The sequence below is a fragment of the Streptomyces turgidiscabies Car8 genome (assembly GCF_000331005.1).
GTDB classification, from domain to species: Bacteria; Actinomycetota; Actinomycetes; order Streptomycetales; family Streptomycetaceae; genus Streptomyces; species Streptomyces turgidiscabies.
Window position 1 is genome coordinate 1 of the sequence record NZ_AEJB01000639.1, and the last position, 57,671, is coordinate 57,671.

Annotated in this window: 36 protein-coding genes, 1 pseudogene and 1 riboswitch (1 of these 38 running past the window's edge); of the genes and pseudogenes, 17 read left to right on the forward strand and 20 right to left on the reverse strand. The window is 70.9% G+C overall.

Translation table 11 applies throughout. From position 1 onward, the window contains the following. A partial coding sequence (locus tag STRTUCAR8_RS44380) for a CbtA family protein (RefSeq protein WP_006383078.1) occupies nt 1-779 on the reverse strand: 779 nt, incomplete at its 3' end. Between the two features lie 24 nt (nt 780-803). Next, a complete protein-coding gene (locus tag STRTUCAR8_RS44385) occupies nt 804-1,025 on the reverse strand; it encodes a CbtB domain-containing protein (protein WP_006383093.1) in 222 nt (73 codons plus the stop codon). 36 nt (nt 1,026-1,061) lie between these two features. After that, nucleotides 1,062-1,193, reverse strand: a riboswitch (cobalamin riboswitch). Nucleotides 1,194-1,324: 131 nt separating this feature from the next. On the opposite strand from STRTUCAR8_RS44385, the gene STRTUCAR8_RS44390 reads away from it, so the two are divergent. Next, entirely contained in the window at nt 1,325-1,918 is a 594-nt protein-coding gene (locus tag STRTUCAR8_RS44390) for a histidine phosphatase family protein (protein WP_044473958.1), read from the forward strand. 49 nt (nt 1,919-1,967) lie between these two features. On the opposite strand, the gene STRTUCAR8_RS44395 is transcribed toward STRTUCAR8_RS44390, so the two are convergent. The 8 genes from STRTUCAR8_RS44395 to STRTUCAR8_RS44430 form a co-directional block, all read right to left on the reverse strand. Beyond that, a complete protein-coding gene (locus tag STRTUCAR8_RS44395) occupies nt 1,968-2,369 on the reverse strand; it encodes a four-helix bundle copper-binding protein (protein WP_006383068.1) in 402 nt (133 codons plus the stop codon). A 43-nt stretch (nt 2,370-2,412) separates the two neighbouring features. Continuing rightward, nucleotides 2,413-3,513 carry a 1,2-phenylacetyl-CoA epoxidase subunit PaaE gene (gene paaE, locus STRTUCAR8_RS44400; RefSeq protein WP_006383074.1) on the reverse strand — a complete coding sequence of 367 codons (1,101 nt, stop codon included), beginning with the start codon at nt 3,511-3,513 and terminating at the stop codon, nt 2,413-2,415. Next, nucleotides 3,513-4,031, reverse strand: coding sequence for a 1,2-phenylacetyl-CoA epoxidase subunit PaaD (gene paaD / locus STRTUCAR8_RS44405; protein WP_006383067.1), 519 nt, complete (start codon nt 4,029-4,031; stop codon nt 3,513-3,515). Before paaD ends, paaE begins: the two co-directional genes overlap by 1 nt. Further along, a complete protein-coding gene (paaC, locus tag STRTUCAR8_RS44410; protein WP_006383061.1) occupies nt 4,025-4,906 on the reverse strand; it encodes a 1,2-phenylacetyl-CoA epoxidase subunit PaaC in 882 nt (293 codons plus the stop codon). Before paaC ends, paaD begins: the two co-directional genes overlap by 7 nt. Nucleotides 4,907-4,926: 20 nt before the next feature. Further along, on the reverse strand, nt 4,927-5,244 hold the full coding sequence (gene paaB / locus STRTUCAR8_RS44415) for a 1,2-phenylacetyl-CoA epoxidase subunit PaaB (RefSeq protein ID WP_006383091.1): 318 nt from the start codon (nt 5,242-5,244) through the stop codon (nt 4,927-4,929). Beyond that, complete coding sequence (paaA, locus tag STRTUCAR8_RS44420; RefSeq protein WP_006383058.1) at nt 5,241-6,239, reverse strand: 1,2-phenylacetyl-CoA epoxidase subunit PaaA; 999 nt, start codon at nt 6,237-6,239, stop codon at nt 5,241-5,243. The genes paaB and paaA overlap by 4 nt, the downstream gene beginning before the upstream one ends. Nucleotides 6,240-6,318: 79 nt before the next feature. Next, nucleotides 6,319-6,618, reverse strand: coding sequence for a hypothetical protein (locus tag STRTUCAR8_RS44425; RefSeq protein ID WP_006383069.1), 300 nt, complete (start codon nt 6,616-6,618; stop codon nt 6,319-6,321). 108 nt (nt 6,619-6,726) lie between these two features. Then, nucleotides 6,727-8,439 (reverse strand): IlvD/Edd family dehydratase, encoded by a 1,713-nt coding sequence (locus STRTUCAR8_RS44430; RefSeq protein WP_006383052.1) that lies wholly within the window; start codon nt 8,437-8,439, stop codon nt 6,727-6,729. Nucleotides 8,440-8,488: 49 nt separating this feature from the next. Between STRTUCAR8_RS44430 and STRTUCAR8_RS44435 the strand changes: the two genes are divergently transcribed. The 3 genes from STRTUCAR8_RS44435 to STRTUCAR8_RS44445 are packed head-to-tail and all read left to right on the forward strand — an operon-like array spanning nt 8,489 to nt 11,271. Beyond that, entirely contained in the window at nt 8,489-9,319 is an 831-nt protein-coding gene (locus tag STRTUCAR8_RS44435; protein ID WP_044473959.1) for an IclR family transcriptional regulator, read from the forward strand. A 60-nt stretch (nt 9,320-9,379) separates the two neighbouring features. Then, nucleotides 9,380-10,240, forward strand: coding sequence for a fumarylacetoacetate hydrolase family protein (locus tag STRTUCAR8_RS44440; RefSeq protein WP_006383063.1), 861 nt, complete (start codon nt 9,380-9,382; stop codon nt 10,238-10,240). Nucleotides 10,241-10,254: 14 nt separating this feature from the next. Further along, the gene (locus STRTUCAR8_RS44445; RefSeq protein ID WP_044473963.1) at nt 10,255-11,271 is read left to right on the forward strand and encodes a zinc-dependent alcohol dehydrogenase; all 1,017 of its coding nucleotides are present in this window, start codon (nt 10,255-10,257) and stop codon (nt 11,269-11,271) included. A 39-nt stretch (nt 11,272-11,310) separates the two neighbouring features. Here the strand turns inward: STRTUCAR8_RS44445 and STRTUCAR8_RS55505 are convergent, their stop codons facing one another. From STRTUCAR8_RS55505 to STRTUCAR8_RS44455, 3 genes and pseudogenes are all read right to left on the reverse strand, one after another. Then, a complete protein-coding gene (locus STRTUCAR8_RS55505; protein ID WP_338399713.1) occupies nt 11,311-12,417 on the reverse strand; it encodes a dihydrolipoamide acetyltransferase family protein in 1,107 nt (368 codons plus the stop codon). Then, a pseudogene (locus STRTUCAR8_RS55510) lies at nt 12,394-13,356 on the reverse strand (alpha-ketoacid dehydrogenase subunit beta); the annotation flags it as partial. The pseudogene STRTUCAR8_RS55510 and the gene STRTUCAR8_RS55505, both read right to left, overlap by 24 nt. 1 nt (nt 13,357) lies before the next feature. Continuing rightward, complete coding sequence (locus STRTUCAR8_RS44455; RefSeq protein ID WP_006383056.1) at nt 13,358-14,557, reverse strand: thiamine pyrophosphate-dependent dehydrogenase E1 component subunit alpha; 1,200 nt, start codon at nt 14,555-14,557, stop codon at nt 13,358-13,360. Between the two features lie 280 nt (nt 14,558-14,837). Here STRTUCAR8_RS44455 and STRTUCAR8_RS44460 point away from each other — a divergent pair, with 280 nt between their 5' ends. The 7 genes from STRTUCAR8_RS44460 to STRTUCAR8_RS44490 all read left to right on the forward strand — a co-directional run bounded on the left by STRTUCAR8_RS44460 (nt 14,838) and on the right by STRTUCAR8_RS44490 (nt 36,186). Then, nucleotides 14,838-16,160: a cysteate synthase gene (locus STRTUCAR8_RS44460; RefSeq protein WP_006383089.1), complete on the forward strand. Its 1,323-nt coding sequence runs from the start codon at nt 14,838-14,840 to the stop codon at nt 16,158-16,160. A gap of 91 nt (nt 16,161-16,251) precedes the next feature. Further along, a complete protein-coding gene (locus tag STRTUCAR8_RS44465; protein WP_006383055.1) occupies nt 16,252-23,940 on the forward strand; it encodes a non-ribosomal peptide synthetase in 7,689 nt (2,562 codons plus the stop codon). 6 nt (nt 23,941-23,946) lie between these two features. Further along, entirely contained in the window at nt 23,947-30,252 is a 6,306-nt protein-coding gene (locus STRTUCAR8_RS44470; RefSeq protein WP_006383081.1) for a non-ribosomal peptide synthetase, read from the forward strand. Nucleotides 30,253-30,300: 48 nt separating this feature from the next. Beyond that, nucleotides 30,301-34,347 (forward strand): non-ribosomal peptide synthetase, encoded by a 4,047-nt coding sequence (locus tag STRTUCAR8_RS44475; RefSeq protein WP_006383064.1) that lies wholly within the window; start codon nt 30,301-30,303, stop codon nt 34,345-34,347. Beyond that, nucleotides 34,344-34,556: an MbtH family protein gene (locus STRTUCAR8_RS44480; RefSeq protein WP_006383083.1), complete on the forward strand. Its 213-nt coding sequence runs from the start codon at nt 34,344-34,346 to the stop codon at nt 34,554-34,556. The genes STRTUCAR8_RS44475 and STRTUCAR8_RS44480 overlap by 4 nt, the downstream gene beginning before the upstream one ends. A gap of 32 nt (nt 34,557-34,588) precedes the next feature. Next, nucleotides 34,589-35,314, forward strand: a complete 726-nt coding sequence (locus tag STRTUCAR8_RS44485; RefSeq protein WP_407705506.1) for a thioesterase II family protein — start codon at nt 34,589-34,591, stop codon at nt 35,312-35,314. A gap of 47 nt (nt 35,315-35,361) precedes the next feature. Beyond that, nucleotides 35,362-36,186 (forward strand): SDR family oxidoreductase, encoded by an 825-nt coding sequence (locus tag STRTUCAR8_RS44490; RefSeq protein WP_006383075.1) that lies wholly within the window; start codon nt 35,362-35,364, stop codon nt 36,184-36,186. Nucleotides 36,187-36,232: 46 nt separating this feature from the next. Here the strand turns inward: STRTUCAR8_RS44490 and STRTUCAR8_RS55950 are convergent, their stop codons facing one another. After that, a complete protein-coding gene (locus STRTUCAR8_RS55950; protein ID WP_422125694.1) occupies nt 36,233-36,688 on the reverse strand; it encodes a hypothetical protein in 456 nt (151 codons plus the stop codon). Between the two features lie 454 nt (nt 36,689-37,142). Here STRTUCAR8_RS55950 and STRTUCAR8_RS44495 point away from each other — a divergent pair, with 454 nt between their 5' ends. After that, nucleotides 37,143-38,939 carry a non-ribosomal peptide synthetase gene (locus tag STRTUCAR8_RS44495; RefSeq protein ID WP_006383053.1) on the forward strand — a complete coding sequence of 599 codons (1,797 nt, stop codon included), beginning with the start codon at nt 37,143-37,145 and terminating at the stop codon, nt 38,937-38,939. Nucleotides 38,940-38,993: 54 nt separating this feature from the next. On the opposite strand, the gene STRTUCAR8_RS44500 is transcribed toward STRTUCAR8_RS44495, so the two are convergent. The 3 genes from STRTUCAR8_RS44500 to STRTUCAR8_RS44510 all read right to left on the reverse strand — a co-directional run bounded on the left by STRTUCAR8_RS44500 (nt 38,994) and on the right by STRTUCAR8_RS44510 (nt 46,385). Then, nucleotides 38,994-42,356, reverse strand: coding sequence for an alpha-L-rhamnosidase-related protein (locus STRTUCAR8_RS44500; RefSeq protein WP_078507504.1), 3,363 nt, complete (start codon nt 42,354-42,356; stop codon nt 38,994-38,996). Between the two features lie 70 nt (nt 42,357-42,426). Further along, complete coding sequence (locus STRTUCAR8_RS44505; protein WP_006383059.1) at nt 42,427-45,231, reverse strand: family 78 glycoside hydrolase catalytic domain; 2,805 nt, start codon at nt 45,229-45,231, stop codon at nt 42,427-42,429. Between the two features lie 113 nt (nt 45,232-45,344). Then, the gene (locus tag STRTUCAR8_RS44510; RefSeq protein ID WP_006383060.1) at nt 45,345-46,385 is read right to left on the reverse strand and encodes a LacI family DNA-binding transcriptional regulator; all 1,041 of its coding nucleotides are present in this window, start codon (nt 46,383-46,385) and stop codon (nt 45,345-45,347) included. A gap of 308 nt (nt 46,386-46,693) precedes the next feature. On the opposite strand from STRTUCAR8_RS44510, the gene STRTUCAR8_RS44515 reads away from it, so the two are divergent. The 4 genes from STRTUCAR8_RS44515 to STRTUCAR8_RS44530 all read left to right on the forward strand — a co-directional run bounded on the left by STRTUCAR8_RS44515 (nt 46,694) and on the right by STRTUCAR8_RS44530 (nt 51,326). Then, the gene (locus STRTUCAR8_RS44515; RefSeq protein WP_006383071.1) at nt 46,694-48,019 is read left to right on the forward strand and encodes an ABC transporter substrate-binding protein; all 1,326 of its coding nucleotides are present in this window, start codon (nt 46,694-46,696) and stop codon (nt 48,017-48,019) included. 76 nt (nt 48,020-48,095) lie between these two features. Next, nucleotides 48,096-49,028, forward strand: a complete 933-nt coding sequence (locus STRTUCAR8_RS44520; protein WP_006383080.1) for a carbohydrate ABC transporter permease — start codon at nt 48,096-48,098, stop codon at nt 49,026-49,028. Continuing rightward, nucleotides 49,025-49,852 (forward strand): carbohydrate ABC transporter permease, encoded by an 828-nt coding sequence (locus tag STRTUCAR8_RS44525; RefSeq protein WP_006383082.1) that lies wholly within the window; start codon nt 49,025-49,027, stop codon nt 49,850-49,852. Before STRTUCAR8_RS44520 ends, STRTUCAR8_RS44525 begins: the two co-directional genes overlap by 4 nt. A 43-nt stretch (nt 49,853-49,895) precedes the next feature. Further along, a complete protein-coding gene (locus STRTUCAR8_RS44530) occupies nt 49,896-51,326 on the forward strand; it encodes an RICIN domain-containing protein (protein ID WP_006383079.1) in 1,431 nt (476 codons plus the stop codon). 69 nt (nt 51,327-51,395) lie between these two features. On the opposite strand, the gene STRTUCAR8_RS44535 is transcribed toward STRTUCAR8_RS44530, so the two are convergent. Continuing rightward, nucleotides 51,396-54,599 carry an alpha-L-rhamnosidase gene (locus tag STRTUCAR8_RS44535; protein WP_006383088.1) on the reverse strand — a complete coding sequence of 1,068 codons (3,204 nt, stop codon included), beginning with the start codon at nt 54,597-54,599 and terminating at the stop codon, nt 51,396-51,398. Nucleotides 54,600-54,916: 317 nt separating this feature from the next. Between STRTUCAR8_RS44535 and STRTUCAR8_RS44540 the strand changes: the two genes are divergently transcribed. Next, nucleotides 54,917-55,954, forward strand: a complete 1,038-nt coding sequence (locus STRTUCAR8_RS44540; RefSeq protein ID WP_006383076.1) for a LacI family DNA-binding transcriptional regulator — start codon at nt 54,917-54,919, stop codon at nt 55,952-55,954. 175 nt (nt 55,955-56,129) lie between these two features. Here STRTUCAR8_RS44540 and STRTUCAR8_RS44545 read toward each other — a convergent pair whose 3' ends face one another. Further along, the gene (locus tag STRTUCAR8_RS44545; protein WP_044473960.1) at nt 56,130-57,242 is read right to left on the reverse strand and encodes a sensor histidine kinase; all 1,113 of its coding nucleotides are present in this window, start codon (nt 57,240-57,242) and stop codon (nt 56,130-56,132) included. 2 nt (nt 57,243-57,244) lie between these two features. Further along, nucleotides 57,245-57,671, reverse strand: the 3' portion of a protein-coding gene (locus STRTUCAR8_RS44550) for a response regulator transcription factor (RefSeq protein WP_044473961.1). The gene runs 323 nt beyond the window's last position; only the last 427 of its 750 coding nucleotides appear in the window; its start codon lies off the right edge, out of view; it ends in the stop codon at nt 57,245-57,247.

Genomic DNA, 57,671 nt, shown 5'->3' on the forward strand with positions numbered 1-57,671 from the left:
TGCGCGACGGGCGTCGCCTGCGGCTCGGTACCACTCGCGCCGACGGCCGCTGCCGCCTTCGGAGCGAGCAGCCGTTCCGCCATGAGTCCGAAGACCAGGCCGAACGCGGTCCACATCGTCACCTGGATGCCGAGCGTGGCCACCCGGTACCGCCACAGGAGGCTCGCGGAGAAGCCCTCCGGGACCTCGTTGGTGAACGACGGCAGGAACGCGTACGCGAGTCCCACGACGAGGACGAAGAAGGCGCTCGCGGCGAGAGTCGCGTTCCAGTTGCCCAGGCGTGGCGCGAGACGTTTGCCCAGGATGACCGCGCCGACTGCCAGCAGCACGCTGAGCGCGACCATCAGAAAGAACAGCGCGGTGCGCTGGTTGAGGGTGTCGGGGTCACCGACGGCGGGCGGGTTGGCCGGGTACTTGAGGAACGGCACGACGTACACGGTGAGCAGGCCGGCCCCCGCGAGGAGCAGCGCGGTCGCGCGCGGCCCGAAGCGGCCGATCCGGCCGAGTGCGAAGCAGTACGCGAGGGCGGCGATGCCGCCGAACGCGACGCCGTACACGAGGACACCCGTGCCCAGGCCGACGGTGGACTGCAACGCACGGGAGACCAGGGCCTGTTCGGCGTGGCCGTGGTGGGCTGCCTCGTGCATCTCCTCGAACGCGATCGCGTCGTCGACGAGCGGCTCGGCGAAGAAGTACGCGACGACCCAGACCAGCACACCCGCGACCAGGCCCGCGAGCATGCCGCGGACCAGGAGGTTTCTGACAGTTGTCGAATTCATGAGCTCGTACGTTCCCTGTCCTCGTCAGTGGCAGGGGAAGCCGAGCAGGTGGCGGGCGTCGTGCACCCATTCGTGCACGCCCTCGCCGGAGACCAGGGAGGTGGCGCCCTGTTCGGCGCCGACGAAGTAGAGCAGCACCAGCATCAGCACGCCGAAGAAGACCGCCCAGGGGGCGATCGCGCCGATCGGCAGCTTCTCGGGTACGGCGGTGGGGGCGGCGGTCGGCTGAATCGCGGACTGTGCCATGACAGACCTCCTGGGGGAACTCGCGTCCCGTATCGGTGGTGCGGAGGACGACAGTCACGGGTCTGACTTGCCCCCGGGCCACACCAGGCTGGTGCGTACGGGGCTTACAGTGGCGCGACCGTGCCGGATTCCCACCGGCTTCCGTCGAACCGTCGTCAATATCGACGAGAAGGTACCGCGAAGCGGGAGTTCGGCCAAGGGCGCGTGGAACGGCGTACGGCGCGCGGGTGCGCCGTACGGTGCCTCAAGTTCCGTACATGACAACGAGATTGGGGCTGAATGAGCGCGGGAGCGACCGGATGACGAGCCGAGTGATGTTGATCTCACCGGCGATCAGCGCGGCCCTGCGGGAGGCCCGTTTCGACGACGACTGTCCCCTGGACGAGTCGGGCTTGCGGCTCGCCCGGGCGGCGGCCGGGATCCTGCCGGCGGTGTCGGCTCTGTCGGCGGTATGGGTCTCCCCCACCGCGCGCTGCCGTGAGACGGCCCGGGCGCTGGGCCTCGACGCCGGTTCGATCCCAGGGCCGGCAGGTCTGGACGCGGGCCGCTGGCGCGGCGCGACCCTGACCGAGGTGACGGAGAAGGAACCGGAAGCGCTGGCCCAGTGGCTGACCGACCCGCAATCGGCCCCGCACGGCGGTGAGTCGGTCCGCGCGCTCTGCGACCGGGTCGCCCGCTGGTTGGATGAGACCGCGGCGCAGATCACTGGCCGGGCCGTGGCGGTCGTCGAGCCTGAGGTGGTACGGGCGGCGACGGTACGAGCGCTGGGGGCGCCGGAGTCGGCGTTCTGGCGGATCGACGTTCCGCCCTTGACGGCAACGGAGTTGAGCGGCCGGGCGGGGCGCTGGAATGTGCGCCTCGGCCGACAGCTCGGGGCGCCGCACGACATGTAGGGGGCGGGCATTCGGGTCGTTAACCGAAGGGTTCACGGCGCGGGGCGGCTCACCCGCCGTGGTCCCCCGGGCGCGGTGTGTCCAGCGTCCAGGCGAAGTCCGTGCACGCCTGTGCGCACTCCCGGCATGCCTTCGCCGTGTCCTCGCCGCCGGGGTGGTCGTCGAAGACCTGGGCGGTCTCCAGGCAGACCGTGCTGCACCACTCCAGTTGGACGCGGAGTGCGGCCTCGTCCTGGTCCGCTTGTTCGGAGAGCAGACGGCACGTCGCGTCGCACACCTCCGCGCACAAGATGCCCTTGCGGCGCGCGAGGGCCTCCTCGGGAGGCCCGTCCGGGTCCGCGAGACTGGCGCGCAGCGCACATGAGCGCGCGCACTCGGTGCACGCCTGGGCACAGACGAAGCGGTCCTCCAAGAACCGGAAGAGTTCCTGCTGCGTTGTTGTAGGGGTCACGCCGACCGAGTTGCCGTCGCGGCACCCGTCAAACCCCTTTGGTTCAGCTGTCGTAGTCGACCGTGAGCGTCTCCGAGACCGGGAACGACTGGCAGGTCAGGACGTAGCCCGCGTCGACCTCGGCGGGTTCGAGGGCGTAGTTGCGGCGCATGTCCGCTTCTCCCGAGGTGACCAGCGCCCGGCAGGTGCCGCAGACGCCGCCCTTGCAGGCGAACGGCAGGTCAGGGCGGGTGCGTGCGGCGCCGTCGAGGACGGTCGCCTCCCGGGACAGCGCGGTGGTGGTGGAACGGCCGTCGAGGGTGACCGTGACCCGGCTCACCGGGCCCTGCGCGACCGCGTCCGTGTGCTGGACCTGGAGGACCGGCTGGTCGTCGGCGTAGAAGAGTTCCTGGTGGACCCGGTTGGCGGGCACGCCCAGCTTCGCCAGGAGCTGCTGGGCGTCGCGGACCATGCCGTGCGGTCCGCACAGCCACCAGTGGTCCGTGCCCGGGACGTCGACGAGGCCCGCGAGGAGTGCGGCGAGCCGTTCGGCGTCCAGCCGCCCCGACAGCAGTTCGGCCTCGCGCGGCTCACGCGACAGTACGTGCCCCAGCTGGAAGCGCGTACGGTACAGGTCCTTCAGGTCCGCCAGCTCGTCGGCGAACATCACGGTGTCCGTACGCCGGTTGCCGTACAGGAGGGTGACCTGTGAGCGGTCGTCAGCGGCCAGGACCGACTCGGCGATCGACATCATCGGGGTGATGCCGGAGCCCGCGGCGATCAGGACGTGGCTGCCGGACTCGGTGAGGTCGGGGGTGAAGGCGCCGGTCGGTGTCATCACGTCGAGCACGTCACCGGGGCGCACGCCGTCGACCAGCCAGGACGAGAACAGGCCGCCGGGCACCACCCGTACGCCGATGCGGGGTTGTTCGCCGGCCGGGGCGCAGATCGAGTACGACCGGCGTTCCTCGCGCCCCTCGAAGTCCCGGCTCAGGGTGAGCGACTGCCCCGGTGTGAAGGCGTACTCGGCGGCCAGGTCTTCCGGCACCTCGAAGGCGACGGCGACGGCGTCCGCGCACAGTCGCCGCACGTCGGCGACCTTCAGGGCGTGGAAGACCGGGCGTCGGCGTACCGGAACCGCGGTCGGGGCGGTGGGCGCGGCCATCAGATCTCCTTGACGTACTCGAACGGCTCGCGGCAGGCGTGGCAGCGCCACAGGGCCTTGCAGGAGGTGGCGGCGAAGCGGGAGGTCTCCTCGGTGTCCGCCGAGCCGCAGCGGGGGCAGGGCACCGTGCGTCGGGTGGGCAGCAGCGAAAGGGCGACCGGCCCGCGCGGGGCCGCTCCGGGCGGGGCGATGCCGTGCTCGGTGAGCTTGCGGCGGCCGGCCGGGGTGATCCAGTCGCTGGTCCACGGCGGATCGAGGACAGTACGGATCCGCACGCGGGCGTACCCCGCCGCCCGCAGCCGGCTGGAGACGGCGGCGCGCATCTCGGCCATCGCCGGGCAGCCCGAGTAGGTCGGGGTCAGGCTCGCGACCACCGTCCCGTCCCCGGTCAGCTCCACGTCTCGCAGGACGCCGAGGTCGGCCAGGGTCAGCATGGGCAGCTCGGGGTCCGGCACGCGCTCGGCGATGCCGCGGGCGCGCCGGAGGTCCTCGATCCCGATCGCGGTCCCGGTCACCATGTCGCCTCCGGGTGGGCGCGGGCCACGCTCTGCAACTCGGCGAGCAGCGGTGCGAGATGCTCGGTGTGCTGTCCGTCGCGTCCTGCGCCGTGCGTCGTCGGTGGAATGTGCGGCATGGGCAGCCCGGCGGCCTCGGTGACCTGCCGCAGCACCTCGACGACTTCGCCTCGGACGTCGTACGCCGTGAACAACTCGCTCAGATGCGGGCCGACTTCGTCCAGGGCGGTGCGCGTCCGCCGGTGGGACTCGTCGGTGCCGTCGCCGAGCCGGACGGCCCACTCGGCCGCGTACTGGCGGTGGTACGTCAGTTCCTTGACGCCCTTCGCGGCGATCGCCTTGAGCACCGGATCGCGGTGGGCGGCGAGCCGTTCGAAGTGCGCGAGCCGCCAGCTGGACAGCACCAGCAATCGCACGATCGAGAACGCGAAGTCCCCGATGGGCAGTTCGGCCAGACGCACGTTGCGGAAGTCGTCCGCGTCCCGGAGGTAGGCGTACGCGTCCTCGTCGCGTCCGGTGCTGTCGACCTGGCCGGCGCGCGCGTACAGCAGCCGGGCCTGGCCGAGCAGGTCGAGGCCGATGTTGGCGAGCGCGACCTCCTCCTCCAGTTCGGGTGCGCGGGTGCACCACTCGGCCAGCCGTTGGGCCGAGACAAGGGCGTCGTCGGCGAGTTCGACGCAGGTCGCGGCCAGTTCGCCGGCGTCGACGCCGGTGGGCACGGTGGTGTCGACGCCGTACAGGGGGTCCTCGAACCCGGTGCCGAAGGCCCAGCGGGCGTCGCTGCCGTCGTCGTGTCCCTCGGCGAGGGAGAGATAGACGTGCTCGTCGTCAGGGCCGTGGTCGACGTGGTGGCCGGTGTCGCTGTCGTTGTCGCTCATGTCCGCTGCTCCTCTCCCGGCTAGATGTGGGGGACGTCGTCGGGGATGTCGTAGAAGGTCGGGTGGCGGTAGACCTTGTCGGCGCTCGGTGCGAAGAACGGGTCCTTCTCGTCGCGTGAGGAGGCGGCGATGTGTTCGGAGCGCACCACCCAGATGCTCACGCCTTCGTTGCGCCGCGTGTACAGGTCGCGCGCGTGGGTGAGCGCCATCCGGTCGTCGGCCGCGTGCAACGAGCCCACGTGGACGTGGTTCAGGCCGCGCTTGCCGCGTACGAACACCTCGTACAGCGGCCACTCGTTCGAGGACGAGCCCTCGCTCCTGGCCAGGTCGTCGCTCATGCCACTGTCTCCTTCGCTGCCCGCGCACGCTGCTTGGCCGCGTACGCGGTGGCCGCCTCGCGCACCCAGGCGCCGTCCTCGTGTGCGGTCCGGCGGCGCGCCACCCGTTCGGTGTTGCAGGGGCCGCCGCCCTTGATGACGCGCGTCAGCTCGTCCCAGTCGGGGGTGCCGAAGTCGTGGTGTCCGCGCTCCTCGTTCCAGCGCAGTTCCGGGTCGGGCAGGGTGACGCCGAGCTTGTCGGCCTGCGGGACGGTCATGTCGACGAAGCGCCGGCGCAGTTCGTCGTTGGTGTGCCGCTTGATCTTCCAGGCCATCGACTGCGCGGAGTTGGGCGACGCGTCGTCGGGCGGGCCGAACATCATCAGGGAGGGCCACCACCAGCGGTCGACGGCGTCCTGGACCATGGCGCGCTGTCCCTCCGTACCGCGCATCATCGTCATCAGCAGCTCGTATCCCTGCCGCTGGTGGAAGGACTCCTCCTTGCAGATCCGCACCATCGCGCGCGCGTACGGCCCGTACGAGCTCCGGCAGAGGGGGACCTGGTTGCAGATCGCCGCGCCGTCCACGAACCAGCCGATCACGCCGACGTCGGCGAAGCTCGGCGTCGGGTAGTTGAAGATCGACGAGTACTTCTGGCGGCCCTCGATGAGCCGCTCGGTGAGGTCCGCGCGATCGGCGCCGAGCGTCTCGGCGGCCGAGTACAGGTACAGCCCGTGCCCCGCCTCGTCCTGGACCTTCGCGAAGAGGATCGCCTTGCGGCGCAGCGAGGGCGCACGCGTGATCCACTCGCCCTCCGGCTGCATGCCGATGATCTCCGAGTGCGCGTGCTGGGCGATCTGCCGGACCAGCGTCTTCCGGTAGCCCTCGGGCATCCAGTCGCGCGGCTCGATCCGGCGGTCGCGCGCGATCGTCGCCTCGAAGTGCTCACCCAGCAGCCGCTCGCCGGGCTGCTCGGTGCCGCCCGTGTCCGAGGCGGCGGAGTGTGTCGTCGTCATCGATACCGCTCCCCAACCGACCATTCGTTCGGTACCAGTGTGACGACTTTTCCCCGCTCGCACAAGGTTGTCAAGACCGTCAGCAGGCGGCGCGCCCGCCGCTGATGTCGTACACCGCGCCGGTGGAGAAGCTGACCCGGTCGGAGGCCGGGAAAGGCGACCAGTTCGGCCACCTCCTCCGGGCGGCCGGTCCGGCGCCTCGGGATGAGTCCGGTGAGGCGCTCTGTACCTCGTGGGCGGTGTTCTCGTTCACGGGTGTCGCGATGACCGCGGGTGCGACGGTGTCGACCCGGCCCCAGCCGCGTTCCCGCGGCGCGTCATCGTCCGTGACGCCTGCGCGGAAGCGGGCGCTGTCATGGGCGACGTCGAGCGTCGTCACCTTCGCCCCGACCGCCCCAAGCCGTTCGGCTGTGGCGGCGCCGGTCCGCCCGCACCCCCGGTGACCAGGGCCGATCCGACGGGCGCCCGGCCTTTCCCGAGGGGTACGTCAGTGCGATTCGCGGCTCACTTCGGAGCCGCTGGAGCCGATGAGGAAGTCCAGGTCCGCGCCCGTGTCGGCCTGCTGGACGTGGTCGACGTACAGGCGTTCCCAGCCGCGCCGGGGGTTGGCGAAGCCCGTGACCGTCGCCTCGTTGGGGGTCCTGCGGGCGAGTTCGTCGGCGGGTACGTCGACGTCGAGGCGCCGGGCCTCGACGTCCAGGACGATGACGTCACCGGTGCGGACGAGGGCGAGGGGGCCGCCGGCCGCCGCTTCCGGGGCCACGTGCAGGACGACGGTGCCGTAGGCGGTGCCGCTCATCCGGCCGTCGCAGACCCGGACCATGTCACGGACGCCCTGTTCCAGCAGCTTCTTGGGCAGCGGCATGTTGGACACCTCGGGCATGCCCGGGTAGCCCCTGGGGCCGCAGCCGCGCAGGACGAGCACGGAGTCGGCGTCCACGTCGAGGTCCGGGTCGTCGATACGGGCGTGGAAGTCCTCGATCGAGTCGAAGACGACCGCGCGGCCCCGGTGGCGCAGCAGGTGCGGGGAGGCCGCCGCCGGTTTGACGAGCGCTCCGTCGGGAGCGAGGTTGCCGCGCAGGACCGCGATTCCGCCCTCCGCGACCAGAGGCTTCGCGCGGGTGCGGATGACCTCCGTGTCCCAGATGGGCGCGTCGTCGAGATGGCTCACCAGCGGCTCGCCGGTGACGGTGAGGGCGTCCGGGTCGAGCAGGTCGCGTACCTCGCGCAGGACGGCGGACAGGCCTCCGGCGCGGTGGAAGTCCTCCATGAGGAAGCGGCCGGCCGGCTGGAGGTCCACGAGGACCGGGACGCGCGAGCCGATCCGGTCGAAGTCGTCGAGCGACAGGGGGATGTCCAGGCGTCCGGCGATCGCCAGCAGGTGGACGACGGCGTTGGTCGACCCGCCGATGGCGGCGAGGGCGACGATCGCGTTGTGGAAGGACGCCCTGGTCAGGAAGGTGGCAGGGCGGCGGTCGGCGGCGACCATGTCCACCGCCAGCCTGCCGGTGCCGTGGGCGGCTTCCAGCAGGCGGCTGTCGGGCGCCGGGATACCGGCCACCCCCGGCACGATCGTGCCCAGCGCCTCGGCCACCAGGGCCATCGTCGAGGCGGTGCCCATGGTGTTGCAGTGCCCGCGGCTGCGAATCATCGCCGACTCGGAACGGGTGAACTGCTCCTCCGACAGCGTGCCCGCCCGGACCTCCTCCGACAGCCGCCACACGTCGGTGCCGCAGCCCAGCGGCGTCCCCCGGAAGGTCCCGGTGAGCATCGGACCGCCGGGGACCACGACCGCGGGGAGGTCCACCGAGGCGGCGGCCATCAGCAGCGACGGGATCGTCTTGTCGCAGCCGCCCAGCAGGACGACTCCGTCGATGGGGTTGGCCCGCAGCATCTCCTCCGTGGCCATCGCCGCCATGTTCCGCCAGAGCATGGCCGTGGGCCGTACCTGGGTCTCCCCCAGGGACACCACCGGCAGGTCCAGGGGGATGCCACCGGCCTCGTACACCCCGTTGCGGACCGATGCCGCCACCTCGTTCAGATGCGCGTTGCAGGGGGTCAGGTCCGAGGCGGTGTTGGCGATGGCGATCTGCGGCCGGCCGGTGAAGGCGTCGTCCGGTGCGCCCCTGCGCATCCAGGCCCGGTGGATGTAGGCGTTGCGCCCCTGCCCCTCGTACCACTGTGCGCTGCGAAGCTTCACCGTCGACTCTTTCCAATAATTGGCATCTTGGTCTAATCTTCGGAACCTCATGGAGCATAGACAGAAGGCCGAGGGCACGTCAGCCCCTGTGGGTGGTGAAGTCGCCCGGGGCGACGAGGACGGTTCGCGTCTCGTGGGTTCCGACCGGGTACTTGCCGTCCTCAAGGAGCTGGCGCGGTATCCCGACGGCGTGGGCCTGGAGGAGCTGACCCGGGTGATCGGCAGCCCAAAGCCGACCGTGCACCGGGCGCTGGTGGCCCTGCGCCGGGCCGGACTGGCCGACCAGGGGGCCCGCGGTCGCTACGTTCTGGGCGACGAGTTCCTACGGATGGCCTTCACCCACCACGAGGACCGCCCCGAGCATGTCCGGGTACGTCCCGTACTGGAAGCGCTGGCTGACCGGTTCGGCGAGACGGCGCACTACGCGGTCCTCGACGGCCGTGAGGTCGTCTACCGCGCGAAGGTCGACCCGCCCACCGGTGCCGTACGGCTGACGTCGACGGTGGGCGGCCGGAATCCGGCCCACGCCACCGGCGTCGGAAAGACGCTGCTCGCCCACCGGTTGGACACCGTGGCGGCGGTCGAGGCGTGGATCAGCGACTCGCCCCTGGAGCACCGCACCCCCCGGACCCTGTGCACGGCCGCCGGCCTCTACGACGACCTGCGGGTCACCCGCGACCGGGGGTACGCCGTGGACGACCAGGAGAACGAGCCGGGCGTCAACTGCCTCTCCCTGCCCGTGTACGCGACCTCGCCGACGGCTCCCTCCGGCGCCGTGAGCGTCAGTGCGCTCACCTACCGGACGCCGCTGCACACCCTGGTCGACGCGGTCGACGAGATCCGGGCCCTGCTCGGCCCCTTGGCAGAGCCGCGCCGCTGACGAACAGCATGCCGACCCTCAACCCCCGCCGCTCCGCCGGTCGAACTGGAGACTGACCCCGTGTATCTCATGCGTATCGGTGCCGCGGGCGCCGAAAAGCCTGTCGCCCGCATCGACGACGAGACGTACGTCGACCTCTCCGACCTCGTCTCGGACTTCGACGAGGCGTTCTTCGGGTCGGGCGGCCTCGACCGTGTCCGCCCCGTCGTGGCCGAGCGGACGGCCGACGGCCGGGTGTCCCGTTTCGCCGGGGAGCGGATCGGCGCCCCGATCGCCCGCCCGCACCAGCTCCTGTGCATCGGGCTCAACTACCGTGACCACGCGGCCGAGAGCGGCATGGCCGTGCCGGACGAGCCGATCCTGTTCACCAAGTCGCCCAACACCCTCGTCGGTCCGGACGACGACGTCCGTATCCCTCGCGGGTCCACCAAGACCGACTGGGAGGTGGAGCTCGGGATCGTGATCGGCCGCCGCACCAGCTACCTGGACTCGGTCGAGGAGGCGCGCGACGCCATCGCCGGGTACGTCGTCGTCAACGACGTCAGCGAGCGCGCCTTCCAGTTGGAGCGCGGCGGGCAGTGGGCGAAGGGCAAGTCCGCCGAGACGTTCAACCCGGCGGGCCCCTGGCTGGCCACCGCCGACGAGATCGACGACGTCCTCGCGCTCGACATGTGGCTCGACGTCAACGGTGTCCGCCGACAGACCGGCAACACCAAGACCATGATCTTCGACCCGTACTTCATCGTGCACTACCTCAGCCAGTTCCTCGTCCTGGAGCCGGGCGACCTGATCAACACCGGTACCCCGCCCGGTGTCGGCATGGGCCTGAAGCCGCCCGTGTATCTCCGGCCGGGTGATGTGATGGAGCTCGGCATCAGCCGCCTCGGCAGCCAGCGGCAGCACGTGCTCGGCCCACGGTGACCGCCGACCGCCTCATGCGCGCGTTCGTCCTGACCGCTCCGGGGAAGTACGGGGTCCAGGAGGTCCCCGCTCCGGCGCCGGCCCCCGGCGAGGTCGTCGTCGACGTCGAGCGGGTCGGCGTGTGCGGTACCGACATGGAGTTCTTCACCGGCGCGATGGCCTATCTCCATCAGGGCCACTCCGCGTATCCGATGCGTCTCGGCCACGAGTGGGCGGGGCGGGTGGCGTCGGTCGGCGACGGAGTCGATCCCGGGTGGATCGGCCGCCGGGTCATGGGCGACACCATGCTCGGCTGCGGTGCCTGCCGCCGCTGCCGAAGGGGCAGTCAGCACGTGTGCGAGAAGCGGCAGGAGGTCGGTATCCGCGGGGAGCGGGCCGGTGCTCTGGCAGAGCAACTCGCGGTGCCGGTCTCCTCGTTGCACGTCCTGCCGGACTCCGTGGACGCGGTGCTGGGCGCGCTGGTGGAGCCCGGGGGTAACGCCCTGCGCGCCGCCCGGGCGGCCGAACTGCGCCCCGGTGACCGGGCGTTGGTTCTGGGACCGGGGACGATCGGCCTCCTGGTCGCGATGTTCGCCCGTGCCGCCGGTGCGGAGGTCCATCTCATGGGCGCCACCGACAGCTCGCTCGCCTTCGCCCGCGAGCTGGGCTTCGAGCACACCTGGCGGGAGGACACCGTCCCGGATCTGCCGTACGACGCTGTCGTGGACGCCTCCAACGCCGTCCATCTTCCGGGCCTCGCCTTGCAGTTGGTCGAACCGGCGGGCCATGTCGTCTGCATCGGTCTGGCCGGCGAACCGAGCCGCGTCGACACCCGCGCGCTCGTCCTGGGGGATGTCACCGCGGTCGGCGTCCTTTCGGCGTCCCCCGGTCTCGACGCCACCATCCGGGCGTACGCCGAGGGTTCGGTCGATCCGAGGCCTCTCGTTGCGGCGACGGTGGGCCTGGACCAGGTCGGAGCCGTCCTCTCGGGTGAGCGGCCTGGGGGCGCGGGTCCCGGGCCGAAGTTCCATGTCGACCCGCGCCTGGAGTAGTAAGCCGGTTCGGAGTGAGCCAGTTCGGAACGAGCTGGCTCAGAGTGCGGTGATGCCGTCGATGACGTGGCGGAGGAAACCGGCCGCGGTGCCGCCGTCGCAGACGCGGTGGTCGAAGGTCAGCGACAGGTTGACGACCTCTCGCACCTCGACCCGGCCGTCCACCGCCCAGGGGCGTTCGACGAGCCGTCCGACGCCGAGCATGGCTGTCTGGGGGTGGTTGAGGATCGGGGTGGCGCCGTCGACGCCGAGCACGCCGTAGTTGTTGAGGGTGAACGTGCCGCCGGTCCGGTGTGCGGCGGGGAGTTCACCGCGTCGGGCGAGGCCGGTGAGGCGGCGCAGTTCGGCGGCGAGGTCGGCCGGCGGCAACCGGTCGGCGTCCCTCACGACGGGGACGACCAGCCCGTCGTCGGTCTGCGCGGCGAAGCCGAGGTGCACCTGGGGCAACCGGACGATCTCCGAACGGATGTCGTCCACACGGGAGTTGAGCTGCGGAAAGGCGGCGAGCCCGGCGAGACAGGCGCCTGCGAGCAGCGGCAGCAGCCCCGTGCCGAGCGCGTCACGGGCGGCGAGCAGGGCGGTGGCGTCGGCGTCCGCCCAGATCGTGACGGCCGGCGTGCCACGGTGACCACGAACGAACTTCTCGGCGGCGGCGTCCAACGGGATCCGGAGCCCGGGTTCCCGGGCGGCCGTGGCCGCATCACTCCACTGACTCCCTCGACTCCCCTGCTCCACGAGGGTCGGCGCACCATTGCTCATGGCCCGCCGTGCCCCGCCCGTGCCGTATCCGGTGAGGACCGCGCCCGAGTCGTTCTCGGGCGCGGCCTCCGCCACCGACAGCAGTGGTGCTCCGACCTTGACCATCTCGCCGGCCGGGCAGTGCAGGGCGGTCACGGTCCCGGCGAAGGGACTCGGGAGGCTGATGACGGACTTGGCCGTCTCGACCTCGACGACGGTCTGGTCGTGCGTGACGCTGTCGCCCACGGCGACCGTCCACTCCAGCACCTCCGCTTCCACCAGCCCCTCCCCCAGGTCCGGCAGCAGGAAGGTCCGGCTGTCGGCCGCCGGCTCGACGGGCGCCTGCGGCACCGGCCGTCGCACGCCCCGGCCGCCGTCCGGGAGCAGCCGGCGCAGGCTGGCCAACACCCGCCCGACGCCCGGGAGATGGGCGCTTTCGAGCAGCGGCGGCGGATACGGGATGTCGAGGCCCGTGACGCGCAGCACCGGCGCGCGCAGCGCGTCGAAGCAGCGCTCCTGCACCCGGGCGGCGATCTCGGCGCCGACGCCGGCGAACCCCTGCGCCTCGTGCACCACCAGGCAGCGGCCGGTGCGCCGTACGGACGCGGTGAGGGCGTGGTCGTCGAGCGGGACGAGGGTGCGCAGGTCGAGCACCTCCACGTCGAGCCCCTCGGCTGCGGCCTGTGACGCCGCCGCCAGGGCCACGGCGACCGAGGGGCCGTAGGCGACGAGGGTGGCGTCGGTGCCGGGTCGGCGCACGGCCGCCGTGCCGAACGGCTCGGCGCGCACGGGGAGTTCGATGTCCTCCTTGGTCCAGTAGTGGCGCTTGGGTTCGAGGAAGACCACCGGGTCCGGGTCCTCGATCGCCTCCCGCAGGAGGGAGTAGGCGTCGGCGACTGTGGCGGGCGTGACGACCTTCAGACCCGCCGTGTGGGTGTAGTACGCCTCGCTGGAGTCGCTGTGGTGCTCGACCCCGCCGATTCCGCCGCCGTACGGGATGCGGACGACCAGGGGCAGGGCGAGGGCTCCGCGGGTGCGGTTGCGGAACTTGGCCATGTGGGAGGCGATCTGTTCGAACGCCGGGTAGGCGAAGGCGTCGAACTGCATCTCCACCACCGGCCGGAAGCCGGCCATCGCCATTCCGACGGCGAGGCCGGCGATGCCCGCCTCCGCTACCGGGGTGTCGAAGCAGCGGCGGTCGCCGAAGGTGTCCGTGAGGCCGTCGGTGACCCGGAAGACGCCGCCGAGCCGGCCGACGTCCTCGCCGAAGACGACGACGCGTTCGTCCGCGTCGAGCGCGTCCCGCAGGGCGGTGTTGAGGGCCTGTGCCATCGCGGTGGCTGCCATCTCAGTTACCCTCCAACTCGGCCCGCAGGGCGGCACGTTGCTCGGTCAGCTGGGGGGTGGGGGTGCTGAACACGTGGTCGAACAAGGAGAGGGGGTCGAGTGCGGGGTCCTCGGCCAGCCGGATGCGTACGTCGGCCGCGTACGCCTCGGCCTCCGCCGCGACCGCACGGATGTCGTCCTCGGTGAGCAGGCCGTGCTCGCGCAGCCAGTTCTCCAGCCGGTCGATCGGATCACGTCCGCGCCAGTGCTCCGCCTCCTCGGCCGGACGGTAGCGGGAGGGGTCGTCGGCGCTGGTGTGCGGGGCCATCCGGTAGGTGTGCGCCTCGACCAGCCAGGGGCCGCCGCCCGAGCGCGCTTCCTCAACCGCCTTGCCCAGTACGGCGAGTACGGCCGCCACGTCGTTGCCGTCGACCTGCTCGGAGCGGACGCCGTAGCCGACTCCCTTGTACGCCAGGCCAGGTGCGGCACTCTGAGCGGAGAGCGGGACGGAGATGGCGTATCGGTTGTTCTGCACCAGGAAGACCACAGGTGCCCGTAGGACGCCCGCGATGCCCAGCGCCTCGTGGAAGTCCCCCTCGCTGGTGGCGCCGTCGCCGACGAGCGCGAGGGCGACCGTGTCCGTGCCCTTGAGGCGTTCGCCGTGGGCCAGCCCGGTGGCGTGTGCCGCGTGGGTGGCGAGCGGGGTGCACTGGGGCGCGGTTCGGTGTCGTACGGGGTCGTAGCCGCAGTGGCCGTCGCCGCGCAGGAGGGTCAGCGTCTCGACGGGGTCGATGCCCCGGCTGACCAGCGCCACGCAGTCGCGGTACGTGGGGAACAGCCAGTCGGTCGGGCGCAGAGCGAGCGCGGCGCCCACCTGGCACGCCTCCTGGCCGAGGCTGGAGGGGTGGACCGCGAGGCGGCCCTGACGGGCGAGGGCGGTCGCCTGCTCGTCGAAGCGGCGCCCCACCACCATTTTCCGGTACGCCGCCAGCAGCAGCCCGGAATCGGGCAGGTCGTACGCACGGCATTCGCTGGTCGAGTCCGACGGTTCGACCGGATCGACCGGATCGACCGGATCGACCGGATCGACCGGATCGACCGGATCGACCGGATCGCCTTCCAGCGCTTTCCCTTTCCATGGGAAAAAGCGAACCGGAACTTGAGATGGGAGCCATTGCGAAGGCGAAAGCGAAGGAGCGGACGGAGAACCTGCCCGTTCCACCACCGTTCCATGCGTCGGTTTGTTGCCCAATTCCCCGCCGTCCTCTCCATCAGGACGCCTCTGCGCCCGGCTGCCCTACCAGGGCTAACACAGCCTCAGCTCGCCTTTCGAGAAGGGAAGATGAAGCGGAACTGAACACTCCGCAGGGGTGTGCCCGGCGACTTGGATGAACGGAACGGCAACCTACCGTTGGGGTAACGGTAATTCCCGGGTCGCCCGTCCTTTGCGAAGCTCCGGTTGCAATTGATCCGCGAAGCACGGCCCTGCGGAAGGCAATGGAATGTCCCCCGTACGCCCCCAAGTACGCCCGGGAAATCGTCACTACACACTCGTCTGTACCTCCTGCGGTTGCCGCTACGAGGACGACGGCCTGATTCTCGACTGTCCCCGACCCCACGATCCGGCGTTCCTGCGCACCGAGTACACCGCGCACAGCGGGTACGAGGGCTCCACCGGACGCACCGGCACCGGGTTGTTCCGTCACGCGCCTCTGCTGCCGGTGGCGCGGACCTTTCCCGACGTGCCCGGCCCGGTCGTCCACCACGCGGACCGGCTCGGCCGGCGCATCGGCCTCGAACAGCTGTGGATCGCCTTCAACGGGTACTGGCCGGAGCGCGGCGCTCAGCTGCCGACCTGTACGTTCAAGGACCTTGAGGCGTACACGGTTCTCGGTCGGCTGCCCGTCGACCCACCTGTGCTGGTGATCCCCTCGGCGGGCAACACCGCCGCCGCTTTCGCGTGGGCCGCGACCCGCCATCAGGTGCCCTGTCTACTCGTGGTGCCCGCGCCCGCCATGGCCGGCATGCGGTTTCCCGGGCCGCTCGACCCCTGCGTTCGCATCGTCGTCCTCGACGGAGGCGCCACCTACAGCGACACCATCGCGGCCGCCGACCTGCTGGCCCGGCTCCCCGGCCATCAGGCGGAGGGCGGCTGCCGCAACGTAGGGCGCCGCGACGGTCTGGGCACCGTGATGCTGGCGGCGGCCGAGGCGATCGGGCGCCTCCCGCAGACGTACGTACAGGCGGTCGGCAGCGGTACGGGAGCCATCGGCGCCCATGAGGCGGCGCGCCGGATCCGGGCCGGTTGCGAGCGGCTGCCGCGGCTGCTGATGTGTCAGAACGCGCCGTTCACCCCGCTGTTCGAGGCCTGGCGGTCCGGCGGCGCGGCTCCGGCCGACCGGGAACACGAGCCGCTGGCCCGTGAACTGACCAACAGGCGCCCGCCGTTCGCCGTCCACGGCGGAGTACGCGACGTGCTCACCGAGAGCGGTGGCGACGTCCTGCGTGTCGACAACGTTGCCGCCATCGCGGCGATGGACCTCTTCGCGGAGACCGAGGGCATCGACATCGAGCCGGGTGCGGGAGTCGCGCTGGCCGCCCTCGCCGACGCAGTGAGCGCCGGGCGCGTCGACCGCGACGAGGTGGTCCTCCTCAACATCACGGGCGGCGGCAGGGCCCGGCAGGCCCGCGACCTCCGGCTGATCCCCGCCGAGCCCTGGCTGCGCGTCCCCTGGCCCACCGGTGGTGACGGCCCGCGCATGGTCGCCGAGCAGGTCGGCCGGCGGCTGTCGTACGCCTCCACGCCTGCGGGAGCGGCCAGTTGACGCCCGCCTCCTTGAGGGGCGTGGCGACCCGCCGCCCCCGACCCGACGACAGCACGCCGACACTCCCCCACACCCCCACCGGAGCCCGCCGATGACCGTCAGCCATGGCCTGGAGCCGTCCGCCGCCCAGCGCTCGATGTGGTTCGGCCAGCGGCTCGACGGCGCCGGTGCCGGTGCCGCCTACAACGTGGGCGAGTACACCGAGATCCACGGGCGCGTCGATCCTGAGCTGTTCCGGGCGGCCGTCCGGCTGGTGGTGGAGGCGACCGAGACACTGCGGTCCCGGTTCGCGGCGGACGACGACGGCGTACGGCTGCTGGTGGACGCCGGTCCCGGGTGGACGATGCCCGTCGTCGACGCGGCGGGGGCCGAGGCTGCGCGGGACTGGATGGCGGACGACTTCGGCACGCCCTTCGACCTCCGCCGGGGCCCACTGTTCCGGTACGCGCTGCTGGGTCTCGCGGACGACCACTGGATCTGGTATCAGGCGTACCATCACATCGCTGTTGACGGCTTCAGCTGTTCCCTGATCGCCCGGCGGGTGGCCGACGCGTACACCGCGCTCGCCGCAGGCACCCCGCACACTCCGCCGCCCACTCCCCTCGGCCCGCTGATGGCCGCCGACGCGGCCTACCGCGCCGGGGAACGGTACGAACGCGATCGCGCCCACTGGGCGGGTGTCCTCGCCGACCGGCCCGAGCCGGTGAGCCTGTCCGCCCGTCCGCCCCGGGTCGGCGACCGCTTCCTGCGTCGCACCGGCCATCTCCCCTCGCCCGCCGGGGACTTGGTCCGCTCGGCCGCCGACGCAGCTGGGACCCGCTGGTCCCGCGTCGTTCTCGCGGCGACCGCCGCCTATCTGCACCGGCTCACCGGCGCCCATGACATCGTCCTCGGCCTCGCGGTCACCGCCCGCGAGAGCGAGACGGAACTCACGACCCCGGGCATGGCGTCCAATGTGCTCCCCCTGCGGCTGTCCGTACGCCCGGACACCCCCGCCGCAGACCTCGTACGGCAGGCGGCCCGGGCCACCCACGACCTGCTCGGCCACCAACGTCACCGGGGTGAGGAACTGCGCCGCGACGTGAACTGGCCGCAGGACGGGCCCCGTTACTTCGGTCCAGTAGTCAACGTCATGGCGTTCGGCCAGGAGTTGCGCTTCGCCGGACACCCGACCACCCGCCACAACCTGTCCACCGGCCCGGTCGAGGATCTCGCAGTCAACGTCTACGACCGCGCCGACGGCCAGGGGATCCGGGTCGACCTCGACGCGAGCCCCGAGCACTACACGGACTCCGAACTCAGCGCCCACCACAGGCGTTTCCTGCATTTCCTGGAGCATTTCGCGGGGGCGGCCTCCGTGCCCGACACGGTGGTGGGACGGGTCCAGGTGACGCTCCCCGGCGAGGAGTCGCGGCTCGACGGCCCGGTTCCCGCTCTCGCTCCCGCCTCCGCTTCCGCTGTAAACGGCAGCACTGTTCCCGGGCTCTTCGCGGCCCGTGTGGCCGCCGACCCCGACGGTATCGCCGTCGTCCACGGCGAGCAGGAGATCACCAGCCGCGATCTCGACGCCCGCGCCAACCGGCTCGCCCACCGTCTGCTCGGGCTCGGTGTCCGGCCCGAGGACCGGGTCGCGGTCCTGATGCGCCGCTCGGACGAGCTGATCGTGGCGTTGCTGGCCGTCCTCAAGGCGGGCGGCGCCTACGTCGGGCTCGATCCCCGCGCACCGGCCGCCCGCACCCGGCAGATCCTCGCGGAGACCGGCGCGTCGGTCCTGCTGACGGACAGCGCCGAGACTTCGTACGACGGCCTCCGGACCGTCAACTGCACTGACCCGTCGCTCGTCACCGAGCCGGACACCGACCCCGAAGTGCCGCTGCACCCGGACCAGTTGGCCTACGTCAGCTACACCTCGGGGTCCACCGGCAGGCCCAAGGGCGTCGCCGTCACCCACCGGGACATCGCCGCACTGGCCGCCGACTCGGCGTTCGACGGCGGCGCGCACGCACGGGTTCCCGTCCATTCGCCGACCGCGTTCGACGCCTCCACCTACGAGATGTGGGTGCCCTTGCTGGGCGGGGGTACCGCGGTGGTGGCCGGGGCGGACGTGGACATGGACGCCGCCGGGGTGGCCCGGCTGACGGCCCGGCACGGACTGACGGCGCTGTGGCTGACCGCCGGGCTCTTCCGGCTCGCCGCCGAGCAGGACCCGGGCTGCTTCGGCGGCCTGCGCCAGGTGTGGGCCGGCGGCGAGGCCGTCCCCGGCTCCGCCGTCCGCCGAGTCCTCGCGGCCTGTCCCGGTCTGACGGTCACCAACGGCTACGGCCCGACCGAGACGACCACGTTCGCCACCTGCCGTCCCTGCCCGGACGGCGCCGACGTGCCCGACGCGCTGCCCATCGGCCGTCCGCTCGACGGGATGCGCGCCCAGGTGCTCGACGGCGCCCTGCGGCCCGTTCCGCGAGGCGTGGTCGGCGAGTTGTACGTGGCCGGGCCCGGTGTGGCGCGCGGCTACCTGGGCCGACCCGACGCCACCGCCGAGCGCTTCACCGCCGATCCGTACGGCCCGCCGGGTGGCCGTATGTACCGCACAGGGGACCGCGTCCGTCTGGACGGGAACGGCGAGCTGGAGTTCCACGGGCGCGCAGACGGCCAGGTCAAGCTGCGCGGCTTCCGCGTCGAACCCGGCGAGATCGAGACGGTCCTCGCCACCCATCCCCAGGTCGCCCAGGCCGTCGTGCTCGTCAGGGAGGACCGCCCCGGCGACCGACGGCTGATCGCCTACGCGGTCTGCGCCGACGGGCCGGTACCCGACCCGGAGTCCCTGCGCGCCCACCTCGCCGAACAACTGCCCGATCATCTGGTCCCCTCCTCGGTCGTGCCGCTGGACCGGCTGCCCCTCACCGCCAACGGCAAGGTGGACCGAGCCGCCCTGCCTGTTCCCCCTGCGACGAATGGGAGCCACGGCACTGGGACCCCGCGAACCCCACAGACTCCACAGACTCCACGGACGCCTCAGGAGAAGGCCCTCTGCGACCTTTTCGCGGACGTCCTGGGTCTGCCCGAGGTCGGTGCGGACGACAGCTTCTTCGCGCTCGGCGGCCACTCGCTGCTCGCCCTGCGCCTGATCGGCCGGATCCGCGACACACTGGGCGCCGACCTGACTCTGGGCGACCTGTTCGGGGCGCCCACTCCGACGGCCCTCGCCGGTCCACTCGGCGCCACGGGAGCCGTCGTACGGCCCGTCTCCCGGCCTGTACCGGGAACGGTCCCCGACGAGGCTCCGCTGTCCTCCGCCCAGCGGCGCCTGTGGTTCCTGGACCGGCTGGAGGAGTCGGGCGCGGCCTACCACATCCCGCTCGCCGTACGACTGACGGGCGCCGCCCTCGACCAGGACGCCCTGCGCCTGGCACTGGCCGATCTGGTCACCCGGCACGAGATCCTGCGCACCGTCTACCCGGACTCCGACGGCACCCCGCGACAGCGCCTGCTGGACCCCGTGGCCGCCCGGCCCCGACTGCACGTCGACCGCGCCACGGAGGCCGAACTGCCGACCCGGCTGGCCGAGTTGGCGATGGGTGCGTTCCGGCTCGCCGAGGAGATCCCGCTCCGCGCCCATCTGCTCGTCCTCGGCCCGGAGGACCACGTCCTGCTGCTGGTGCTGCACCACATCGCCGCGGACGGCTGGTCCCTGGATCCCCTCACCCGCGATCTGGCCGCCGCGTACCGGGCCCGCCGGGAGCACCGGGTTCCCGACAGGGCTCAACTGCCTCTGCAGTATGCGGATTTCGCCGTCTGGCAGGGCCGGCAACTCAGCGGCGGCGCAGGCTATCTGACGAATCCTCACCTCGCTTACTGGACTCAGGCGTTGGCCGGGCTCCCCGACGAACTCCCTCTTCCTGCCGACCGTCCTCGCCCGGCCCGTGCCACTCACCGGGGTGGTGACATCCCCGTACGGCTGGACGCGAGCCTCCACCGGCGGTTGCGCGTGCTCGCCGGGGAGACCGGCACGACGCCGTTCATGGTCGTCCAGGCCGGTCTGGCCGCCCTGTTGACCCGGCTCGGGGCGGGCACCGACATCCCCCTGGGCACTCCGGTCGCGGGGCGCGCCGACGAGACGTTGGACGATCTGGTCGGCTGTTTCCTCAACACCCTTGTCCTGCGCACCGACACCTCCGGCGACCCCACCTTCCGGGAGCTGCTGGACCGGGTCAGGGACACGGACCTCGGTGCCTACGCCCACCAGGAGCTGCCGTTCGAGCAGCTCGTCGAGGCCCTCAACCCGCCCCGCTCACCTGCCCGGCACCCGCTGTTCCAGGTCATGCTCGCCTTCCGGCCCGGCGCCGAACCGCACCTCGACCTGCCCGGCCTCACTGCCCGGAGCCTCCCCGTGGAGACCGGCGCGACCAAGATCGACCTCACGTTCAACCTCGGCGAACGGCATGCCGCAGACGGCTCCCCGGACGGCATCGAGGGCATCCTCCAGTACAGCGCCGACCTCTACGACCGGGCTACCGCCGAGGAACTGGCCGACCGACTGGAACGGCTGCTCCGGGCCGCCCTGGAGGATCCCGACCGGCCCGTGGGCGCGCTCGACATCCTCGGCCCGGACGAACGGCGGCGCCTGCTCGTCGAGTGCAACGACACCGCCCGGGAGGTTCCGGAGACCGCCTTCCACCAGATGTTCGAGGCGCGGGCGACCGAGACGCCGGACGCGGTGGCCGTGACGGACGCGCTCACCAGCCTGACCTACCACCAACTCGACGTGCGTGCCGACCGGTTGGCACGAGCGCTGACATCGGCCGGTGCGGGCCCCGGCCGTGTCGTCGCGTTCTCACTGCCCCGGTCAGTCGACCTCGCGGTGGCGGTGCTGGCCGTCCTCAAGGCGGGCGCGGCCTATCTGCCGCTCGACCCGGAACACCCTGCCGACCGGACCGCCTACCTGCTGTCCGACTCCGGCCCGGTGTGCGTCATCGCCAGGGAGCCGGTCGACGTCGACTGTCCGGTCGTGAGTCCCGACGCGGACGCCCCAGGCACCGTCTTGAGCGACGCCCGCCCCGCCGACGCCGCCTACCTCATCTACACCTCCGGTACCACCGGGCGTCCCAAGGGGGTGGTCGTCGAACACCGCAACCTCACCACCTACGTGGCTCGTTGTGTGTCGGCGTACCCGAGTCTGCGCGGCACCTCGCTGCTGCACGCCACGATGTCGTTCGACGCCACGGTGACGAGCCTGCACGGGGCACTCGCCGCGGGCGGACGGGTGCACATCGCCGCCGTTCACGAGGCGGGCGCGGTCCCGTCGCCCGGTGGCTACACGTTCCTCAAGGCCACGCCGAGCCACCTCGCGCTACTGCCAGCCCTGCCGTACGACATCTCGCCCACCCAGGAGTTCATGCTCGGCGGCGAGGCCCTGGTCGGGGAGGCCCTGCGATCCTGGCGCCGGGACCATCCCGACGTACGGCTGATCAACCACTACGGCCCGACCGAGCTCACCGTCGGCTGCACCGACCACCGCATCGAACCCGGCGACGACCTGCCGTCCGGCCCGGTGCCCATCGGGCGCCCCATGTGGAACACCCGTGCCTATGTCCTGGACCCGTGGCTGAACCCGGTTCCCGCCGGGGTCGAGGGTGAGCTGTACGTGGCCGGCGACCAGGTGGCCCGGGGCTACTGGAACCGGCCCGGTCTGACCGCCGAACGGTTCGTCGCCGACCTGTACGGGCCGCCGGGTGCCCGGATGTACCGCACCGGCGACCTGGCCGTGCGCCGGGCCGACGGTGTCCTGGAGTTGCGGGGGCGGGCTGACGGTCAGCTGAAGATACGGGGTCTGCGGATCGAGCCCGGCGAGGTCGAGGGTGTGCTCACCGCGCACGGCGACGTCGACCAGGCCGCGGTGGTCGTCGGCGAGGACCGGGCCGGCGTACGGCGTCTGGTCGCCTACCTCGTCGGGCCGGACAACGAAGCCCGAATCGACGTGCGGGCGTATGCGGCAGCGCGGCTGCCCAGTCACATGGTCCCCGAGGCGTTCGTGATGCTCGACGCCCTGCCGATGACACCCAACGGCAAGCTGGACCGGTCCGCGCTCCCCGCGCCGCCCGATGTCACGGTCGCCCCTGGGACGCTCGCACCGCGCACGCCGCAGGAGGAGATCCTGCGCGGGCTGTTCGCCGAGATCCTCGGCCGGGATCCGCAGGACGTGGGCGTGGACGACGGTTTCTTCGACCTCGGCGGCGACAGCATCGCCTCCATCCACCTCGTCAGCCGCGCTCTGACAGCCGGGCTGCGGCTCACCCCGCGCGATGTCTTCGAGCAGCGGACGATCGCCGGACTCGCCGCGGTGGCCGCGGCACGCCCGGCCCCGGCACGGGGGCCCGCCCTGGAGCCGGCGGTCGGCGAACTGCCGCTGACCCCGGCGATGCACCGGCTTCGTGAACGCGGCGGTCCCATCGGCTCGTTCAGTCAGTCGGCGCTGCTCGTCACGCCCGCCGACGCCGACGAGAAGCGTCTGACGGGCGTACTTCAGGCAGTCCTCGACCGCCATGACGCGCTCCGGATGCGTGTCACGACCGACGGCGACTGGGCCGCGTACATCCCGCCCGCCGGGAGCGTGGACGCGGCCGGGCTGCTGCGGCGGGTCGCCGTACCGGACGGCGATTTCGACGCGGCGATCGAGGTTCAGCCGTCACAACTGAGCCCGGCAACAGGCGATTTGGTTCGTGCCGTCTGGTTCGACGCGGGACCCGGCCGGCCCGGCCGACTGTTGCTGACGGTTCATCATCTGGCCGTGGACGGGGTGTCCTGGGGCATCCTCCGTGCCAATCTGGCAGCCGCCTGGCGCGAGGAGGAACTACCGCCGCCCGGGACTCCGTTCAGGCACTGGGCCCGACTGCTGGCGCGGGAGGCCAACGACCGCACCGGCGAACTGGACCTCTGGCAGGGCCTGTTGTGTCATCCCGATCCGCTGCTGGGCGCCCGCCACCCCGACCCGGCGCGGGACGTCGTCGGCGTGATGTGCCACCACACCCGGGCCCTCCCGGCCGAACAGTCCGCCGAGCTGCTCACCACGGTGCCCGCCGCCTTCCACGCCGGCCCTGACGACGTCCTGCTCGCCGCCCTCACCGTCGCCTTCGCACGGTGGAGGTATCGACCGGCTTTGCTGCTGGACGTCGAGCGGCACGGGCGTGAGGAACTGGCCGAGGGGATCGACCTGTCGCGGACCGTGGGTTGGTTCACCAGCGTCGTGCCGGTGCGGCTCGACCTCACCGGACTCGCCCTGGACGACTCCGCCGAGGTCATCAGGAGCGTCAAGGAACAGCTGCGCGCCGTACCCGATCACGGCATCGGGCACGGTCTGCTGCGCCACCTCAACCCGGCGACCGGTCCGCGTCTCGCAGCGCTCCCGGTCCCGCAGATCGGCTTCAACTACCTGGGTCGCACACCCGCCAGCGCGCTGCCGGCCGACTGGTCGCCGGCTCCCGAAACGCTTCCCGGCGCGCTCGCCCTCGGCGCCGCCCACGACCCCGCCCTGCCCGTCACCCACGGCCTGGAGATCACCGCCGTGGCCACCGCCGAAGGGCTGCGGGTCACCTGGTCCTGGGCTCCCGGCATCTGGTCGGCGGACGACGTACACGCCCTGGCCGGGCTGTGGTGCGACGCACTGACCGCCCTGACCCACGCCACCGCGGAGGGCGGACGGACCCCGTCCGACCTGCCGCTGGTGTCGCTGTCCCAAGCAGAGATCGCCGAACTCGAAGCCGAGTTCGGAAGCGAGTGGAGGTAACCCACGGTGACCCGGTCCGGAATCTCCGACATCCTGCCCCTGTCCCCGCTGCAGGAGGGGTTGCTCTTCCACGCCCTGTACGACGACGACCGCAGCCCCGACGTCTACGCCGCCCAGCAGGTCCTGGAGCTGACGGGCGAGGTCGACCCCGCCGCCGTACGGGCCGCCGGGCAGGCCCTGCTCGACCGGCACCCCAACCTGCGTGCCTGTTTCCGCCGCCGGGAGGCCGGACAGCCGTTCCAGATCGTTCCCACGGACGTCGAACTCCCCTGGTCGGAGACCGACTTGTCGGCGTATGACGAGCACGGCCGGGACATCGCGTGGCAGCGCCTGCTCGACGAGGAGCGCAACCGCCGCTTCGACCTGTCCAGGCCGCCGCTCCTGCGCCACCTGCTCGTCCGGTGGGCCCCCGACCGCTACCGACTGGTGATCACCAACCATCACATCCTGCTCGACGGCTGGTCCAAGCAGTTGCTCGTCCGTGAGTTCAGCGCCCTGTACGCGGGTGAGCACCCGACGGCGCTCCCGACCGTGCCGCCGTACCGCGACTACCTCGCCTGGCTTGCCCGGCAGGACCGCGCCGACGCCGAACGGGCCTGGCAGGGCGCTCTGTCCGGGGTGACCGGGCCCACTCTCCTGAGCCCCGGCGCCCCCACCACACCCGTCCTCCCCCGCGAACTCTTCGTGGAGCTGCCCGGCGAGCTCACCGCGCGCGCCGACACGACGGCACGCTCACTCGGCGTCACGCTCAACACCCTTGTGCAGGGCGCCTGGGGTCTGTTGCTGGGCCGGTTGACCGGGCGCGGCGACGCCGTCTTCGGCCAGACCGTCACGGTCCGCCCGCCCGAACTGCCGAACGTGGCGTCGATGGTCGGCTTCTGCATCAACACCGTGCCCACCCGGGTCTGTTGGGACGAGGAGGACACCGTCACCGACCTCCTCACCGGCATCCGGAGCCGACAGGCGGAACTGCTGCCGCACCAGTATCTCGGCCTCGCGGACATCCGGCGCGCCACCGGCACCGGTGACCTCTTCGACACCCTGCTGGCGTTCGAGAACTACCCCGCGTCCGCCACCAAGGGCGCGTCCCAGGTCACCCGGCTCACGGCACGTGACGCCACCCACTACCCGCTCACCCTCTCCGTCCTCCCCGGCCGCCGCCTGACCCTGCGGCTGTCGTACCGGCCCGACCTGTACGACGAGACGGGCGCCCGCACCCTGTTGGAACGCTTCGCCATGGTGCTGGGAGCCCTGGCGGCCGACCCGACGCGCCCTGTCCGCGAGGTGGAGGTGCTGCTGCCGGACGAGCGGGAACGCCTCCTGGCCCGTCCTGCCACCGAGCCCGCACCGACGGCCGTCACCCTTCCCGAGTTGTTCGCCGAACAGGTCGCCCGCACCCCCGACGCCACGGCCGTCGTACACGAAGGAACCCGTCTCACCTACGCGGAACTGGACCAGCGGTCCAACCGCCTCGCACAGCTGCTCGCCGAACGGGGCGCGCGCCCTGAGCGGTTGGTCGCCCTGGCCCTGCCTCGAACCCCCGACCTCGTGGTGGCCGTCCTGGCGGTACTGAAGACCGGTGCCGCGTATGTGCCGATGGACCCGGAGTACCCGGCGGAGCGGCTGGCGTTCATGCTGGCCGACGCGAGCCCGGTACTGCTGTTGACAGCTGACGGCGGCACGACGGGGGAATCGCCAGCCGGTGACGTATCCGTGGTGACGGTGGCCGAGTCGGTCAACTACCCTTCGTCCGCTTTGAAGTTGCCGCGTCCGGGCCCCGCCGGCACGGCCTACGTCATCTACACGTCGGGCTCCACCGGCCGCCCCAAGGGTGTCTCGGTGCCGCACTCCAACGTCGTTCGGCTCTTCGAGTCCACCCGGCACTGGTTCGACTTCGGGCCGGACGACGTGTGGACGCTGTTCCACTCGTACGCCTTCGACTTCTCCGTGTGGGAACTGTGGGGCGCTCTACTGCACGGCGGCACGCTCGTGGTCGTGCCGTTCGCGGTGAGTCGTGAACCGGAGGAATTCCTGCGGCTGCTCGTCCGGGAGCACGTCACCGTGCTGAACCAGACACCCTCGGCCTTCGGTCAACTCCTCCGCGCGGACGCCGCGCTGCCGGAGCTCGGGCGTGAACTCGCCCTGCGTTATGTCGTGTTCGGCGGCGAGGCACTCGACTTCGCCCGGGTCACCGAGTGGTACACCCGGCACGCGCAGGACGCGCCCATCCTGGTCAACATGTACGGCATCACCGAGACTACGGTCCATGTCACCGGCCTGCCGCTGACCAAGGGCGCGGAACGGGCCGCCCAGGGCTCGATCGGGCACACCATCCCCGACCTGCGCGCATGTGTGCTGGACGCCGGGCTGCGGCTCGTACCGCCGGGTGTCACCGGTGAGTTGTACGTCGCCGGGGCAGGGCTGGCTCGCGGATATCTGGGCCGGCCGGGGCTGACGGCCGGGCGGTTCGTGGCCGATCCGTTCGGGAACCCGGGGGAGCGCATGTACCGCACGGGTGACCTGGCGCGCCGGTCGGCGGACGGTGAACTGGAGTACGCGGGCCGGGCCGACGACCAGGTCAAGATACGCGGCTTCCGCATCGAACTCGGCGAGGTGGAGGCGGCGTTGGCCGGCCACCCCGAGGTCACCGCGGCGGTCGTCGTCGAGCGGGACGGGCGGCTGGTCGGTTACGCGGTGGGCGGCGCCCCCCTGGACGCGGAAGACCTGCGCCGCCACGCGGGTCGTACGCTCCCCGAGCACATGGTGCCCAGCGCCGTGATGGTCCTGGACCAGCTGCCGTTGACCGCTAACGGCAAGCTGGACCGGGCCGCCCTGCCCGAGCCGGTGGCGTCGTCAGGTGGGGGCCGTGCCCCTCGTACCCCGCAGGAGGAGATCCTGTGCGGCCTGTTCGGCGACGTCCTCGGCGTGGCGGCGCACCAAGTGGGCGCGGACGACGGGTTCTTCGACCTCGGCGGCGACTCCCTGCTCGCCATGCGGCTGACCGACCGGATCAGGGGCGCGCTCGGCACCACGCTGCCCGTCCGCGCGGTCTTCGAGGCACCGACTCCGGCCGGACTCGCCGAGCGCCTGAGCGCCGAAGACACCGTACGACGCCCCGAACTCGCCCCGTCCGAACGCGGCCACGCCCCGATTCCGCTGTCGTACGCCCAGCAGCGCCTGTGGTTCATGAGCCGCCTCGAGGCAGGCAACAGCACGTACACCGTCCCCTGGACCCTGCGTCTCACCGGTCCCCTGGACCGGCCGGCGCTGCAGGCCGCCCTCGCCGACCTCGTCACTCGCCATGAACCCCTCCGTACGGTCTACCCCGACTTCCAGGGCACCCCGTACCAACGCGTCCTCGACCCGGAGGCGGGCCGGCCGGACCTCCCCATGACGGCGACCACCGAGGCCGAACTCCCGGCGCTGCTCACCGCCGCCGCCCGGCACCGCTTCGACCTGTCGTCCGAACTCCCCCTGCGGGCCACCCTGTACACGCTGGACGCCGACACCCACGTCCTGCTGCTGCTCGCCCACCACATCGCTGTCGACGGCTGGTCCATGGCACCGTTGATGCGCGACCTGGAGACGGCGTACGCGGCACGATGCACCGAGAGCATCCCGGAGTTTCGCCAACTGCCGGTTCAGTACGCCGATTTCGCGCAGTGGCAGCGCGACCTGCTGGGCGTCGCGGCCTCGCCCGAGAGCTTGATCAGTCGTCATATCGCTTACTGGCGCGAGGCTTTGTCCGGCGCTCCTGACGAGCTGCCACTCCCAGCCGATCGTCCGAGGCCCGCCGAACCCAGCGGCGACGGCGACCGGGCCGCACTCACCATCGACGCGGAACTGCACGCAGGACTCGCCGACTTGGCCGCCGCCTCCAGGGTCACCCTCTTCATGGTCCTTCAGGCAGGTCTCGCCGCGCTGCTGACCCGGCTCGGATCGGGCACCGACATCACCCTCGGCACCCCGGTCGCGGGACGCCCCGACGGCAGACTGGACGACCTGGTCGGCTTCTTCGTCAACAGTCTCACCCTGCGCACCGACACCTCAGGCAACCCCACATTCCGCGAACTGCTGGACCGTGTGCGGGAGTTCGACCTCGCCGCCTACGCCCACCAGGACGTGCCGTTCGACCTTCTAGTGGACGCCCTCAGCCCGCAACGCACCCTTGCCCGGCACCCCCTCTTCCAGGTCGTGATCGCCTTCACCGGCCACTCCGCACACCCCGGCCTCTCCCTGCCAGGACTGGGCGTGACCCGCGAGCCGGTGGAGACCGGCGCCGCCCGCTTCGACCTCTCCCTCTATCTGAGCGAGCGCCGCGACACCGACGGCAGCCCGGCGGGCATCGACGGCATCGCCGAGTACAGCACCGACCTCTTCGACCCGGCCACGGTCGAGCGGCTCACCCGCGTTCTGGTGCGCCTGCTGACCGCTGTCGCCGCCGACCCCGGACTGCGTATCGAGGACGTGGACCTCCTCGGGGAAGACGAACTCTTCCGGGTGCCCGTCCGCACAGCACTGCCCGAGGCCGGGTCTACGACGATGCCCGCGGGCGCCGGCGGGCAGGAGCCGGCGACCCCGGCCGAGCACGTCCTCGCCGCGCTCTTCCGTGAACTGCTCAACCTCCCCGAAGTCCCGCTCGACGAGGACTTCTTCGCCCTAGGCGGCGACAGCATCTCCTCGATCCGGCTGGTCAGCCGGGCGGCCGAGGCCGGGGTCGTGATCAGCGCCCGGGACGTCTTCAAACACCAGACGGTGAGGGAGCTGGCGGCGGTGGCGCGCGGTCCGGTCGGCGGTGCGGCCGACGACGGCCCGGCCCTCGACCACATCCCCGGCGACGGGACGGGTTCGCTCCCGCTCACCCCCGTCATGCGGTGGCTCCTCGAACGCGGCGGCCCGATCGGCCGCTTCAACCAGTCCGTCCTGCTGACGGTCCCGCCGGCGGCCGGTCTGCCACAACTGGCCGACGCCCTGCAGTCGGTGCTCGACCACCACGACATGCTGCGAGCCCGCCTCGGCGCCGGCCCCGAAGCGAGTGCCGACCCGGTGCTCGACGTACGCCCGGTCGGCACCGTCCGCGCCGCCGAGCTGCTCGACCGCCGGGACGTCTCCACCGTGGACGATCTGCACGCGGCCGTGGCCGAGGAGTTCGACCGGGTCGTGGGTCTCCTCGATCCGGCAGTGGGGGCGATGGTGCGGGCCGTGTGGTTCGACGCCGGACCGGAGCGGCCGGGGCGACTGCTGCTGGTCGTCCATCATCTGGCCGTGGACGGTGTCTCCTGGCGCATCCTCGTCCCCGACCTGGAGGCTTCCTGGACGGCTGTCGTGGCGGGCCGACAGCCCGAACTACCCGCAGTAGGCACGTCGTTCCGCCGCTGGGCCAAGGTGCTGGGCGAGCAGGCCCGTACTCCGTCGAGAGTCGCCGAGGCCGAGTTGTGGCACGGTGTCACGGACGCACCCCGCACCCCGCTGGGTACCCGTCCGCTCGACCCCGACCGGGACACCGCCGCGACGACGCGCTCGCTGCGGCTGACCCTGCCACCCGAGACCACCGGCGCCCTCCTCACCACCGTCCCGGCCGCCTTCCGCGCCGGTGTCCAGGACGTCCTGCTGACCGGTCTCGCGCTGGCCGTCGCCGACCACCAGGGAACCCCGCACGTCGTCCTCGACATCGAGGGCCACGGCCGCGAGGAGCTGGTCCCCGGGCTCGAACTGTCGCGCACGGTGGGCTGGTTCACCTCGCTCTACCCGGTCCACCTCGATCTGGCAGGGGTGGACGTGGCCGACGCGCTGGCCGCCGGACCCGCCGCGGACCTCGCCACCAGCCGGGTCACCGGACGACTGCGCGAACTGCCCGACCACGGCACGGGTTACGGCCTCCTGCGCCACCTCAACCCTGACATGGCCGCCGAGTTGGCGAAGGCTCCCGTTCCGTCCATCGGCTTCAACTACCTGGGCCGGTTCACGGCTCCCGCCACCACCAACGGCACCGAGCCGTGGTCCTTCGCCCCCGAGTCGTCGGCACTCGGTTCCGGTGCCGACCCCGGCCTCGCCACCGCCCACGTCCTCGACGTCAACGCGGTCGTCCACGACACCGGCACCGGCCCGCACCTGCTGGCCGACTGGTCGTGGCCCGACGGCGTCCTGACCGAACCCGAGGCGCGGACGCTGGCCGAGTCCTGGTTCACCGCCCTCACCGCACTCGTGTCGCGGACCAGCGGCAGCGCCGGGTCCGGGTCCGGGTCCGGCCTGACGGTCGCAGGTCTGTCCCTCGACGAGCTCGACGAGTTGGCGGCGGGCCTCGACGGCTGACCCCGAAGGGCCCGCCAAGCAGAAGACACAGCGAGACGAGAAGACGACATGACGCAGCCCGCGCTGGCCGACGTACTCCCCCTCACCCCACTCCAGGAGGGCCTGCTTTTCCACGCCCTCTACGAGCACGAACGGGACGCCCCCGACGTGTACGTCGTTCAGTTGGTCTTCGAACTCGACGGCCCCGTGGACGCCGTACGCCTCCGTGCCGCCGCCCAGGCGCTGCTGGACCGCCACCCGAACCTGCGGGCCGCCTTCCGCCGACGCCGGGGCGGCCAGCCGGTGCAGGTCGTCCCGCTCCGGGCGACGCTGCCGTGGGCGGAAGCCGATGTGACCGGGCCGGATACCGACACCGAGAAGGCGTGGGCCGCCCTTCTGGACGAGGACCGGCAGCAGGGCTTCGACCCAGCCACCCCTCCCCTTCTCCGCTGCACCCTGGTCCGCACCGGAGCCGACCGCCACCGGCTGCTCATCACCCACCACCACATCCTGCTCGACGGCTGGTCGGTCTCCGTGCTCCTGCGGGACCTGCTCGCCCTGTACGCAGCCGGCAGCGACCCGGCGGTGCTCGCGCCCGCCCCGCCGTACCGCGCATTCCTCCAGTGGCTCGAGCGCCAGGACCGTGCCGCCGCCGAGACCGCCTGGCGGGACGCGCTGGCCGACGTGACGGAGGCGACCCGGCTGGCCCCGGACACTCCGTCGAGCAACGCCTCGAACGCTTCGGACGCCATGGACCTGGTGCAGGCCCGCACCGAACTGTCGCCGGAGACCGGGGCCGCCCTCACGGCACGCGCCCGGAGCCTCGGCGTCACCGTCAACACCCTGGTCCAGTCCGCCTGGGCGCTCCTCCTCGGCAGGCTGACCGGCCGCGACGACGTCGTCTTCGGCACCACCGTCTCCGGCCGTCCGCCCGAGCTGCCCGGCGTCGAGTCCATGGTCGGCCTGTTCATCAACACCGTCCCGACCCGGGTCCGGCTGCGCCCGGCAGACTCCCTCGGCCGTCTGCTCCACGACGTCCGGGACACCTACGTCCACCTCCTCGACCACCACCATCTCGGCCTGGCCGACATCCAGCGGGCAGCCGGCGTCCCGGAGCTGTTCGACACCCTCCTCGTCTTCGAGAACTACCCGATGGATCCCGAGGCGACCGGCGACGGCGACGCGGGCAGCGGCAGTCGGCTCCGCGTCACCGGATCGAGCGGGCGCGACGCGACCCACTACCCGGTAACCCTCGTCGCCGTCCCCGGAGTCCGACCGCGCTTCCGGCTGGCCTACCGGTCCGGGCTGTTCGACGCCGGGTGGGCCGACGCCACGCTCGCCCGTCTGGTGCGCGTCCTGGAGGCCATGGCCGCCGACCCGGGCCTCCCGCAGGGCCGCCTGGGCATTCTGGCGCCGGCCGAACTCCCCCGGCCGGTCCAACTGCCGCCCGCCGCGACCCAGACCCTGCCCGGCCTGTGGTCGGCCCAGGTCGCGGCCACGCCGGACGCCGACGCCGTACTCGACCGGGGCACCCGGCTCACCTACCGCGAACTGGACGCCCGCGCCGAGCAGTTGGCCGACCGTCTCACCGCCCTCGGTGCAGGACCGGAATGTGTCGTGGGCATCGCGCTCCCCCGCACCGCCGAGCTGGTCGTGGCCGTCCTCGCGGTACTCAAGTCAGGCGCCGCCTATCTGCCCCTCGACCCCGCCTACCCGGCCGACCGCCTCTCCTACATCGTCGACGACGCCCGTCCGGTCGTCGTCCTCACGTCCGCCGAGACGACCGGATCGCTACCGAGGGATACACCGACGCTCAACATCGCCGATGAGCTGACGAATCATCAGGAAACGGAGTCCAAAGTCGAGTTGCGGCCGGAGAACCTCGCGTACATCACCTACACCTCCGGTTCCACCGGCCGCCCCAAGGGTGTTCTGGCCACCCACCGAAACGCCGTCGAGTTCGTCGAGTGGACGCACCGCGAGTTCGGGCCCGACCGGCTGGCCAAGGTGCTGTTCTCGACCTCGCTCAACTTCGACGTCTCGGTGTTCGAGATCTTCTCGCCTCTGCTGTGCGGCGGCCGTGTCGAGATCGTCGAGAGCCTCCTCGCGCTCACCGACGGCACCCCTCGGGACGCCGGTCTGATCAGCGGCGTGCCCACGGTCATGGCCGGTGTTCTCGCCGAACGACCGGCGGTCTCACCGCACACGGTGGCTCTCGGCGGCGAACCGATCACCGGGCGCCTCCGCGCCGACATCGAGGCCGCCTTTCCCGGGGTGCGGCTCGTCAACTTCTACGGCCCCACCGAGGCGACGATCTACGCCACCGCCTGGCAGTCGGACCCGCAACCGGGCGACGGCTCCGCCCCGCCCATCGGACAACCTCTGGCCCGCAACCGGGTCCACCTGCTCGATCACGCCCTGCACCCCGTCCCCGACGGAGCCGTCGGCGAGATCTATGTCGCGGGCGGCGGACCTGCCCGCGGCTACCTCGGCCGGGCCGCCCTCACAGCCGAGCGGTTCGTCGCCGACCCGTTCGGCGCACCGGGGGAACGCCTGTACCGGACGGGTGACCTCGCCGTGCGTGGCCCCGACGGGCAACTACGCTTCCTGGGCAGGGCCGACCACCAGGTGAAGGTCCGGGGCTTCCGTATCGAACTGGGCGAGATCGAGGCCGCACTCGCCGCACATCCGGCCGTCGCCGGCGCGGCAGCGGTGGTACGGGAGGACGGGCGGGGCGGAAAGCAACTCGTCGCGTACGTCGCCCCCACCGCAGCACCGGCTCACGCTCCGGCTCCGGCTCCGGCTCCGGCTCCGGCTCCGGCTCCGGGCGAAGAACCCCAAAGCGGGGCCGTATCCCCCGACGGCCTCCGCGACCTTCGCGGCCACCTCGCCCGCACACTCCCCGCCCACATGGTCCCCTCGGCTTTCGTCACGGTCGCCGCCCTCCCCCGTACCGCCAGCGGCAAGCTGGACCGCAAGGCGCTGCCCGCCCCAGACGCGACGCCGCACGGCGCCAAGGCGGCTCCACGTACCGGCACGGAAGAGACACTGCGCACCGTCTTCGCCGAGGTCCTCGGCCTCGATCCGGCCCAGGTCGGCGTCCACGACAGCTTCTTCGACCTCGGCGGCCACTCCCTACTGGCTCCCCGTCTCACCTCACGCATTCGCGCCGAACTCGGCACCGACCTGCCCCTGCGCGTCCTCTTCGACACCCCGACCGTGGCGGCGCTGGCCCGCCGGGCGGGCGACGGCGACCAGGCCGTGGACAGCGGCGCGGCTCCGCTGGGCCCGGTGCTCCCGCTCCGTACCCGCGGTCACCGCGAACCCCTCTTCTGCCTGCCGCCGGCCTCCGGCCTGTCCTGGGGCTTCGCCGGACTCGCCCGCCATATCGCCCCCGACCGCCCGCTGTACGGACTGCAGTCCCGAGGCCTGATCCCGGGTCAGGTACCGGCCGGCACCCTCGCCGAGGTGGTCGCCGAACACACCGCCCGAATCCGCGAGGTCCAGCGGCACGGCCCCTACCACCTGCTCGGCTACTCCATGGGCGGCCTCGTCGCGTACGAGGTGGCCGTCGGTCTCCGGGCGGCCGGCGAACGGGTGGCACTCCTCGCCCTGCTCGACGCCTTTCCCGGGGCCTGGACCTCGCAGGGCCCCGCCCCGTCCGACCGCCCCGCACTGCTGCGCAGTCTCCTCAGCATTCTCGGCCGCGAGGCGCCCGTGAACGGGAACGGGAACAGGAACAGGAACAGGAACGAGGGCGAGGTCGACGACGAGCCGCTCACAGACGCGCGGTTCGCGGCGCTGGTCCGTCAGGTGGCCGACATGCCAAGCAGTCTCGACGACGCCGAACTGGCCGCCCTGGTCGACGTGACGGCCAACAACCGGCGTCTGCTGAGCGAGTTCGCCCCCACGTCGTACGACGGTGACCTGCTGTTCTTCACCGCCGCGCAGGATCCGGACGCGGTCCCCGACCGGCACGGCGCCTGGCAGCCGTACATCTCGGGCCGCATCACCAACCACGATCTCCCGTGCACCCACGGGGAGTTGACCCGGCCTGCGGCACTGGACGGTATCGGGCCGGTGCTGGACAACCACCTCAGGAGGAACCAGGTATGACCACCAACCCCTTCGACGACGACAGCATCGAGCACCTCGTGCTGGTGAACGACGAGGGCCAGCACTCCTTGTGGCCCGCGTTCGCCGACGTCCCGGCCGGCTGGACCGTCGTCCACGGCCGGGCGAGCCGCCAGTCCTGCGTGGACTACGTCGGCGAGCACTGGACGGACATGCGCCCCAAGAGCCTCATCGATGCCATGGGTCAGTGAGCACGGCCGACACGATGAACAGCACGAAGAACATGGAGACATCGACGACCATGCGTGACACGACCAAGCTGGTGTGCCTTCCGTACGCGGGTGCGGGCGCCTCCTTCTACCGGCCCTGGACCGCCCTGGCAGGGGCCGAGTTGGAGATCGTGGCGCTGCAACTGCCGGGCCGCGAACGGCTGATCGACGAGGAGCCGTACCGGGACGTCCACCGGGCGGTCGACGGGCTCCTCGCCCAACTGCGGGAACGCCTCGGTGACGAGGGCGGGCAGGTGGCCCTCTTCGGGCACAGCCTCGGCGCGGTGCTCGCGTACGAACTCGCCCACCGGCTGGCCGTCGAGCCCGGCGTCGATCCGGTGCACCTGTTCGTCAGCGGGTCACCCGCACCCGGCAAGGGACGCGCGGGTCGGGCCACCGGGCTGTCCGACGACGAGTTCCTCGCCCGCGTCGGCGAGTTCGCGGGCTACCGCCACCCCGCCTTCGACGACCCGGAGATGCGCGAGCTGCTCCTGCCCGCCCTGCGCGCGGACGTCGAGATGCACGAGAACCATGCCCCGTCGTCCGAACTCCCCCTGGACATACCCCTCACGGTCGTCAGGGGCCGGGACGACGAGCTGGTCGGCCACGACGACGCCGTGTCCTGGAGCAAGTCGACCGCCCGCGACTTCACGTACGTCGAACTCCCCGGCGGCCACATGTACTTGACGGAGACCGCGCCCGCCCTCGTTCACGTCATCGCCTCGAAGCTCACCTCGTAGTTCGCCCCGAAACTCGCCCCGAAGGTCGCTTCCTGAAGGAGTTCCCGATGCGTCTGCACGGAAAGTCGGTCCTTGTCACCGGCGCCGCCCGTGGACTGGGCAGGGCCACCGCGCTCGCCTGTGCCGCCGAGGGCGCCGACCTCACCCTGCTGGACATCTGCGCCGACCTGCCCGGCGTGCCCTACCCGCTGGGCACCCCCGGCCAGTTGGAACACACAGCCGCCCTGTGCCGGGAGGCGGGCGCCGCCGTCCTCACCACCGAGGCCGACATCCGCGACCTGCGTGCCGTACGGGAGGCGGTGACCCGGGCCGAGGACCGGTTCGGCCGGATCGACGTCGCCGTCAACAACGCGGGCATCGCCGCACCCTCGGGCAAACCGGTCCACGAGATCGACGAGGACGAGTGGTCCCTGATGATCGACGTGGACCTCTCCGGAGCCTGGCGGGTGATCCGCGAGGTCGGCAAGGCGATGAGCGCCCGGCGCGCCGGCAGCATCGTCAACGTCGCCTCCACCGCAGGCCTCGTCGGCTACCGCCACTTCGCCGGATACGTCGCCGCCAAACACGCCGTCGTCGGCCTGACCAAGGCCGCCGCGCTCGACTACGCGCCGACGAAAGTACGCGTCAACGCGGTCTGCCCCGGATCGGTACGCGACGACGCGCAGGCCGAGGGCCGCATGCTCGCCGAGATCGCCAGAGCACTGGCCGTACCGGTCCACGAACACGAGAAGACCTTCGTCGAGGCCCAGCCCATGAACGCGCTGATCGAACCCGAGGACGTCGCCGCGGCGATCGTCTTCCTCGCCTCGGACGAGTCCCGGCAGATCACCGGCACCGTCCTGACCGTGGACGGCGGCTTCAGCATCCGCTGAGCCCGGCTCCCCCGAGCACCAAGGAGTAGCACGGCCCGTGAACGCCTCACCACCCGATCCCACCCGCTGCCACGCGATCCGCGTCAGGTCGTCCGCCCACGTCCCGGAGTCCGTCGGCGACCAGGAACTGTGGATCGAGGACGTACCCGTTCCGGCCACGGACTCTCTCGCCGAGCGCCGCCGGGCCGTCGAACTCGCCCGTCCGGCCCAGGACATACGCAGGGTCCTGCTCCGGTACGCCGACGGCGTGTCCGACCTGATCGTCGTGAGTCGACGCGGCGGCCACGACCGTACGCCCGTGGACCGGCCGCCGACCGCGTCCCCTCCCGCCTGGGGCCTGGGCGGCGACGGTCCTGCCGCCGGCTTCTCTGTCGCCCTCGCTCAGCGAGGTCAGAGGAGTGAGGAAGGACAGGCAGGGGACGAGGCGAGCTGGCTCACCGCGCTCGCCGTCACCCTGCGCCGCTACGACCCCGACGTCCCGCCGGTCATCGGCACTGACCACGGCGACCTCACCGTCGAACAGGCCGCCACGCTAGCCGAGTCGAAGCCCTCCCCCGCGACGGGCCCCGCCCTCACGGGCCTCCTCTTCGCCACCCAGAACGAGCACGAGGGCGACACCGAGGGCGTGAGCCAGTACGTGCCCTGCCTCGCGCCACCGTTCCCGCTCACCGTTTCCGTCTTCCGGGACACGGGGTTTCAGGACTCGGGGTTTCAGGACTCGGGGTTCCGGGACTCGGGCGGGTGGCGTCTGCGCTGCGACTATCTGGGCAGCCACTTCTCCGCGGAGATCGCCGCACAGTTCGTACGGCACCTGGTGCACGTACACGAACAGGTACTGAACCTCCCGCAGACTTCGCCGGGACGATGTCGAACTGCTCGACGAGGCGGAGCAGGCCCGCACTGCGGCGCTCGGCCGTCCGTCCCGCGCACCGGCCACCGCACCCACCCCCGCGAGCTTGCCCGCCGGACTCGGCCGGATCGTGGTGGCGACGCCGGACCGTGTCGCGCTGACCGATGGCCCGACCGTCCTGACGTACCGTCAACTCAACGCGCAGGCCGACCTGTTGGCGGCGGGGATGCGGGCGCACGGGGTGGTCGGCGGCGACCGGGTGGGCGTGTGCCTGGAGCGTTCCGCCGAACTCGTCGTCGTTCTCGTCGCCGTACTGAAGGCCGGCGCGACCTATGTGCCGCTGGACCCCGCCTACCCGGCGGACCGGCTCGCCCACACGACACGTGACGCGGACCTGAGGGTCGTGGTCACCCGGCTCCCGGAGTTCCCTGCGGTGGCGGACTGCGTGTGGGTGACGCCGGACGAACTGGCGGACGCCCGTGCCCCGGAGAAGCAGGCGAACCTTCCGTCCCCTTCGCCCGACGACGCCGCCTACGTCATCTACACGTCCGGCTCGACCGGCCGCCCCAAGGGCGTCGTCGTACCGCACCGCAACGTGGTCGCCCTGGTCGACGCGACCCGCGACGAGTACGGGTTCGGCGAGGCGGATGTGTGGACGTGGTTCCACTCCGCCGCGTTCGACTTCTCCGTGTGGGAGATCTGGGGATGCCTGCTGACCGGCGGACGGCTGGTCGTGGTGCCGTACTCGGTGTCGCGTGAACCGGACCGTTTCCGTGATCTGCTCGTCGTCGAGCGGGTCACCGTGCTCAGCCAGACCCCGTCGGCCTTCGCCCAGCTCCTGGACGTCGATCACGCCGACGTGGCTGTGCGGCTCGTCGTCTTCGGCGGTGAACCGCTGGACGCGCGCATGCTGCTGCCCTGGTTCGACCGGCATCCCGAGCCGGTCTGCCGGGCGGTGAACATGTTCGGCATCACCGAGACGACGGTCCACGTCACCGAGCAGACGCTCACCCGGAAACTGGCCCTGTCCGGCACCCGCTCCGTCGGATCCGCCCTGCCTGGCTGGCACCTGTACGTGCTCGACCCGACCGGACGGCTCCAGCCGCCGGGGGTGGCCGGCGAGATCTGCGTCGGCGGCTCGGGGGTGGCGCTCGGCTACCTGGGCCAGGAGGAGTTGACGCGCCGACGGTTCGTGCCGGACCCCTTCACCGGCGCCGTCATGTACCGCAGCGGTGACCTGGGGCGGCTGCGTCCCGACGGGCGGCTCGAACACCTCGGGCGGATCGACAGCCAGGTGAAGATCCGCGGCTTCCGCATCGAACTCGACGAGATCCGCTCCGTGCTGCTGGAGGATCCCGCCGTGCGGACGGCGGCCGTCCTGGTACGACGCGAGGACCCGGCTGACGCCGCCACCGCCAGGATCGACGCGTACGTGGTTCTGTCGCCGGGGGGCGATCCAGGTGCCGTCCGCGAGCGGGCCGCCGGCATGCTGCCCGAGTACATGCTCCCCGCCACGGTCAGCGCCCTGGACGCACTCCCCCTGACCTCCAACGGCAAGCTGGACGCGGCACGGCTCCCCGCGCCGACGGGACACCGGACGCGGGGAGAACCGGGCACAGGCTCCGTCGTCGCCTCCGCCGACGACCTCACCGCGAGCCTGACGGACATCTGGAGCGAGGTCCTGGGCGTACCCGTCGGCCCGGACGACGACTTCTTCGAACTGGGCGGCAACTCCCTGTTCGCCGTCCGCATCGGCGCCGCCCTGCGCGCCCGGGGTCTGCCGGCCCTGCGCCTGCGGGAGCTGTACCGCCACCCGACGGTCCGGGCAACCGCCGCGAACCTCGGCGCGCCCGACCTCCCCCGCCTCGACGGCACCGGCGCCCGGACCGAGCAACTGTCGTGATCCGCGCGCCGCTCCAGGCGTGGCGCTGGCTCCCCCGCCTCTTCCTTCCACCTTCTACTTGATGCCGATCTCGGCCAGTTGCAGGCGGAACTTGGTGCTCTCGTCGGAGGCGGCAGCGCCGAGTCTGGTTGCCGTCAGGCGCAGGTAGCGGCCGGTGGTGGAGGTGAGGGTGTAGGTCTGGGCGGACCCGCTCGGGTTGGCCTGGCCGGTGACGGTACGAGCCGTGGTGTAGGTGCCGGATCCGTCGGGGCGGGTCTGCAGCGTGAAGTCGACAGGGAAGTTCGCGGTGCCGCCGCCGGCTCCGCTGGTGTCGGTGCGGGGGTTTAGGGTGACGGAGCCGATGGACCGGTCGGCGCCGAGGTCGACCTCGATCCATACAGGTGTGGCGCTGACGTCGGCAGAGGGGAAGTCGATGCTGGTGAAGCCCTTGGCACCGGTGACGCTGGTGGTGGTGCCCTCCAGGATCCGGGTCTTGCCCCAGTCGCTGTTCTCCAGCGTGTAGTTGGCCGTGACAGTGGTCGCGGCGGCGGGGACGGTCAGTTCGGCGAGCTGCAGGCGGAACTTGGTGGATTCGTCGGAAGCGGCGGCTCCGAGCCTGGTGGCCTGCAGGCGGACGTAGCGGGCGGTGGCGGTCTTGAAGCCGTACGTCTGGACCAGCCCCTGTGGGTTGGCCTGGCCGGTGACGGTGCGGGCGGTGGTGTAGGTGCTGGATCCGTCCGCGCGGGTCTGGATCGTGAAGTCCACGGGGAAGCCCGCGGTCCCTCCCCCGGCGGCCGGGGTGTCGGTGCGGGGGAAGAGGCGTACGGCGTCGATGTCGGTGTCGGCACCGAGGTCGATCTCCACCCACACGGGGTTCGCGCCGACATCGGCGGAGGTGAACTCGTTGCTGGTGTAGCCCCGGGCTCCGGTCACGCTGGTGAGCTTGCCGTCGGTGAGCCGGTTCTTGCCCCAGTTGCCGTTCTCCAGGCTGTTGTTGCTGGTGACCGGCCGGTTCAGGGCGAGGTTGTCGAGGCGGCCGGTGCCTGTGGCCGTGAACGTCCAGGTGCCCGGCTGGGCCTTGAAGTAGACGTACGAGGAGTCCTTGCCGTCGTAGCTCAGACCGCTGACGCTGCCGGTGGAGGAGCCCCCGGTGAAGACGGTGGTGCCGTTGGCCTTGACGACGGGCTGGGAGCCGCCGTAGGTGGGCACGCCGACGCGGGCTGTCGTGCCGCTCGGCGAGGTGAGGTTCAGGGTGACCGTCGTGCCGTCGCGTGTGATGCCGAAGCGGATGTCGCCCTTGACGGTGGGCGTCACCGTGTTGATCTTCGTGAGGCTGCCCGTCTGAGGGATCACCTCGTACGTCTCCCAGCCTGCCGTGGTGGGGCGGACACCCGCCGCATAGGCGGACAGGGCGTACAGCGGGGCGCCGTTCCAAGCGTGGTTGTCCGTGCCTTCCGACTTGACCCACACCTCCCACAGGGTGTGGCAGGCGGGGTCGGCGACCTGGGCGGCGTAGCGGTTGCGCATCCGCTCCTCGGCGACGGTGGCCGCGCCCATCAGGTACAGCGCCTCCAGGACGTAGAACTCCGTGTAGGGGCTGGCGTTGAGGTGGGTGCGCAGCACGTCGGTGATCGCCGGGTAGTGGCTGGGGGTGGCCAGGCCCGCGACGACGGCGAGGGCGCCTGCCCGGTCGTCGGTGTCGCCGTTGTAGCCGGGCGAGCGGTACTCGTTGTTCGTGGAGTTCCACAGCAGGGTGTCGAAGTTGGCCTTGATGCTGTCGCGCTGGGCCTGCCATCCGGCGACGTCGCCGGTGTTGCCGCTGAGGTCGGCGAGCTTGGCGGCGGTGTCCAGGGCCAGGTAGTACCAGCAGTTGTTCAGGACGCGGGTGTCGATGTTGCTGCCCCAGTCCTGCCAGTCCCAGTCGCCGGCACGGTGGGTTACCAGACCGTCGCTGCCCAGGCCCCACAGGTCCAGGTACTTCTTCACCGCCGGGTAGGCGCCGGTGACCGTGCTCGTGTCGCCGGTGTAGAGGTGGAACGTCCAGAAGGACCACACCGAGGCGAGCATCTGGTTGGGCAGCTCGGCGGTCCAGATGGTCGAGGGCATCGGAGAGTAGAGCGCCCCGGTGTCCTTCTGCCAGGAGGCCAGCTGGGAGATGGCCTTCTTGCCGAGGGCGTGGGACCTGGTGTCGAAGGTGTAGAAGCCCTCCTTCAACTGGTTGACCACGTCGCCCCACCACTGGGCGCGTTCGCGGGTCGGGCAGTCCATGTAGTTGTCCCGCATGTTGACGTACATGGTGCGGGCGGCCTTGGTCCACACGGTGTCGAAGAAGGCGTCACTACTGGTGAACGACCCGTCGAAGTCGGTGTCGTAGCCGGACTCCCGGTACTTGAGATCCACGATGGTCACGCCCGCCGGGATGGTGTACCGCACGGCCGTACCGCTCATCCATGCCAGCGCCTCGAACTCCTGGACCCCGCCGGTGCAGACGTAGGTGGCGCGGACGTTGAAAATGGTCTTCTGGTCGATGCCGACCAGTCCCTTGCCGTCGTCGTAGTGGTCGGTCTGGATGCCGATCACCGTGCCGGCCGGGGCGTCCACCTTGAGGTACGGCGTGACCTGGATGTTGGACGGCAGGGTGGCGGAGATGGCGGTGCTGCCCTGTCCGGTGGACGGCAGCGAGGCCGCGTTGGTGTAGGACGTGAGACCGGAGTAGCGGAACAGTGGGACGGGCCGCTGGACGAGGTCGTTCCAGGGCGCGGCTCCCGCGGCACCGAAGTCGGTGGGTGCCGTCCAGCCGCTGTCGTTGAAGCCGGGCGACTGCCAGCCCGCCAGGGCGGTGGCGTTGCGGGCGTCGTAGTAGATGTTCGACTCGGGCAGCCGGAAGTTCACCTGCGAACCGCCGGTGTTGTTCGCGTAGCCGGCGTGGACGGTGTGCTTCCAGCCGGTGTCGCTGACGACCCGGGTGGTCGTGGAGCCGGTGGCGATGTCCGACTGGAACAGCAGCCCGCCCTTGCCGCTGCTGTTGTGCGAGAAGCCCTGCTTGCCGAAGTGCCACACCAGGAGGGCGACCGTGTTGCCGCCGCTGTTCAGGTACGGGGCGAGGTCGATCACGTCGTGGTAGGTGCCCGTGCGGTTCGGGCCACGCTTGAGGCCGCCCTCGAAGACCACGAGGGTTCCGTTCACCCACAGCCAGTACTTGGAGTCGGCGGCGATCCGGGTCGGTGCGCTGTCCGGCTTGGCGGACAGGGTGAACGACTTGCGGAAGGCCACCCATTGGTTCGCCGTGGTGGACGGCGCCCAGATCCACTTGGCCGTCCAGGGGTCCGCGGCGGCGGCCGTCGGGGCGAGGGCGGGCAGCACCAGGGAGCTCAGGACGGGGGCCAGCGCCACGGCTGTGGCGGTGCGGAGGACAGACCTGCGGGTCAGCTGTCGCATCGGGGGTTCCGTTTCATGAAGGGGTACAAGTTCGGACGGCGGTGGGGCAGGGCTGGGACCGGCGCGGCTGTCAGCAGCCCTGTACGCCGCTCAGCAGCGTCTCCAGATCGGCGGCGGCACCGGCGCCGCCGTCTTCGAAGAGGACCTTGTTGGCCAGCGTGGGCAGTTCACGCGCCGGCACGTCCAGATACGGTTCCAGCCGCCGGGCCAGCCGGGCGGGGTCCGTACCCAGTCCGTGCCGGATCAGGACACCGACGGTGGCCTCCCACAGTTCGGGGACGTCCATCAGGTCCCGTACGGTCGCCACCGTGGCCGTGGCCGGGAGGCAGGGGTCCTCGGTCGTCCAGGTGTGTGTGCCGTGCGTCGCGGTCAGGGCCGGCCGGTCGTCGCCGGGCAGGTGGACGGTGGCTCGCGTCCCCACGGGCACGGTCACCACCAGATGGAAGAGCCCCGCGTCACGCCGCCAGCTCACCGACGCCTCCCCGTACGGGGTGATGTGGCGGGCGGAGGCGTGGGTGAGTGCCCGGTCAGGCAGCGGACGTACGGTGAACTCCCGGTATCCGGGGGCCGCGGGGGCGAGTCCCGCCACCGCACGGTGCATCCAGTCGGCGACCGCTCCGAGCGCGTAGTGGTTGAAGGACGTCATCTGGCCGGGGTTGACCGTGCCGTCGGGGAGCATGCTGTCCCAGCGTTCCCAGACGGTGGTGGCACCCATCGTCACCGGGTACAGCCAGGAGGGGCAGCCTTTCTCCAGCAGCAGCCGGTAGGCGAGGTCGGGGCGGCCGGTGGCGGTGAGGGCGTCGGTCATCAGCGGGGTGCCGACGAATCCGGTGGCGATCCGGAAGCCGTTCGTGCGGACGAGGTCGGCGAGCCTGCGTCCGGCGGTCGCACGCTGTTCGGGCCCGGCGAGCAGCTCCCACTGCAGGGCCATGGCGTACGCGGTCGGCGAGTCGCCCACGATCCGGCCGGTCGGTGTGACGAACTCGCGGGCGAAGGCATCGCGGGTCCGGGCGGCGAGCGCACGGTACTTTCCTGCCTGCTCCGCCTGGCCCAGGACGTCGGCGGTGCGGGCGACCACGTCCGCACAGCGGATCAGGCAGGCGGTGGCGACGACGTCCGCGGGCGTGCGGGCGGCGAACGGGTCGTCCGGCGGTGCGGCCGGGTCCAGCCAGTCACCGAACTGGAAACCGCCCGTCCACACCCCGTCAGTGGTGAGCGAGGCCGTCTTGTCGACCCAGGCGCGCGCACTGGCGTACTGGCGCCGCAGGACGTCGAGGTCGCCGTACCGCTCGTACAGCACCCAGGGCACCACCGCGGCCGCGTCTCCCCAGGCCGCCGCGGTCGGCGTCTCGACGTCCATGACGTCGGGGATCACCCAGGGCACCGCACCGTCGGGATGCTGGTCGACGGCGAGGTCGGCGAGCCACGTGGAGAGGAAGCCCGCGGAGTCGAAGAGGAAGGCGGCGGTGGGTGAGAAGACCTGGGTGTCTCCGGTCCAGCCGAGCCGTTCGTCGCGCTGGGGACAGTCCGTGGGCACGTCGAGGAAGTTGCCGCGCGTACCCCGGACGACGTTCTCGTGGAACTGTTCGAGATCCGGGTCCGAACAGGTGAACCAGCCGGTGCGGCGCAGGTCGGTCCCCACGACCATGGCGTGCAGGTCCTCGGCCGTCAGGTCCGGCACCCCGGTGATCTCGGCGTAGCGGAACCCGTGGAAGGTGAACGAGGGTTCGAGGACGGCCTCGGCGGATTCGGCCAGGAGGTAGGTGTCGACGGCGTCGGCCGTACGCAGTGGACGGGTGCACAGCTCCCCGTCCTCCAGGACCTCGGCGTGCCGGACCGTGACCTCCCGGCCGTCGTCGGCGCCTCGCACCCGCAGCCGGACCCACCCGACGACGTTCTGTCCGAAGTCGGCGAGCGTACGGCCGGACGGTGACTGCCAGACCCTCAGCGCGGGCAGTTCTTCGGTGACGCGTACGGGCGGCCCTTCCGGGGCGACGAGTCGCGACAGCGCCGCCTCCTCGTCGGGCAGCACTTCCACCGGGCCGGTCGCCGGGCCGGGTGTGAACCGCAGATCGGTGCGCTGGCCCTTGTAGAGGTCGTCCGCGACGACACCGGTGTCCCTGGCCCGCCACTCCTCGTCGGTACCGAAGACGTCCACCGACCCGTCGGCGTACCGGACTTCGAGCTGGGCGAGCAGGGCGAGACGGTCGCCGTACAGTGCGCGGGCGCCCCACCAGCCGAGATGGCCGCGGTACCAGCCGTTGCCGAGCAGGACGGAGACGGTGTTCGCGCCTTCCGTCAGCAGCGCGGTGACGTCGTGGGTCTGGTAGCGCAGCCTGTGGTGGTAGCTGGTCCAGCCGGGTGCGAGCACCTCGTCGCCGACCCGGGTGCCGTTGAGGGAGGCGGTGTAGACGCCGTGGGCGGTGGCGTACAGCCGTGCGCTCACCATCCCGGGGCGCAGGACGACCGTTCGGAGGAGTTCCGGGGCGGGTGAGTCCAGAGCGCCGTGGTCGCGGGGGGTGATGAACCGGGCGCTCCAGTCCTGTGGCCGCAGCAGTCCCGTCTCGACGGTGGCGGGGGCGCTCCACCCGCTCCAGCTTTCCCCGGCGGCCACCCGTATCCGAACGGTCGCCCGAGCGCGGGAAGGCAGGGGCTCGAACGGCCAGGCCACGAGGATCTGCTCGGCCGACTCGACCCGGACGACCTCGGCGCCGTCGAGCTGCACCTCGTACGCCGTCTGCCGCCACTCGGGGTCGTCCGTGCGCACCTGCCAGGAGAGGCGTGGCGCCGGGACGCCCACACCGAGCGGATCGTCCCGGTGCTCGAAGCGGATGGCCGCAACAGTGGTGCTGGGCTCCGGATGCTGCAGGGTCATACCCGTCCCCTCCCTCGACGTGGAACGTTCCACGTTTGAAACGACTCAACCATGAGCCGGGGAGGTCAGGACGTCAAGAGGGGGCGGGCAGGAAATCCGTGCGTCGGTCCGACTCAGGGCCGCGGGGGCGCGGTGCTGCCGCGCACCACGAGGTGCGGTGTCGAGGCCATGACGACGGCGCGGTCGCGGCGGTTCTCGATCCGCTCCAGCAGGAGCCGGGCCGCGGTCCCGCCCATCATGGCGCCCGCCTGGTCCACGCTGGTCAGGTTCACCGGAGCGAGGGCGGCCACGGACGTGTTGTTGTATCCGGCGAGCGAGAGATCCTCGGGAATGCGCAGGCCCAGCTCGCCGGCCGCCCGGAAGACGCCGGTCGCGGCGACGTCGGCGCCGGCGAAGATCGCGGTGGGGGGACGCGTGGAGGTGAGCAGTTCCATGGCCCCGCGGTAGCCGCCCTCGTCCGAGTACCCGGAGTTCACGACCCGGGCCAGGTCGGCCAGACCGTGCCGGGCCATCGCCGCACCGTAGGCGGCCCGGACATGGTGTTCCGGCCGCTGCTGCCACTGGACGCCACGGACCGTGGGGTGCGACAGGAGTGCGATGTCCCTGTGCCCCAGGCCGACCAGGTGGTCCACCACGAGATCGACGCCGATCCCGTCCTGGTTGACCACGCAGTCGTACGCCGGCGAGGGGTCGTGATGGCCGAGCACCACCGTCGGCACGTCGGCGGCGACGCGCACCACCTCCGCCCGGGGGACGGCGGGGGCGATCAGGATCAGGCCGTCCATCTGCCGGTCCACCATGGCGTGGATCAGCTTCGTCTGGTCGTCCTTCTCGGCGGAGCCGCTCGAGCCGATGAACACCGCGTACTCGGTGTTCCGCAGCGTCGCGTCGACGCCCTCCAGGAGGTCGGCGTAGAAGGCGTTGCGGATACTCGCGAGCAGCACACCGATCGTGTAGGTACGGCCCCGCATTCCACGGGCGGCGGCGTGCGGACGATAGCCGAGCTCGGCCATCGCGGCCCGCACCCGCTCACGCATGGCCGGGCTCACGCCATAGGCGTTGGTCAGCACCTTCGACACGGCGGAGGTCGACACTCCCGCACTGCGCGCGACGTCGGCGATGGTTACTCTCTTCGAGCCGCCCGTTGGACGCATGGGGTCCCCACCTCCGCTGTCGTGCACCACACGCCCCACTTCGGCGTTTCCGGAACGTTACTCGCAGATGACTTGACGGCTCCGCCGGTGCGCCTCAATCTTTGGGCATTCCCTTTGTGGCACGTTACACGAACGGCACGGCACGACAGGCTCGACCGACAGAGCCACACCCGCAGCGGACCGCCAGGGACCCGACCACCGGCCGCGACGGAAGACAGACCGATCCGGTATCGAGTTGCACCGCTCCTCGCCCGGTCGCCCCATTCCTCAATGAAACGATTCACCGACGCTCGAACGAAGGAACTTCCATGAGGTCAAGCACTCTCGCCAAGAGAAGGGCTGTGGTGGCCGCGGCTGTCGTCATGCCGCTCGTGCTCAGCGCCTGCAGCGCCGGCTCTCTGGGCTCGTCCGGCGAGGACGGCGCTGCGACGTCGATCAAGCTCCTCGTCGACAACGCACCCGACAACCTCCAGTCCGCCCAGCAGCTGGCCAAGGCCTTCGAGGCGAAGAACCCGAAGATCAAGGTGAGCGTGGAGACCCGCCCCGGCGGCACCGAGGGCGACAACCTCATCAAGACCCGGCTGCAGACGGACAGCATGGACGATCTCTTCGTCTACAACGTGGGTTCTCTGTTCCAGCAGATCGACCCGACGAAGACGCTCACCCCGATCACTCAGGACCCGTACGTCAAGAACCTCGACGAGTCCTTCCTCCCGCAGGTCACGGTGGGCGGCCAGACCTACGGCGTCCCGCTGGGTTCGGCTCTCGGGGGCGGTGTCCTCTACAACAAGAAGGTCTACGACAGGCTCGGTCTGGCCGTACCCAAGACCTGGGCGGACTTCATCGCCAACAGCCAGACGATCAAGGCGGCCGGTATCGCGCCGGTCATCCAGACCTACCAGGACACCTGGACCTCCCAGCTGCTGGTGCTGGGCGACTTCCACAACGTGGCGGCGGCACAGCCGGACTTCGTCAGGGACTACACCGCCGACAAGGCGAAGTACGCCACCGATCCGAATGCGTTCAAGGGCTTCCAGCATCTGCAGCAGATCCACGACCTGAAGCTGCAGAACTCCGACTACGCGTCGGCCACCCTCGTCAAGGGCCTGCAGATGCTGGCCACGGGCAAGGGCGCCCAGTACCCGATGCTCTCCACCGTCATCAGCGGGATCAAGACGAGCAACCCGGACCAGCTCAACGACATCGGCTTCTTCGCGCTGCCCGGGGACGACGCCTCCACAGCCGGCCTGACGGCATGGTTCCCCAACGCCCTCTACGTTCCGAAGACCACCACGGGTGACAAGCTCGCCGCGGTGAAGAAGCTCCTCGCGTTCGCCGCCAGCCCGGCCGGCTGCACGGCCCAGGCCAAGGCGTCGACGCCGACCGGGCCGTACCTGGTCAAGGGCTGCACCCTGCCGACCGATGTGCCGACGATCACCAAGGACGTCGCCGCCTACTTCACGGACGGCGCCCAGAGCCCGGCACTCGAGTTCCTGTCCCCGGTGAAGGGGCCGAGCCTCGACCAGATCAGCGTCCAGGTCGGCTCCGGCATCACCGACGCCAAGACGGGCGCGACCCAGTACGACAAGGACACCAGGAAGCAGGCTCAGCAGCTCGGTCTGCCGGGCTGGTAGGAACGCACGTCCGTGCCTCCCCGCCCGCACAGAGAAAAAAAAAGGGGGCGGGGTGGCACCCGAGAGAGGTCGAACGATGACCACAGTTGTACCGACCGGGCCCCCGGCGGCCGAGCAGCAGAGGGAGCAGGGCAGGACGCGCCGGTCTCCCGGAACGCGCAGTTCCTATCCCACCTGGTTCTACCTTCCCGCGGCGGCCGTCTACGGGGCGTTGTTCATGGTCCCCACGCTCGCGTCGTTCTACTTCAGCCTCACCAGGTGGACGATCTTCAAGTCGACCTTCATCGGCCTGGACAACTACACCGAGTTCTTCCAGGAGCCCGCCCTCGTCAAGGGCTTCGCCAACACGTTCCTCTACGCGGTCGTCACCTCGGGACTCAAGGTCGTCATCGGCCTCGGCCTCGGGATTCTGCTGACCAGTCAGATCCGTGCCCGGGGTTATCTGCGCTCGGTGGTGTTCTTCCCCGTGCTGGTCAGCACCGTGGGCGTCGGCATCACCTTCACCGCCTTCATGGACCCCTCCACCGGCGCGATCAACAGGGCCCTGTCGGTGATCGGCATCGACGGTCCCGGCTGGCTGACCGAGCCGTCGCTCGCGCTGTTCTCCGTGGCTCTCGTGGACGTGTGGAAGGGCGTCGGCCTGGCGACCGTCATCTACATCGCCGGCATCGTGTCCATCCCGGACGAGTACTACGAAGCGGCGAAGCTCGACGGCGCCGGGGCGTGGCAGCTGCTGCGCAACGTGGTCCTGCCGCTGAGCTGGCCGGCCACCTCCACGGTGATCATCCTGTCTCTCATCGGGGGCCTGCGCTCCTTCGACCTCATCTGGGCGATGACGCGCGGCGGACCGGGCTTCAGCTCCGACGTCGTCGCCTCCGTCATCTACAAGCAGTACCAGGCGGGCTTCTACGGCCTGTCGACCGCCGGGAACGTGATCCTCTTCCTGGTCGTGACGGCGATCATCGTCCCGCTGTCCCGCTTCCTGGCCCGCAAGGAGGTGCAGCGATGAGAAACCCCACCCGCACCTGGCTGGGAGTCCTCTCGGTCGCCGTCAGCATCGTCGTCTTCGTCGTCCCGTTCGCGTTCATCGTGCTGACAGCCGTCAAGGACCCGCAACAGGCCTCCCAGCTCGACTTCTCCTGGCCACGCCACTTCCGGCTGGTCGACAATCTCGTACAGGTGATCGAGGCGCGGGACTACATCCTCGTCATCGCGTTCGTCAACAGCATGGTCCTGACCGTCGCGAGTGTGACGGCGATGGTCGTGCTCGGCGCGATGGTCGCCTTCGTGCTGCAGCGCCGGATCACCCGGTGGACGGGTCTGATCAATTTCCTGGTCCTGTCCGGGCTGATCATCCCCCCGGCGGTCGTGCCGACGATCTGGGTCCTGCAGAAGGCCGGCCTGTTCGGCACGCTCCCCGGGCTGATTCTCGTGGAGATCGCCTTCGGACTGTCCTTCTCCGTCCTGCTGTTCCGCGCGTTCATCGCCACCATCCCGCGCGAACTCGACGAGGCCGCGATCATCGACGGCGCCTCCCCGCTGCGACTCTTCTTCCGGGTCGTCCTCCCGATGCTCCGCTCGGTCGTCGTGACGGTGATCGTCGTCCAGTCGGTGGCCGTCTTCAACGACTTCACCAACCCGCTGTACTTCCTGCCCGGCGAGCAGAACGCCACCGTCCAGCTGACCCTGTTCAACTTCCAGAGCCAGTACAGCACCAGCTACAACCTGCTCTTCATGGACATCCTCCTCATCACGGTCCCGCCGCTGGTCATGTTCCTGTTCTTCAACCGGCAGATCGTGGCGGGCATGACCGCGGGGGCGGTCAAGGGCTGAGTACCGCCCGTGGCAACACCTCACCGATACAAAGGAGTTTCGTGTGACCACCCCACATGCCGAAGGCATCCTCCTCCGGATACACACACGACGGCGCCGCCCCGTCCTCGCCGCTCTGCTGGCCGCCACCCTGGCCGTTCTCGGTCTGGTCTCGGCCGGCCGGGCGCAGGCGCTCAGCGGTGACATCCGTATGCACGACCCGTCCGTCATCAAGGTGGGCAACTGCTCCTACGGCTTCTCCACCGGTTTCGAGAACGACCCGCTCAATCCCAGCGGGTCCATCACCGAGCGCCGGACCTGCGACGCCACGGCGGCGACCGGCTGGACCAAGATCGGGAACGTCTGGGAGTCGACGCCGTCCTGGATCACCGCCAAGCTCGGTGCGACGCCGCCCAACATCTGGGCCCCCGACATCAAGTACTTCAACGGCAAGTACCACCTGTACTACGCCGGTTCACGCTGGGGCACCTCGTACGCGGTGATGGGTCTTGCCACCGCCACCAGCATCGAGGGCCCCTGGACCGACCAGGGCATGGTCACCGACGTCAACTACCCCATCGACCCCAACGTCGACTGGGGGCCCGACGGCCGGCTCTACGTCTCCTGGGGCTCCTGGACCGGCTCCGGCACCTATATGCACGTCCTGGACGAGTCCACCGGCAAGCTGTCCACCACCGACAACAACCTGTGGCACATCGCCGTCGGCATCGAGAACCCGACGATCGTCCTCAACGGCGGCTACTACTACCTCTTCGGCTCCAAGGGCCTGTGCTGCAGTGGCACCAACAGCACCTACTACACAGTGGTCGGACGCTCCACGGCCATCACCGGCCCCTACCTCGACCAGGCCGGCACGAACATGGCGTCCGGTGGAGGAACGCAGGTGCTCGCGGGTGCGTACCCCAAGGTCGCGGCCGGGGGTGCGGACGCCTTCGACGACGGGACGTCGAAGTACCTCGCCTACCACTACTACGACGGCGACAACAACGGGCGGGAGTCCCTCGACATCCGCCAGGTCACCTTCGCCGGGGGCTGGCCCGTCCTCGCCGCCCCGCTGGGCTCCGCCAACAACCACCTGCTGAACCGCAACAGCTCCAAGTGCGCGGACGTCTGGTTCGCGAGCGGCGCCGACGGTGCGTCGGTCAACTCCGGCAACTGCAACTCCGGCACCAACCAGCAGTGGACGCTGAGCCCCTCCGGTTCGAACTTCCGCCTGATCAACGTCAACAGCGGCAAGTGTCTCGAGATCCCTGGCGGCTCCACGGCCGACGGTGCGACCGCCGACCAGTGGACCTGCGACGGCGGCAACCATCAGCTCTGGCGCAGGACATCGGTGATCGGCGGCTATGTCACCTTCACCAACGTCACCAGCGGTCTCTGTCTCCAGGTCACCGGAGGGTCGACCGCCAACGGAGCCGCCCTGAACCAGTCGAGCTGCAACGGCGGTACGAATCAGCAGTGGCTCCCTGTCTGACGTTTCGCACACGGCCGCGGTGCCCAGGGGTACCGCGGCCGCGTTACGCGTCCGGCCGGCGGGGAGCCGTCAGCGCAGTCGGGCGTTCACGCGGTAGCGGCCGGACGCCAGCCGGCAGACGTACACCCCGTCGGTGTGTTCGATGAAGCGGACGCCCTCCGCGCGCGCCAGCGGAGCACGTCCTTCGCGGACCGTGTCGGCCGACACCGCCGGAAGCCGCAGGGTCGCCTCGCTGTTGGCGGGCACCACCGCGTCGTACACGAGAGCCCTGCCCCCGTCCGCCACCTTCCACTCGCTCCGGATCTCCCCGTACGGCGACTCGTACACGCCCGAGACCCGGGTGATCCCGCCCGTGGGGTCGAGGTGCGGCTGCAGCAGGAAGCGTTTGAAGCCGGGGCTCCGCGGATCGCGCGCGATACCGGCCATGGAGGAGTACATCCACTCCATGATCGCGCCGTAGGCGTAGTGGTTGAAGGAGTTCATGCCGACCGGCCCGAACCCGTCCTCCTTCGAGTACGAGTTCCAGCGCTCCCAGACGGTGGTGGCACCGTTCTTCACCGAGAACAGCCAGGACGGCAGCGCGTCCTGGTGCAGCAGTTTGTACGCCAGGTCCGCGCGGCCCTCGTCCGTGAGGACGGGGGCGAGGACGTTGACGCCGAGGAAGCCGACGGACAGCGTGTTCTCGGCGTACCGGACCCTGACGCTGTTCGGATGGGCGGCCTTGTAGGCGGCGTCGTTGCCGATGTTGTCGGCGAGACGGCCCACGAGCGTGCGGCGCTGGGCCTCCGTCTCGTAGAAGCCGAGTTTGAGGACCCAGAGCAGCGCTGTCTGGCTGTTGTCCTCCGTCTTCTGGCTGGGGTCGGAGCCCGGTTCGATCGGAGAGGCGTCGCCGAGGCTGGACCTGACCGTGACCGAACCACCCTCCGTACTCAGGTACTTGGTGATGAACGCCTGCCTGACACGTCCGAAGAGCCGGTCGTACGCCGCTGCCTCCGCCGCCCTGCCGGTCGCGCGGGCCATCTGTGCCATCAGCCGGGTGCTGTAGCCGTAGTAGACGTCGCTCATCAGCTGGGCGCTGGTCTTCTGTGGCCCCAGCCAGTCACCGGTGAGGGAGCCCTGTCCGGCGTAGGTCTCGCCGGTCTGCGCCTGGATCCAGTCCAGGTAGCGGGTCATGGCGGGCCAGTTGTCCTCGACGACGGTCGCGTCACCGGTCATCTGCCACACGGTCCACGGCACGATGACCCCGGCGTCGGCCCAACCGCTGCCACCGCCGGGGAAGTTGAAACGGCCCGTCGGGGCGACCCCGGTGAACTGCGCTTCGCCCATGCCGTAGATGGCCTGGGAATCGACGACGGTGTCCTGGAAGTGGCTGAGGAAGACACCGGCGTCCACGTTGTACAGGCCGGTGGCGGAGAAGACCTGGGTGTCGCCGGTCCAGCCGAGGCGTTCGTCGCGCTGGGGGCAGTCGGTGGGCACCCAGAGGTAGTTGCCTCGCTGGCCCCAACGGATGTTGCTCGCCAGCTGGTTGATGTCGGGATCGTCGGTGGTGACGGTGCCGATCTCCCGGATCGCGGACGTGGCTACCTTGCCGGTCAGGCCGGTGATCGTGACGGTGTCCGTCGCGGTGACGGAGACATAGCGGAAGCCGTAGAAGGTCAGGGAGTCCTGGTGGGTCTCGCCGTGCCGGTCGCCCTTGAGGACATACGTGCTGGTGGCCTTGGCGCTGCGGAGGTTCGCCCGGTAGAGGGAGCCAGCCGGGCCGTCGGCGCCGGCACTGTCGTCGTTGAGCATCTCGCCGAACCTGAACTCGGCCTTGGCCCCGGCGGGGCCGCGCAGGCTGTAGCGGGCCACTCCGACCATGTTCTGGCCGAGGTCGAAGACGGCGGTCTCGCCCACGCCGATCGTGACCGGCGCGGAGGCCGCCTTCGCGGGATCGGTCACCGTCCGGGCGGGATCGACGACGATGCGGCCCCTGCCGTTGGCGCTGCCGTCCTGTCCGCTCACCCCGGTGACGACGGTGACCGAGTGCGGCCGGCGGTCCCACCGCTGTATGAAACGTGCCGTCTCGCCCGGGTAGGCGATGAGTCGCGCGTCCGGGAACCTGGCGTCGAAGGCGACTCGTTCGACGTCCGCCCAGGCGGAGTCGTCGAAGCCGTGCGACGTCCAGCCCGGCAGCTCCCCACGGGCGTCGTAGGTCTGGCCGTCGTAGATGTCGTCGGCGCGGTAGGGGCCGGTGTCCGTGGCCTTCCAGCCGCCGCCCGGAGCGGTGACCACCGTCTGCGAGGTGCCGTCGGTGTACCGGATCAGCAGCTTGGCCTTGACGGCCAGGGCGTTGCCGTCCGCCGAGTAGTACGTACTGCCTTCGGAGATGCGGCCGTTGTACCAGCCGTTGCCCAGGACGACCGCGATGGTGACGTCCGGATCCGACGTCACGAGGTCGGTGACGTCGTACGTCATGTAGTTGACGCGCGCGTCGTAGTTCGTCGAGCCCGGCGGCAACAGCTCGATCGTGGTGCCACCGTCCTGCGGCACGGTCACATGCCGCCCGTTCACGTAGGCGTCGTACACGCCGAGGGCCGAGACGTACAACCGCGCCTCACGGACTCGGGAACGGCTCTTGCCGGGGTGAGCACTCCGGAGTGTTTCCTCCTTGCGCAGCATCGGGGCACCGGCCGAGTCGGGGCTCTTGCCCTTCATACCGATCCAGTGCGCGCCCTCCCATCCGCCGACGCCGTCCCTGCTCATCAGGCCGGTCTCGAAGAAGGCGGGTAACGCGGTGCCGACGGGCCGGTCGTCGGTGTCCCACACGCTGACGGTCCAGTGATAGCGCGTCGAGGCGCGCAGCGGCTTGCCCGCGTGGCGGACGGCCACCGAGTCGGAGGCACGGACACGACCGCTGTTCCAGACGTCGGCGCGGGCGGCGGTCAGCTTCTCCGGAGAGGTCGCGACGAGAATCCGGTACGCGCCCTGGCTGAGTCCGCGCTCCGCGGACCGCATGCGCCAGCCGAAGCGTGGCCGGGCGGCGTCCACGCCCAGAGGATCAGTGCGGTGTTCCACGGTCGGTCCGAGCACCGCGCCGCCCTTCTCACCGCGGGCTGGCTGGGCCACGGCGTTCGTTCCGCCTCCAGCGACACCGCCGCCGCCCAGCGCCACGGCACCGGCTGTCGCGGCGAGCACGGTTCGCCGACGCACCGCTGTGCCGTCCGTCCGGGAGGGTTTCCCCTCACCGGGCTCACGGTCGGCGGCCTCTGTACTGCGTGTTTCATGGCTCACGCGCGCACCTTCCTTTGTGAATCGATTCAATCTCGGTCGTCCGTGCGGGCTGTGGTCAGCGGGACGCGTGGATGCGGCTGTCGCCCTCCGCCGTCGGACGGTGGGGCCGACGTCGGGTCGATGGTTCCGCAGTACGACGGGTAACGTTGCCCATCGGGTGTGGCCAGACCTTAGAGAGCGTCCCGCGTGACGTCAAGACGCCGTACCCGCTGCACGGCTGTCAGGGCGCTGGCCCGCTCGGCTGTCACAGGGCGTGCGCCGGGCGGGAGTTACGTCCGTAGACTCGGTGACAGCCGTTCCCAGGGAAAAGGAATCGGATGGAGCCACCAGCACGACCGCGTCGCGTCACGATCGTCGATGTCGCACGCCACGCCCAGGTGTCCACCACCGCCGTGTCCAAGGTGCTGCGCAACGCCTACGGAGCCAGCCCCGACATGCGCGCCAAGGTACGCCGCGCGATCGACGAACTCGGCTACCGCCCACACGCCGGGGCCAGAGGCCTGCGCGGACAGACCTACACCATCGGCGTGATGCTCCCCGACATCCGCAACCCCTTCTTCCCCGACGTCCTCGACGGCATCACCACCCGCCTGCGGGACACCGAATACCAGGTCCTCCTGGGCCCCGGCTGCAACGGCGAAAAAGAAGAAGCACGCGTCACCGAAGCGATGCTGGACCGCGGCATGGACGGCCTCATCCTCGTCGCACCCGTCTCACCCCGCACCCACCTCGAACACATCGCCTCATCCGTACCCACCGTCGTCGTCGGCCGCCACGGAACATCCCCCCTCTACGACACCGTGGCCGACGACGACATCCAGGGCGCATCCCTGACCGTCACCCACCTCGCCGCCCTCGGACACCACCGCATCGCCCACATCGAACACCACGAAACCGACCCCACACGCCTCGCCGAAATGCCCAACGCCCGCCGCGCCGACGGCTACAGACAAGCCATGCGCACACACGGACTCGCCAAGTGGATCGACGTCATCTCCACCACCTACACCCAGGAAGGCGGCTACAAAGGCGCCCAAGAACTACTGACCCGCCCCCACCTCCCCACCGCCGTCTTCGCCGGCGCCGACATCGTCGCCATGGGCGTCCTGGAAGCCATCAACGAAGCAGGCCTCTCCGTCCCCGACGACATCTCGGTCGCCGGCTACGACAACACCACCTTCGCCGCCCTCGGCCCCATCTCCCTCACCAGCGTCGACCAAGCAGGCCACGACATCGGCGAAAACGCCGCCCGCCTGCTCCTGGAACGCCTCACCGACCCACGAAAAAGCACGGAACAGGTCCTCCTGTCCCCCACCCTGGTGCCGCGCCGGACCACGGGCCGGCCACCGGCGTAATTCAGCCCTTCGAACGGCGACGGGACATTCGACCGTTGGCCCCCCGAAGCGAGGAGAGAAAAACCCTCGCCGAGTTCTTCGTCGTCCACGCCGGCACGGGGACTCCGCGCGGCTCGCACTCCCTCGGGCCGGTGTGCTGGCGACGCACACCCCACCCGGGCTCGGCCGCGTCGGATCAGGCCTCGGCCAGCGGAAGGGTCACCTCGAAGCGGCAGCCGCCGGGTACGTTGCGCACGGCGGCCTGTCCACGGTGTGCCTCGACGATGCCCCGGACGATCGCGAGGCCGAGCCCGGCGCCGGCCGGAGGGGTACGGGCGTGTGTGCCGCGCCAGCCGGTGTCGAAGACCCTCGGCAGGTCGTCGTCCGGAATGCCCCCGCAGCCGTCGGTGACCGACACGACGACTCCGTCCGGGGAACGCTCGGCGGCGACCGCGACCGTACCGTCCGAGGGTGTCCGGCGGATCGCGTTGACCAGCAGATTGCTCAGCACGCGGCTCATCTCCTTGCCGTCGACCTCGACCGGCACCGGTTCGATGCGATCGCCGATCAGCCACACGCCGTGCTCCCGGGCGAGCGCGTCCGCTCCGGCAAGGGCGTCGCCGACCAGGTCGTACATGGAGATGCGAGAAGGAGAGAGGGCGAGCGCCCCGGCGTGGATGCGGGAGAGTTCGAAGAGGTCGCCGACCATGTCGTTGAGACGTTCGACTTCGGTGCGCATCTGGCGGAGGTAGCGCTGGGGGTCGGCGGCGACACCGTCCTCCAGCGCTTCGGACATGGCGCGCAGTCCTGCGAGTGGGGTGCGCAGGTCGTGCGAGATCCACGCGACCAGTTCGCGCCTCGATGTCTCCAGGGCGCGCTCACGGTCGCGGGACGTGGCGAGTTTCGCGCTGGTGCTGGCCAACTCCCGGCTCAGCGCGGCGAGTTCGGCGTTCGACGAGCCGTGGGGGACCGCGAAGTGGCCGCCGTCACCGAAGGAACGGGCGGCGGCGGTGAGCGCCCTGCTGCCGGCGACGACCCACCGGCCGAGCAGCAGTGCGGTGGCCAGGGAGACGACCGCCGCCATCGCGACGACCATGGTGACGACCGTCAGGTCGTGCGTGGACAGGAACATGGCCCTCGCCACGGACAGCGTGCCCGCGAGCATGGCCGTCACGGCCACGGCCGCGACCACGGCGAGGGAAGTCGTCAGCGAGCGTCGCCTGATCAGCCACAGGACGCCCGCCCCGAGCAGCCCAGCCGCGACGGCGCCGAGAAAGGCGAACAGGGCGATCAGCAGGAAGTCACGCATGCTCATACCGCCTCCTCGAACGGGGTGGCGTCGAAGCGGTAGCCCACTCCCCACACCGTCTGGATCAGCTGCGGCCGGGCCGGGTCGTCCTCCACCTTGCCCCGCAGCCGACGTACGTGGACGGTGACGGTGGACAGGTCGCCGAAGTCCCAGCCCCACACCTCCTTCATCAGTTCCTCGCGGCTGTAGGCGCGCCCGTGGTTGCGCAGGAGGAAGGCGAGGAGGTCGAACTCGCGGAGCGTGAGGCTGAGTTCGGCGCCGTTCTTGGTGGCGCGCCGGGCGGCCGGGTCGACGGTGATGCCTGCCCCGTGTACCGGGTGAGCCGCTGTGGCGGGCCTGGACCTGCGCAGTACCGACTCGACTCTCAGCACCAGCTCGCGGGGGCTGAAGGGCTTTGTGACGTAGTCGTCGGCGCCCACTTCGAGGCCC

Excerpts from the sequence above, each read along its gene's own strand:
- STRTUCAR8_RS44465 (WP_006383055.1), top strand. The coding sequence starts at position 16,252 with ATGACCGTCAGCCATGGCCTGGAGCCGTCCGCCGCCCAGCGCTCGATG.
- paaD (WP_006383067.1), bottom strand. The coding sequence starts at position 4,031 with ATGGTGACCGGGACCGCGATCGGGATCGAGGACCTCCGGCGCGCCCGC.
- paaE (WP_006383074.1), bottom strand. The coding sequence starts at position 3,513 with ATGGCCGCGCCCACCGCCCCGACCGCGGTTCCGGTACGCCGACGCCCG.
- paaA (WP_006383058.1), bottom strand. The coding sequence starts at position 6,239 with ATGACGACGACACACTCCGCCGCCTCGGACACGGGCGGCACCGAGCAG.
- STRTUCAR8_RS44390 (WP_044473958.1), top strand. The coding sequence starts at position 1,325 with ATGACGAGCCGAGTGATGTTGATCTCACCGGCGATCAGCGCGGCCCTG.
- STRTUCAR8_RS44475 (WP_006383064.1), top strand. The coding sequence starts at position 30,301 with ATGACGCAGCCCGCGCTGGCCGACGTACTCCCCCTCACCCCACTCCAG.
- STRTUCAR8_RS44515 (WP_006383071.1), top strand. The coding sequence starts at position 46,694 with ATGAGGTCAAGCACTCTCGCCAAGAGAAGGGCTGTGGTGGCCGCGGCT.
- STRTUCAR8_RS44385 (WP_006383093.1), bottom strand. The coding sequence starts at position 1,025 with ATGGCACAGTCCGCGATTCAGCCGACCGCCGCCCCCACCGCCGTACCC.
- STRTUCAR8_RS44480 (WP_006383083.1), top strand. The coding sequence starts at position 34,344 with ATGACCACCAACCCCTTCGACGACGACAGCATCGAGCACCTCGTGCTG.
- paaB (WP_006383091.1), bottom strand. The coding sequence starts at position 5,244 with ATGAGCGACGACCTGGCCAGGAGCGAGGGCTCGTCCTCGAACGAGTGG.
- STRTUCAR8_RS44545 (WP_044473960.1), bottom strand. The coding sequence starts at position 57,242 with ATGCGTGACTTCCTGCTGATCGCCCTGTTCGCCTTTCTCGGCGCCGTC.
- STRTUCAR8_RS44505 (WP_006383059.1), bottom strand. The coding sequence starts at position 45,231 with ATGACCCTGCAGCATCCGGAGCCCAGCACCACTGTTGCGGCCATCCGC.
- STRTUCAR8_RS44490 (WP_006383075.1), top strand. The coding sequence starts at position 35,362 with ATGCGTCTGCACGGAAAGTCGGTCCTTGTCACCGGCGCCGCCCGTGGA.
- STRTUCAR8_RS44520 (WP_006383080.1), top strand. The coding sequence starts at position 48,096 with ATGACCACAGTTGTACCGACCGGGCCCCCGGCGGCCGAGCAGCAGAGG.
- STRTUCAR8_RS44460 (WP_006383089.1), top strand. The coding sequence starts at position 14,838 with ATGTCCCCCGTACGCCCCCAAGTACGCCCGGGAAATCGTCACTACACA.
- paaC (WP_006383061.1), bottom strand. The coding sequence starts at position 4,906 with ATGAGCGACAACGACAGCGACACCGGCCACCACGTCGACCACGGCCCT.
- STRTUCAR8_RS44510 (WP_006383060.1), bottom strand. The coding sequence starts at position 46,385 with ATGCGTCCAACGGGCGGCTCGAAGAGAGTAACCATCGCCGACGTCGCG.
- STRTUCAR8_RS44500 (WP_078507504.1), bottom strand. The coding sequence starts at position 42,356 with ATGCGACAGCTGACCCGCAGGTCTGTCCTCCGCACCGCCACAGCCGTG.
- STRTUCAR8_RS44525 (WP_006383082.1), top strand. The coding sequence starts at position 49,025 with ATGAGAAACCCCACCCGCACCTGGCTGGGAGTCCTCTCGGTCGCCGTC.
- STRTUCAR8_RS44485 (WP_407705506.1), top strand. The coding sequence starts at position 34,589 with ATGGAGACATCGACGACCATGCGTGACACGACCAAGCTGGTGTGCCTT.
- STRTUCAR8_RS44445 (WP_044473963.1), top strand. The coding sequence starts at position 10,255 with ATGCGCGCGTTCGTCCTGACCGCTCCGGGGAAGTACGGGGTCCAGGAG.
- STRTUCAR8_RS44540 (WP_006383076.1), top strand. The coding sequence starts at position 54,917 with ATGGAGCCACCAGCACGACCGCGTCGCGTCACGATCGTCGATGTCGCA.
- STRTUCAR8_RS44435 (WP_044473959.1), top strand. The coding sequence starts at position 8,489 with ATGGAGCATAGACAGAAGGCCGAGGGCACGTCAGCCCCTGTGGGTGGT.